Here is a 54,558-nt window from a genome sequence, read left to right on the forward strand (position 1 = left end):
CAATAATAATATAATAAAAAACAATACGAATTTATTGTTAAACGATAAATGATATGCTAAAATCATGTTGTCATTAAATAAGTGAGGTGTTTTAAATGAATGTTAAACGAGGCTCAACCACTTTCTTAAAGGTAATTATTTTTCTGGCTGGAATTGCAGTGCTTGCTTTATGTATATTTTTAGTGCCCCATATGGCGAATTTCGCAGCAAAAATGTATCCGAATATTGCCCCAATGAAATATCTCGTTTTCATCGTGATGTATGGAGCGGCTGTGCCTTTTTACTTTGCTCTCTATCAGGCTTTCAATCTTTTACGGTATATTGACGAGAACACAGCGTTCTCGGAATTATCTGTAAAGGCGTTAAAGAACATAAAGTGTTGTGCAATTACAATCAGTGGTTTGTATGTATTAGGTTTGCCACTCTTTCGTTTTATTGCGAAGAAAGTTGACCCTCCTATTGGATTAATAGGACTCATCATCATTTTTGCTTCGTTGGTTATCGCCGTTTTTGCTGCTATCCTCCAACGGCTTCTACAAGAAGCGATTAACATAAAATCAGAAAATGATTTGACGGTCTGAGGTGGAGGATATGGCAATTATTATTAATATTGATGTGATGTTAGCAAAACGAAAAATGAGCGTAACGGAGCTTTCTGAGAGGGTTGGAATTACTGTGGCGAATATTTCCATTCTGAAAAATGGGAAAGCAAAAGCGGTTCGTTTTTCAACATTAGAAGCGATATGTGAGAATTTGGATTGTCAGCCAGGTGATATTTTGGAGTACAAAAGCGACGAAGACACTCAATAAAAACAGACAACAAATTTTATTTAACGGGAGTCGTTAGAGTAATTAAGGGATAGCCATTAAGCTATCCCTTCTTTGCGTTTATTGATGTTATTTACTCAGAGAATTCCATTGAGAATTGCATGGATATTAGTGACAAAAAATATAATGTGATTTGCAATGTTTGCACCTCAAAAGGGAACCCGTTACTTATTAGGTGGTCTCTTTTTATTTGTTCAAAAAATCAACACTAATCTTGAACAAAGCCTTTAATTTTAGGAGCTAAAGGCGGCATTCATGGAGAAATCTACATTAAATCAAGTAGAAAATACTTCAGTGTTTTTAATGGAGTATCATAGTTCTCTCTACTTAATTTGCACCTTTAAATATTATGGTTAACCGTATTACAAAATGATGGTATAAAAAATAGAAATTTTATCAACTGTGATACATGACTTAAAAAGAGCCATTTTTATGTAGAAACGGTATAATTAATTGGCAGAAGTAGACATTAAAATGGACTGCAACTGAGTTTTATCGTGTGTATTAACTGAATGATGAGAGAACGAACATTATACAAAAAGACAAAAGAAGAAAAGGAGAAGCTATGACTAAGAGTAATGAAACAGGATGGAATTTAGACAATAGTTATGCCCGTCTTCCGGAAAAGTTTTTCACCAGCACGAACCCGACTCCTGTAAGCTCACCGGAGTTGGTCATTCTCAATGAACGGTTGGCAGAATCCCTTGGTTTGGACGTTTCGACGTTGGAAAGCGAGGATGGCGTAGCGGTGTTTGCCGGAAACGAGATTCCCGAAGGTGCTTTGCCACTTGCTCAAGCTTATGCGGGGCATCAATTCGGGCATTTTAACATGTTGGGTGACGGACGGGCAGTGCTGCTTGGCGAGCAAATCTTGCCTGAAGGTGAGAGGGTTGATATTCAGCTGAAGGGTCCAGGAAGAACGCCATACTCCCGCGGTGGTGATGGACGGGCTGCACTTGGACCGATGCTGCGAGAATACATCATCAGCGAAGCGATGCATGGACTAGGCATTCCTACCACCCGAAGTCTGGCAGTGGTGACAACAGGTGAAACGATAATCCGCGAAACCAGGCTGCCCGGGGCCATCATGACCCGTGTGGCTGCCAGTCATCTGCGCGTCGGAACCTTTCAATTCGCTGCAAAATGGGGCACGGTCGAAGAACTCAGGACCCTTGCCGACTATACAATAAAGCGCCATTATCCAGACGTTGAAGCAGATGAAAATCGCTATCTTTCACTATTTCAGGAAGTGATCACTCGTCAGGCCAAGCTTATTGCCCAATGGCAGCTGGTCGGCTTCATTCATGGGGTGATGAACACCGACAACATGACAATTAGTGGGGAAACCATCGATTATGGCCCTTGTGCCTTCATGGATGCCTATGATCTGGAAACGGTATTCAGCTCCATTGATCAACAAGGCCGTTATGCCTATGGCAATCAGCCGCTTATTGGAGGGTGGAATCTTGCGCGATTCGCCGAATCCCTATTGCCACTGCTGCACGATGATCAGGAGCAGGCCGTCAAACTGGCACAGGATAAGATTTCTGAGTTTAATGAGATATACCACTCTAATTGGCTAGCGGGAATGAGAGCGAAATTGGGGCTATTTAACGAAGAAACACAGGATGAAGCCTTAATTAATGGACTTCTCACTATGATGAAGAAGCATGGTGCTGATTATACTAATACTTTCCGAGCTTTAACCTTTGATACGATGGAGGATTCGGTCCTTTTTGGGGCACCGGAATTCGTTCAATGGTATGAGCTCTGGCAGGCGAGACTAGGCAGGGAGCAGGAATCGAAAGCATCCTCGACTCAGTTGATGAAAAACAGCAATCCTGCGGTGATCCCACGGAACCACCGGGTGGAAGAAGCACTCGAGGCAGCCGAGAAAAAAGGGGACTACAGCGTGATGGAAAAGCTTTTGGATGCCCTTTCGAACCCTTATGCACACTCCGAAGAACAAGCTGAGTACTCCACACTTCCCGCGTCAACAAAACCTTACCGGACCTTTTGCGGTACCTGAGTATAGGATTAGAGAAGTCAACTAGTGTGAGGCTGAATTACAAAAGAAGGATTCTAGAACATTCTTCTCATTAAGCGCGAATGAGGATGAAATGGAGTTTGAATTAAAAACCCGCTAGTGTTTGGAGATAATAAAGGAGCTCCCTCGATTGAAGGTGATTTGTTGTCAACTTCGGTCGGGGGAGCCATTTTCGTATTCAGGTCCATCAGTAAAATAGTTTTGTTTGAAGAATATCCATTGCGCGCTCAATATCCGCTAAATCTTCCTTCGAAGCATGCTGCAGTCGGCTTTGGAAACGGGATTCCACGATTGCAAAGGCCTCGTTCATCATCATTTCCCCCTCTTTAGAGAGATGGATGTATTGCTTTCGTCTATCTTCCGAATCACTTACTTTTTCAATTAAATTCTTTTCGCTTAATTTTTTTAGTTCACGGCTCGTGTTAGGCATGGATATATGCTGACAATCACTGATTTCACTTGGTGTGACAGGCTGACTGACTGTAATGTATTCAAGAATGTTATATTGAACTGGCGTAATGGAATCAGATTTCGCGTTTTGTGTTAATTCGTGAGTCACTTGATGAACGGAAGTTGTAAATGCCACCCATTTATCAAAAAGAGCTTTTTTGTCCATAACTTTCACCTCTTACTGAGAAGATATCAAAAATATTATCAAAACACAATTATCATTTGACAACAAAATGCGAAAAGAATATATTATGGTTATCAAATGATAATTAAATAGGGGGAACGTCATGAACATGCTGATCATTTACACATATCCCAATCACAAGAGTTTGAGTTATGCCTTTCTAGAAAAAGTCATCAAAGGAAGTAAAGAGAACCCTAAAATAAAGGGGCTGCAGGTTTTGGATTTATATGATGAGGGCTTTAATCCACTTTTGGTTTTCAATGAGCATAAGCGAAGGCGTGATATGCATCGTGATCCTCATCTTGAAAAATATAGAAATCAAATTACTTGGGCTGACAAGATTGTCTTTGTCTATCCAATCTGGTGGGGGCGGCCTCCCGCAATGCTGATGGGGTACATTGATCAATTATTTGCTTCGAATTTTGCCTACAAGGATAAGTCGGGACTGTTACCGGAAGGTCTTTTAAAAGGAAAGTCGGTCGTATGTGTGTCAACGATGAAGGGACCTGCAAAGTATCCGCTTCTCTGGTTGAATGATGCGCATAAAATATTGATGAAAAGAGCGTTATTCAATTTTGTCGGAATCAAAAAAGTGAAGTTTTTTGAATTCGGTAATATGGAAAGTCCGAAGGGGAAACAAACCCAAAAATTAGAAAAGGTTTATCGGTATTTCAAAAAGGTGGAAAGCTAAGTTTTGGTATATTTGGCTCCGCAGGTCTGGATGGGAGTTTATATGCAAATTAATAGATTAATCTTTATAGATCAAGACAGTTTGTAGGCACGGTTCCATTTAAAACAAAGTTGATTGGAACGGGTGTGCGAAACTCCTGCGGGAATACGCGTCCAAGGGAGACCCCACAGGCGCAAAGAGCGACGAGGGCGGACCGCCCGCGGAAAGCGAGTACCTGGAGCGGAAATCAACGTTCGAAAATATACAAACCCTAAAAACAAACTCTAGGAAAAATCAGTTATATCGATTTCGTCTAAAGTCTTCATTCTTGAGTCCTGATCATTATAGATCAAGACTCTTAACCCTTTAAAGCAAGGCTTACCGCAAAATATACAATTCAAGTACCTCTATTAATCTTTTCAGCGATCACTTCCGAATATCAAAAAATCAAAAAAAATAAAAATATCCATACAATTCCATTAATCTATTGCATAATAAAAATATGATATTTGCTGTCGATATACTTATTAGCAAGAATATGCTTAAAAAAATTGAAAAAGGAAGATGGTTTACCTATGAAGAGGAACGTATTTTTAAAAGTGATTATCATGATGATACTTTCACTATCGATTGGGTTAGGCAGTAAGACGGTTCAAGCTACAAGTAGTCTTAAGTTAAGTGATGGGACATATACAGCAGGGAAGGAGATATCCGCAGGATTAACTAAATTCAGTATCCCTGAAGGTACAGCAAACATTTCCATCAGTCGAGGAGATAACGATATCATTTATGAAACGCTTAGTGATGATGGATACTCGTCTAAACAATTTACGGTAAGTTTAAAAGAGGGAGACCAAATTGATGTCAATCCCTATGATAGTGGGTCTGATATAGAGGTACAGCAGATCTCGAAAATGGATTTGAAAAATATATCCGCTGGTTATTATGAGGTAGGCACGGATATTCCCGCAGGAACATATTCGTTAGCCATTGATCACCCGAAGGACGACTATGATACGGCATATATAACCATGTTGGATAACCAATATAATGAAAAGGATTCCTTCAGCCTATATTATGATGAGCCTATTGAATACACGGTTTCAGAAGGGGATAAAGTGTACATCTCATCGTTAATCGGCACGATGAGTTTTAAAGAAAAAATCCTCGTTCCCAAAAGTATCACGTTAAGTAATTCCAGTTTGTCCTTAATTGTAAACAGAACCACACAGTTAAAGGCTACGATAAACCCTTCTACTGCTGTTAATAAAAGCGTTAGCTGGACAACCAGTCATCCGGAAATTGCGACAGTGGATGGGAAAGGCTATGTAAAAGCACTTAAAGCTGGAAGTACGACCATCACTGCAACAGCAAAAGGTGATGCATCCATAAAAAAAAGCATTCAAGTTACAGTGACGAATATTGTACCAACTAGTTTGAAGTTAAGTAAATCAACATTAAATCTCACTAATAATCAAACTATAAAAGTTACTGCCACGGTAGCTCCCTCAGATGCATCGAATAAAACGATTTTATGGAAAAGCTCAAATGAAAAAGTGGCAAAAGTAGATTCAAAAGGCAACATTAAAGGAATTGCCAACGGATCGGCTACCATTACGGCGACTGCAAAAGATAATACGAAAGTGATGAAAACAGTAGCAGTAAAAGTTTCCGCTAAAACAGTGAAAGTAAATAAAACCAGTTTATCGATTACAGCAGGCAAAACAGGAACATTGAGTGCATCCGTTTCACCTTCTGATAGTACAGATAAGACAGTGAAGTGGAAATCTGCTTCTACAAAAATAGCAACAGTGGATAGCAAAGGGAAAGTAACTGGCAAAGCAAAAGGAACGACCACTGTTACGGCAACCGTTAAAGGTGCAAAGGATGTTAAGGTAAAAGTAACCGTTACAGCTCCAATCATGGCAAAATCAGTTAAGCTGAACAAGACTTCCGCTACTATAAATAAAGGTAAAAGCTTAACTTTATCTGCAACAGTAAGCCCAAGTAATACAACGAATAAAGCAGTGAAGTGGAAATCTTCCAATACGAAAATAGCGAAAGTGGATAGTAAAGGAAAGGTGTCAGCAGTAGGTGTAGGGACGGCCAAGATTACAGCTACGACTATAAATGGTAAATCAAGTACCACCACGATTCATGTACCTTATAGTAAAAGTTTAAGTGCGGGAAAATGGAAGGCAGGCAAAGATTTACCGGCAGGCCGTTATAAAATCACTACGAAATCCGGCAGTGGTAATTTATTCATCAGTATGAATGACTACGATCGGTATGTAAATGAGATTCTATCAAGTGAAGATGATGGTTTTGGTGTGACAGTCGTTACAACGGATATAAAAACGGGGGATAGTATTGAAATTTCTGGACTGGACAGTGTACAGTTTACTAAAGTCTCCAATGTTAAATCGAATACACTGCATGCTGGATACTGGACAGTCGGTAAAGATATAGCGGCCGGAAAATATAGAATTACGACTTCGAGTTCATCCGGGAATTTATTTATATACAGGGGACAACGTTTACTTGTAAATGAAATCCTTTCAAATGAACGTGATGATTATTCAGTAACAAGCGTAACAACCACACTAAAATCAGGAGATCGTATTAATATTTCTGGTTTGAATAAGGTGAATTTTACTAAAAAATAGTTTTACAGGATGAGGTGCTCCCTAATTGGGTGATTCGCCTTTTAAAACAAAAAGTTGCCGACTTGACGTCGGCAACTTTTTTGTTTCGTTATAATCATTCAATAGATTACAAAGGTAAAATCGGGAAAAGGATTTAACTATTACGAATAGCCCATTTGTTCTTGATGAAGGCAATAATAGTACAAATCACGATGATGGTAAGTGAAGTCAATCCACTAAACCATATGCTTTGAAATTCACTTACATAAGGCTGGAGGATGTATGACGCCACAATGGCCAAGACGGCACTTATCGGTATGAAATCAGCGACTTTCCCTTTGCTGAATACTATCACCAGAATGGGAGCCAGTAATGCTGAGTATATATTGCCAGAATAAAATAAAAGCTCTAATAGGTTTGGGGAATAGAAAAGGGTAGCAATGAAAACCAATCCTCCGATACAGATGGAAAGAAGATAGGCCATCCTAATCTTTTGCTGGTCGCTTTTTTGGGTTTGGAAGGGTTCTATAAGATTGGCTACAAGTAAGCTTACTAATGAATGCAGGCAGGCACCGAAAGTTGAGGTGATTGCACTGAAAGCACAGAGTACAAAAAGAATGAAAAAGAATGGTGTCGTTATCTTGTTTGCCAAACCAGCTAAAATCGAGTGTATATCAGTGAAGCCGCCAGTAAAGATAACCATGATGAACAGGGATGAAAAGGAGAGCGGGAATATGAGCCATATAACGCCAGTTAATGAAAAGGTTAAGGGAACCTTTTTCAGTTCTATCATGAATAAACGCTGCCATGATGTCAGGTCAAAGAAAAACTGGCCGAACCCTACAAGAAGCCCTGCAAAAAGAAAACTCCACAGATCATACTTATTGATTACGAGCATATAGGGATGGTATAAACGAATCCCTTCATAAACAGGTTCTATCCCTTCCTTGATGAAAAAGTATAAAGGAATTAAGATAACGGCGGCAAACATGAAGACGACTTGAAAAGCTGCAAGACCATGAATGAGTTTTAACCCGCCGAAGCCAGCATAGAGAACACAAAAACCGAAGAAAAAGAAAAGCCCGACATATAGCGGCGTATCGAAAAGAAACTGACATAGGGTGGATGCGGCCATTCCTTGAATGAATAATATGTGTAAGCTGGTCATGACCAGTATCAACATCAAGATCCAATATCCCAAAGGATGAAGCCTGGTTTTTAAATAGTCCCCCATAGTCAATCCCACGGGAAAATCCTGCCGAACCCTCTTCCCGATGAAACTGAACATGAACAGGGCGATCGCTCCCATTAGCGCATAGCCAATTCCTCCGAAAACTCCATACTTCACCATCGATTCTGGTGAGGATAATATCGTTGTCCCTGTCACCCAACGTGCCAGGAGGGAGATGATCCCTAAGCCCATACCAATTTGAATGGGGCCTTGTACGTATTCTTGAAATGTACGTGGAAGCAATGTCATTTTCCTTTCTCGCGGAACTCCTTGGGTGTGATTCCCTCTATTTTACGGAATAAAGTGCTGAAATAATGCTGACTATTGAAACCCGAATTTTCAGCGACGTCAGAGATGCTCCAACTAGTGTTATTGGTCAAGGCCCTTTTTGCGGCTTTAATTCTATATTGCATTAAATATTCCGAAAAGGAAGTGCCGACCTCTTCATGGAATTTCCTGCTTAAATAAGTTGGGTTCGTATGCACTTCCCGAGCGATGTCCGAAAGGGAGATTTTTTCAGCATAATTTTCGTGAATAAATGAAAGCGAATGATGAATCAAGCTTGAATAATGATGAGAAGACTCCCTTTCATTATACCTAGAAAGCACTTTACGCAAATCACTTTCAATGACAGGCTTCGTTAAATAATCAACGACACCGATCCTTATCGATTGCTGGGCGTAATCGAAGCTTTGATGCGCGGTTACCATAATGATTTCCACATCTTTGTTCAACGCCCTCAGATCTTCACCAAATTCAAGACCGGATCGTCCAGGTAGATTAATATCCAAGAAAGCGAGGTTAATTTTATAGTTTTGGTTGAGTGTAAGAGCCTGAACAGCATCTGCTGCTTTGTGAAACTTCCAAAAAGGGTAGATGGACTGAATCATATATTCCATTTGTTCAAGGACTAATGGTTCGTCATCAACTAATAATACATTCATTCTTGGTTTGCCTCCTCAACTTTCTTATCATAAACCAGTGGCCATGATACCTTAACCATTGTTCCCGATTCATTGGAAGATATATTTAATTGTGCACGGTCACTGAAATACAAATATAAACGTTTTTGGATATTGTCCAGTCCATGGCCGCCTTCGTCTGTAAAGGTAGTGGTATTTCCCATTAACCCATTATCCTTCACTTCCAAATATACCGTCTGCGAATTCTGATGGAAGCGGATATGCAAAAGGGCTTCCCCCACTTTTTTTTCTAACCCGTGCTTAAATGAATTCTCCACTAAAGTCTGGAGAATGAAAGGGGGTACCAGTGCGATTGATAATTGGTCGGGGCACACCATATCAATCTTAAGGCGATCACCAAAGCGAAGACTTTGGATGTCGAGATAATGCTGAGTATACTGAATTTCCTGGGAAAGGGGAATCAATGGTTCAGATGCTTTATACTTGAATTTCAAGAATTGGGAAAATGCCTCCAAGGCACGGATCAATTCTGCCGTCCTGTTGAGGCGGGCCAAGCCTAATATGACGTTTAGTGTATTAAATAAAAAGTGAGGCTGGATTTGCTGGTTCAATTTATTATATTGCGCTTCCTGCAGTGCTTGTTCCAGGCGTATCTCTTTGTTTTTATTTTCAAGAAGATCGATCCTCTTTTCAAAGATGAATAGAAATAAAAGAGCAATAGCTCCCATGATAGGAGCTAAAATGAAGAGCATGATAATTAACGTGAATCCCTCGTAACTAAGCATGGATAACCTCTGATTATTTTGTTTTTATATAACTTGAATTATTCTGTTTATTAGTATCTTACTAAAGACTCCTCGGGAAATCTACAACTTATGAAACAATGTGACAAGCCACTTGATGATTTTGTGCGGATCGTTTCAATTCGGGTACCTGTGTTTTACAGATATCCATCACAAAAGGGCACCGTGTATGAAAGCGACAGCCGTTTGGAGGATCGATAGGTGAGGGGACATCACCCGTCAATAGAATTCGTTCTCTTTCCTGCACGGGATTCGGTACTGGGATAGCAGATAGCAATGCCCGTGTATATGGATGCTGCGGCTGTTCGAAAATGGACTTTTTGTCAGCAATCTCGACTATTTTTCCAAGATACATGACCATTACACGATCGGAAATATGTCTGACCACGCCTAAATCATGTGAAATGAAAAGGAAGGTTAGATCGAATTTTCGCTGTAAAGATTTTAATAAATTCAGCACCTGCGCTTGAATGGAGACATCAAGCGCTGATACGGCTTCATCACATATGATCAATTTTGGATCTACAGCGAGTGCCCGCGCAATACCGATCCGTTGCCTTTGGCCGCCGCTGAACTCATGCGGGTATCTTTCCATGGATTCTGGTCTCAAGCCGACATGGCCCAATAATTCTTCAATCCTGGATTTTCGGTTTTCTTTAGGCACTACATTTTGTATGGCTAAGGCTTCTCCGAGAATTTGTCCTATTGTCTGTCTAGGATTAAGGGAGGCAAATGGGTCCTGGAAAATAACTTGCAAATCCTTCCGTGTCTTTCTCATTTCCTTTTTACCCAAACTAAGTAGATCCTTTTCCTGAAAGTGTATACTCCCACCCGTAGGTTCGTCCAATCGAAGAATGGCACGTCCGGTTGTCGATTTACCACAGCCGGATTCCCCGACTATACTCAAGGTTTCCCCTTGATAAATATGGAAGGTAATGTCGTCAACAGCTTTTACATGATTAATGGTTCTTCCGAAAAACCCACCCTTGATTGGGAAATATTGTTTTAATTGATCTACTTTAAGCAGAACCTTTTTTTCTTCAACTGATACTCCCATCATTAAACCCCTACTTTCTCTTGAACGTCATGATCTTGCTCCCATTGGGGGGTAAACATCCAACAGCTGACCTGGGTACTTGGGCCGGTGGATTGGAGATCCGGCACAGCCTGTTCACAAATTCTCTTCGCATGTGCACAACGGGGTGCAAAGCTGCAGCCTTTGGGCATATTGTACGGGCTCGGAACTGTCCCAGGTATGGTGGTCAGCTCTTCCTGATCCATGTCGAGACGTGGAAGGGAGTTTAATAAACCAATGGTGTAAGGATGTTTAGGATTTGTGAAGATCTCTTTTGCCAGTGTGTATTCAACGATTTTTCCGGCATACATGACCGCTACTCGATCACATGTTTCATATACGACCCCTAAATCATGAGTGATCAAGATGACAGCCGTACCGAAATCCTTTTGCAGCGTTTTTATTAACTCTAAAATTTGGGCTTGAATCGTCACATCTAGCGCAGTTGTAGGTTCATCCGCTATTAATACCTCAGGGTGGCAGGCTAGCGCCATAGCAATCATGACCCTTTGCCTCATCCCGCCGCTTAGCTCATGTGGCTCCTGTTTGGCCCTTTTTTCAGGTGAGGGGATTCCGACAAGCCGAAGCATGTCGACCGCTTTGTTCCAAGCTTCTTTCTTTCCCAGCTTTTGATGGAGCCGGATGGCCTCTGCAATTTGCTCACCCGCTGAATAAACGGGATTCAATGATGTCATGGGCTCCTGAAAAATCATCGAAATCTCATTGCCGCGTATGGACCGCATCTGTTTTTCAGTCTTTGTAAGCAGGTCCTCCCCTTTAAAAAGGATGCTGCCACCTGTGATTTTTCCGGGAGGGGATTGAATTAGCCGTAATAGTGATAGGGACGTTATACTTTTACCACTTCCTGATTCCCCTACAATCCCAAGCGTTTCCCCTTTGTTAAGGGTGAAGCTGATTCCATTAACTGCTTTACTCGTCCCTTCATCCGTAAAAAAGTAAGTCTGCAAATTTTTAACTTCCAGTATTTTTTCATCAAACTGTTTCATCTTAGTACCTCCTTAATTTAAGTCTATCCGCTTGTTAAAGTATCGATAGAGGACATCTACAGCTAAATTCATAAATACAAAGATTACGGATGCAATAAGGACGCCCCCCTGAACCATCGGTAAATCTCTCGTTCTAATGGCATCAACGATTAATCTGCCAAGTCCATTGATGGCAAATACGGACTCTGTTAACACGGTGCCGCCGAGGAGGGCACCGAACTGAAGACCAACGACTGTAATGACAGGGATGAGCGCATTTTTTAGACCGTGCTTATAAATGATGACATGTTCTTTTAATCCCTTGGCTTTTGCTGTTCGAATATAATCCTGGCGAACGACTTCGAGCATGCTTGACCTGGTCATTCTGGCAACAATTGCAGCACCACCCGCCCCTAGGGTTATGGCGGGAAGAATCATGTGTTTAAACGTTCCCCAGCCTGAAACAGGAAACCATTGAAGATTAACGGAAAAAAAGTAGATAAGCATCAGACCTAACCAAAAACTAGGTAATGAGATTCCTAATAACGCAACGATCATGATGGAAATGTCCGATGCTGAGTATTGCTTGGTCGCCGAGATGATTCCGGCCACCATTCCAAGGACGACGGTTATGAAAATACTTGCCAGTGCGAGTTCAAGTGTGATGGGCAAGCGGACCAAAATCTCGTCCAATACAGGGCGGCTGCTGCGAAGAGATTCACCAAAATCCCCTTGTACAGCATGGATCACATAGTCAAAGTACTGATAGAGGATTGGGCGGTCCAAGCCAAGCTGATGCCGAATCATTTCAATCGTTTCTTTAGTCGCCCCTTCACCTGCAAGCAGGGTTGCCGGGTCTCCGGGAACCATCTGCATGATGAGAAAAACGACAAGACTTACTCCAAGTAATACCGGTATGGTTTGCAATATTCTCCGGACAATGAATACAAACATATTCTCTCCTCCTTATTTTTTCATTCTTGGGTCAAGGGCATCTCTAAGTCCATCCCCGAAGACATTGAATCCGAGTACAAGTGTTGAAATGGCGATTCCCGGAAATAAAGCGATGTGGGGGGCGCTGAATAAATAATCCCGTCCGCTGCTTAACATCGCTCCCCATTCTGGAGAAGGAGGCTGGGCTCCGAGCCCCAGGAAAGACAAGCCGGCTGCAGATAGAATGGCAGTAGCCAGGCGCAATGTAGCTTGAACGATGACAGGTGAAAGAATATTAGGAAAAATGTGTTTGGAAATGATCGTGAAGTCAGTTGCTCCTAATGCGCGAATGGCATCGATATATTCAAGCCTCCTGACTGAAAGTGTGGAACCCCGTACAATTCGTGCAAACATAGGAATGGAAAAGACACCAACTGCTACCATTACGTTTATTAAACTTGGCCCTAGAGCACTGATGATGGCAAGGGCAAGCAATATTCCTGGGAAAGCAAGCAGGACATCCACGATCCTCATGATGACGGTATCAATCCATTTTCCATAGTAGCCTGCTATTAATCCTAAGATTATGCCGATGAGCGCCCCGAAGAATACCGAGACAAATCCCACCGTTAATGAAAGACGGGTTCCATATAATAATCTGCTTAATATATCCCGTCCCTTATCATCCGTTCCCATCCAATGGTCGGCTGTGGGAGGCTGGAGTTTATTGACTAAATCAATTTCATAGGGATCCTGTGGTGAAATGAGAGGGGCAAAAATGGCTAGTAAAATATAAAAGAGTACAATGTATCCTCCTATCAATGCCAATTTATTTCGCTTGAACTTTTTATAAAAGGCTGTCCATCGTTGCAGTCTTGAAGATTTTTTTTTGTTTACATTCAAATTGGTATTATTGATAACGACCTCTGGCTTCATGGCACTTCCTCCTTTTCTTTCATTAAATTTATTCAAAAAAAGTATCGAAGTAAATATGATGGCCAAAAGCAGTAAAGATAATAAAAAAATGAGTAAAGATTCTGAAAATATAAACTATTGTTTTTTCTTATAATTTGATTAAGCCCGATGTACTTATCGTTAAATGGTAATTGAAAAACATAGGGAAGTATGAAAGGGAGGAAAAATAATGAGAAAAGGTATGGTTGGATTACTATTTGCATCATTAATAGGTATCTCATCGGTTTTATCTGGATGTACATCAGATCAAACCGGCAGCAAGGAACAAGAGAGGGAAGCGAAAGAAGGGGGGACATTGGTCGTAGCCCGACTGTCTGATGCGACTACGCTGGACCCACACTTCATTACCGACATTCCTTCAGCGAATGTTGTATATGAAAAGGTCTATGAAACATTGGTTGTTCCTGACAAAAACATGAAACCACAACCCCTGCTCGCAAAAGAGTGGAAACAGCTCGATGATGTAACATGGGAGTTTAAACTGCGTGAGGGAGTGAAATTCCATGATGGAGCACCATTCAATGCTGAAGCGGTAAAAACTAATTTTGACAGAATACTAGATCCAAAAACATCTTCGCCACAGGCGGGTAAATTGGAAATGATCAAAGAAATCAAGATAATTGATGATACGACCGTACAATTCAAGCTGAAATATCCTTATGCTCCTCTTTTGTCCATATTAGTAAGTAATGAAGGCAGTATTTTAAGTCCAAAAGCCATTACAGAACATAGTGACAAACTAGGTCAAAACCCTGTGGGAACAGGACCATTTGTTTTTAAATCGTGGAAATCAGGAGACGAGATTGAACTTTCGAAAAATAAGGACTACTGGGGAGATAAACCTAAGATTGATGGGGTAGTATTCAAGGTTGTCCCTGAAGATGCTACGAGAATTGCGATGATTGAAACGGGTGAAGCACATGTGACCGATCAAGTACCAGTGACTGAGATTGATAGAATTGAATCATCAGATACGATGGGGTTATATCGCACAGAGGGACTTGCCGTTGAATACTTAAGCTTTAATGTTAAGAATAAGCCATTCGATGATGTACGTGTCCGTAAAGCGGTAGCGCATGCGATCGAGGTGGACTCCATCATTAAAGGCGTTTATAACGATGTTGGTACGAGAGCGAATTCTACAATGAGCCCGAAGGTTTTTGGCTATGATCCAGATATTAAAGGATACGACTATGATATTAATGAATCAAAAAAGCTATTGAAGGAAGCAGGAATTAAGGATGGCTTGGAAATTACCTTAACGACGAGTGATCGTAAGGAAAGGATAAACATGGCAGAGGTCATACAGTCACAATTAAAAGGAATTGGAATTAAGGTCAAAATCCAAGTTCTTGAGTATGGGGCTTATATTGACGCGACCGCCAAGGGTGAGCACCAGGTTTCAATAGGCGGTTGGGGCAATGCTACGGGGGATGGAGATTATAATCAATACAATCTTTTTGATAGCAAATCCCAAGGTGCTGCCGGGAATAGCTCGTTTTATAGTAATCCTGAAGTAGATAAATTGATTGAAACCGCACGTAAGGAATCAGATGGCGATAAACGTAAGGAACTATATTCGAAAGCACAAGAGATTGAAAGAGAAGAAGTGCCATATGTTCCAATCCGCAACTATGAACACCTGGCTGTTTATGGAGAAACGGTTAAAGGACTTTGGCTGAATCCGGCAAATTATTTAATGCTCGACGACATAACGGTGAAGTAGAGAATTTATCAAAAGAGGGAAGACAGCATAAGGCCGTTATGCTGTCTTCTCGATTAGGAGGGGAAATATGATTGATTTGCTGCTCATTCATGGGACTGTGATTACCATGGATCAAAACAGACGGATACTTTTAGATGGCGCCATCGCCATAAACGACGGAAGAATTTTAGATGTAGATGCAACAGAAAAACTGAAATCGAAGTATGAGGCAAAAAAAGTGATTGATTGCAGTCATCAATGTATATTGCCAGGATTAATAGATGTTCATGGTCATGGTGGACATTCCATGTTTAAAACGATTGCGATGGAGAATATTGATTTTTGGATGCCCATCATGACCAATACGTATAAACATTTTGTCACAGATGACTTTTGGTACTACGAAGGAAAGCTCTCTTCTCTTGAGAGATTAAAGGCGGGTGTGACAACGGGAGTAAGTGTTTTAGGTTCCATGCCGCGATCCGATGATCCAATCTTTGCAATCAATCACGCAAAAGCATACGCCGAAGTGGGTGTTCGGGAGATTGTCTGCACGGGTCCTTGCAATCCCCCATGGCCCCATTCATTCAGCCGATGGGTTGACGGGAAAAGGGTGGTGAAGGAGGTTTCCTATGAAGAAGTATTGAAGGGGGCAGAAGCTGTAATCGAAGCACTGAATCATGCAAATGAAGACCGCACGAGAGCCTTCATTACACCATTTGTCATCGTTACGTCCGTGGATCCTTCCAATCCCACATCTCCTGACAGGCTTTATGGGTTAAGTCATCACGATCTTTATCAAGCGAAAAAAATAAGGGAAATTGCCAGGAAATATGACACAAGGATCCATTCCGACGCTTTTGGCGGGATGATTCATTTAGCGATACAGGATAAGGAAAATGCCCTTTTGGGTCCAGATGTCCATTTACAGCATTGTCGTGGTATTTCCTTCGATGAGGCAAGGATATTAGCGGAAACAGGTACTAATGTCAGTGCATCACCTGGTTTTGGGCAGGTTCATGCCCGAACACCGATAACCGAATTATTGGAAATGGGTGCAACTGTAGCAATCTCGACGGATGGGACTTCCCCTTCTACAAGTTTTGATATGTTTCAGGCAATGAGGAAAACACAGTTCGTTCATCAAGCAGCACTTAGGGACTATTATTATTTACCTCCAGGAAAGCTTTTGGAAATGATTACGATAGATGCTGCGAAATGCATTGGCTGGGATGATGAAATCGGCTCCCTCGAAATCGGGAAGAAAGCGGATGTCATCACGGTCAATTTGCACCAGCCTCATCTGACACCTGAATTCATGCACGTTCATCGGCTTGTATTTCAAGCAGTGGCGAATGATGTAGAGCACGTCATCGTGGACGGGAAATTGATCATGGAAGGTAGGAATGTACGAACGGTTCATGAAAGTACAGTGCTGAACGAAGCCAATGAAGAGGCCTTTTCTACGATAAAGCGGGCAGGGCTCGAAAAGTATATGCAGCCGACGAAATACTTTTGGGGACACGCCAGGGCCTATGTAGATGAAAAAAGATATGACGAAAAAGAACACGCTGTCACAATGTGGAAAGGGGAATGAGATGAAAACCAAGCTTAAAGGTAGATATGTAATTGGGTATGATGGGTGCGATCATGTCATTTTGGAAAATGCAGAGATCGTTTATGAAAAGGACACGATTGTGTATGTCGGAAAGAATTATGCCGAAGAAGTGGACGAGGTGATGGACGCCGGAAATGCTATTATTAGTCCGGGGTTCATTGATTTAAATGCTTTAGGCGACATTGACCATGATATTTTACATTTTGAAGCTGGTACCAACAGACAGAAAAATCTTCTCTGGTCAGAGAATTATATAAAAAGCGGTCATCAGGAATGGATGACAGCGGAAGAAGAATCCTTTAAATCTTTATATGCTTATTCACAGCTCATTCTACATGGCGTAACGACTGCCATGCCCATTACTTCCGTATTTTATAAAAGCTGGGCTGAAACCTATGATGAATTGGCATCTGCGGCAGAACAAGCTGCTGGATTGGGGTTAAGAATTTACCTGGGCCCGAGTTTCCAATCCGGAATGAGGGTTGTCCAGCCTGACGGAAAGATAAAACTGCATTGGGATGAAAAGGCTGGGGAAGCTGGATTACAAAAAGCGGTAGAGTTTGTAGAAAAATTCGATGGAGCCTACGAAGGCATGGTCAGAGGGATGCTTGCGCCAGAGCGTATCGAGTCCCAAACGGCAGATATCTTAAAACAGACAAAATATTACAGTGAAAAATTGGATGTGCCGATAAAGCTTCATGCTGCCCAGGGAAGCTTTGAATTCAACACCATATGGGAATCCTTTGGTGTCACACCCATTAAATATTTGTATGACCTGGATTTTCTTGGCCCAAGGACAGGGATACCTCATGCCCATTTTGTTTCCGGATATAGTGAAGCCAAATATGGACACGGTGATGACTTAGCGCTGCTAAAAGAAACGAATACTACGGTGATTCATTGTCCGCTGATCATCGGTCGGCATGGGTCCGCATTAGAGTCATTTGCTAAATATAAAAGGGCAGGGATCAATATAGCACTTGGAACGGATACATTCCCTCCAGATATGTTCCAGAACATCAGGACAGGCAGCATGCTCTCACGAATCGTGGAAAAGGAAGTGGAAGGCTCTACATTTGCCGATTTCTTTCGGTCAGTCACTCTTGATGCCGCCGCTTTTCTTGGCAGGAACGATCTTGGCCGCATTGCCGCAGGGGCAAAAGCAGATATCATTGTGGTGGACTTGGACAGTTATCATATGGGTGTAACCGATGATCCCATTCGGACCATGTTCGTAAGTGGATCTGGGAGTGACGTTAAATTATCCATCATAAACGGAAAAATAGTCATGAAAGATCAAGTGATCCCCAATCTTGATTTGAATGAGATCAAATATAAAGGACAAAAGTATTTTGATAGGATGAGAAGAGGATATATGGAAAGAGATTATCAAAAGCTTCCTGAGAAAGAATTGTTCCAGTCGTCATTTAGGGTCGTAGAATCGATCAGTCATGCAAAAGCGTAAATATGCATTTCCAAAAACAAGTAAAGAAATTGAAAAAGATAGTAAAGATTTTCAAAATTAATAGTCAGAATATTTCTTATAATTAGATAAATGACAAAAAATGAAATCGGGAGGTCCAAATCCATGGGGTTAAAACAGGGGATAAGAAAGCTTTTTCTAGTCATGTTCATGGTTTTCATAATTACTGGCTGTTCTTCTAACAAGGACGTAAGCACAACAGCAAGTGACCAAAACAAAGCATCTAAGGAAGGGGGGACCTTGGTCATTGCCCGTTTATCAGATGCTGAGAATTTGGATCAGCAGTTCATGTCCACGATTAATGCCGCTAGTGTCACTCATCATAAAATTTATGAGGGTCTTGTACAACGAGATAAGAATAGTGAAATACAGCCTATGCTAGCAGAAAAATGGAAGCAAGTAAATGACACGACCTGGGAATTCAAGCTTCGGGAAGATGTAAAGTTTCATGATGGCACACCATTTAATGCAGATGCGGTCAAAAAAACGTTTGATAGACTTTTAGATCCGAAGGTTGCCTCTCCCCGAGCGGTGGTATTCGAAATGGTAAAAGAAGTGAAACCGATAGATGAATATACCGTGCAATTCATTCTGAAGGAACCTTTTTCTCCACTGCTATCCATCTTGGCGAATCATGAAGGCGGAATCATCAGTCCGAAAACCATTGAAAAGTATGGCAAAAAGATTATCCAAGAACCGAATGGAACCGGACCTTTCGTTTTTGACTCATGGTCCCCGGGCCAAGAAATCACATTGTTAAAAAACAAAAATTATTGGGGAAATGAACCAAAAGTGGATAAGGTCATCTTCAAGGTCGTCCCAGAAGATTCAACGAGGATATCGATGATAGAAACGGGTGAAGCGCAAATCGCGGAACCTCTTCCCATCGCTGTCATGGACCAGGTGGAATCCTCAGCGGCAATGGATGTTTACCGCAGTGAAGGCTATGGTACCGAATATTTAGGGTTCAATGTCAATAATGAACCGTTCAATGATGTACGGGTTCGTAAAGCCATTGCCCATGCCATTGAAATGGATTCGATCATTAAAGGTGTCTTTAATAATGTGGGTGTAAAGGCGAACTCCTTAATGGGCTCTAAAGTATTCGGGTACAACGCTAATCTGAAAGCCTATGATTACAATCTTAAAGAAGCGAAGAAATTGATGGCTGAAGCAGGTTATTCAAAAGGTTTGGACGCGACCATCCTAACGATGGACAGTAAAGAAAGAGTCAACTTGGCAGAAGTCCTTCAATCCCAACTAAAAGGGATCGGAATCAATTTGAAGGTACAGGTCATGGAGTACGGATCGTTCGTGGAACAAGTGAATAAAGGGCAATCGGAAATGTTCATCATCAGCTGGAGAAACGCGACCGGAGATGCTGACTATAATCAATATAATCTTTTCCATACGAATTCACAGGGGGCGGCCGGGAATACATTCTTTTACAGCAATCAAAAGGTTGACGATTTAATAGATGCCGCCAGAAAAGAAAAAGGGGAAGAAAAACGAAAAGAGCTATACGCAGAGGCCCAGGAAATCGAGATGGGTGATACTCCATATATTCCTGTAAGGGTCATTGAAAATGTTGCCGCAGTCGGGAAAGAAGTGAAAGGGTTTTCAATCAGTCCTTCAGGCTATTTAGATATAAATGGAGTAACGATTAAGTGATGATCAGATAAGAAGAAGGGGTTCATCCATTTAGGGTGAACCTTTTTTTGGCACAATAAGTAAAAATAACTTAAAAACGAGTAAAAATTCTGAAATTAATTGTTAACCTTTACAATTATAATGAAATGGAGGCATGTTCAATCTGGAGTGGAAGGGTGAGTTTAATGTCACAATCGTATTGGTTAACGAATGTACGCTTGGAAAATGGATTTACTTATAATGAAAATGAAACGATTACTGGTACTGCAACCGGAAATTACCACGTTAGGATTGAAAACGGAAAAATTTCTTCTATTATATCTGCAAACGAATCTATAACAGATCAAAACCCACAGTATGATGTGCGCGGCCTGCTGATGGTCCCTTCGTTTAAAGAAATGCATATTCATATTGATAAAACGTACTATGGTGGTCCGTGGAAGGCTTGTATGCCTGCAATTAATGGTGTCAAGACCCGGATAGAGGAAGAGCAGACGTTACTTCCTGAATTATTGCCAACTGCCAAAGAAAGAGCAGAAAAAATGCTGGATTTATTATTGGATTACGGATCCACTCATATACGGACCCATTGTAATGTAGATCCAGTTATAGGCTTGAAAAATTTAGAGGCTACTATACAAGCGCTGGAAGGTTATAAAGATAAATTGACATATGAAATCGTTGCATTCCCGCAGCATGGACTATTGCGTTCAAATTCCGTAGGACTAATCAGGGAGGCCATGAAGTATGGGGCGAATCTTGTAGGTGGAGTGGACCCTGCCTCCATTGATGAAAATATAGAGCGATCTCTTGAAACGATCATGGACATTGCCGTAGAATCGAATTCGGATATCGATGTCCATCTACATGATCCAGATCAGCTTGGCCTCTTTACGATGCAGCGTCTTGCATCCATGACGGAAGACGCAGGGTGGCAAGGAAGGGTAACGGTTAGCCACGCCAGCGGTTTGGCCGATCTTTCAGTTCCGGAGGCAACGAGTATAGCTGAAAGGTTTTCGGAATTAGGAATATCCATAACATCCACTGTGCCTATCTTCAGAACGATCCCGATACCCTTGCTCCATGAAAAAGGGGTAAAAGTCGAACTGGGTAATGACAGCATCACTGACCATTGGACACCGTTTGGCATCGGAGATAATCTTGAAAAGGCCGGTCGCCTTGCAGAGAGGTTCCGTATGATTGACGAACGTTCTTTAGCTAAAAGCCTGCAATTCATAACAGGAGGGAAGACCCCATTAAACCAAGAGGGAGTCAAGACATGGCCAAATGTTGGGGATGAGGCGAATATCGTTCTGCTTGAAGCAAGCTGTTCAGCTGAAGCGGTGGCTAGAAGGTCAAAACGTGCCGCGGTCATCTTCAGGGGCAACGTTGTAAGCGGATCTATTTCATCATTTGAGACGACAGGTGTCTAATCTTCTATTAAAGAGAGTGATGTAATGTATAAATCATACTGGCTTACTAACGTTACACTTGATAGTGGATATGTTTTTGAGAATGAGAGAATCGATAGAACGAAGACCGACTTATATAATATGTATATAAATGATGGAGTCATAAAGGAAATTCAATTGGCTAATGTTCCTTTGCAAACTCATCTTCCCGTTCAAGACGCAGGCAAGCTACTGGCACTTCCTGCATTTAAAGAGATGCATAACCATCTTGACAAGACCTATTTAGGAATGCCTTGGAAATCATGCACACCGGTTGCAAATTTAATGGAGCGGTTAAAATTAGAAGCGGCGGAGCTTGCTGAACTTGCACGAACAGGACAGCACCGAGCTGAGCAGATGCTTCAACTCTTGTTAAAAGGCGGGGCAACGCATGTCAGGACGCATGTTAATATTGACCCGTACATTGGTTTGAAGAATTTGGAAGAAATTCAGAAAGCGCTAGATCGCTTCAACGGTAAAATGACACATGAGATCGTGGCGTTCCCGCAGCACGGATTGCTCCGAACGAACTCAACTGCGTTAATGAGACAAGCGATGAGAGAAGGGGCGTCCTTAGTGGGTGGCTTGGATCCGGGTGGAGTGGATAATAATATAGAAGCTTCCCTATATGAAATGGTGAATCTAGCTGTTGAATTTGATGCAGATATTGATATTCATATACACGATCCGGGTCATCTGGGATTTTATACAATCAAGAAACTGGCTTCTTTCATCGATGAAGCAGGGTGGAAAAACAGAGTGGCTGTCAGCCATGCTTTTGCACTTGGTGATGTTTCTATTGAAGAGTCCCATGAACTGGCAAGCCTTTTATCAAATTTAGGGATGGCCATCATGTCTACTGTTCCGATAAACCGAATCATTCCCCCGATTGATTTACTGCATGAAAAGGGTGTACATGTAGCGCTTGGATGTGATGGTTTTTATGACTCCTGGTCTCCATTCGGGACAGGAGATATGCTGGAAAAGGCAGGTCGGTTAGCTGAGAGATACAACTGGAAGGATGAATATGCATTGTCTCAATCTCTCCAATTCATTACGGGCGGGCTTAAGACACTCGACCGTAAAGGTAACCGTTTATGGCCGAATGTCGGAGATGATGCAAGTGTTGTATTAGTGGATGCTTCATGTTCTGCCGAGGCAGTTGCCAGGAGATCTAGGCGTGCAGCGGTGATTGCCAATGGAAATTTGGTTTACGGTGGACTGGCCGGTGAAACTGCTTTGAACTGAGAATTTAATGTCTATTACAAGAAGGGATGAAGGGCATGAATACAATCTATTGGTTAAAGAATGCACGTTTGGAATGTGGTTACCAAAAAGAGAATGAAAGAGTTACAGGCACAATAACTGGGCTATTTCATCTATTAATAGAGAATGGAAGAATCACGAAGATTGTCAAAGATGGGGATCCCATTTCTACCGATGTACCATGGGAAGACGCAAAAGGATTGCTGGTGCTTCCTTCATTCATTGAAAAGCATGTACATCTTGACAAGACCTTGATGGGAGATGTATGGAGAGCGTGCACTCCTTCATCAAGTGTCACTGAACGTTTTGAAAATGAGAAGAAGGTGCTTCCTACTATTGGAAGCAGCACACGTAAACGTGCTGAATCTTTACTGGAAATACTTTTAGCTTCGGGCTCCACTCATGTACGGACTCACGTTGATATCTACCCGGAAGTGAGATTGCAAAACTTAGAACAAGTACAACAGGCGCTTGCTGGTTATTCTAATAGACTAAGTTCAGAGATAGTCGCATTTGCACAGCACGGATTGTTACGGTCTGATTCTACAAAGCTTGTCAGAGAGGCATTGCGAAACGGAGCAGGAATCGTAGGGGCAGTTGATCCAGCCACAATCGATAACGATATTGAAGCATCCCTGGTACAATTGATGGATTTAGCAGTGGAAGCGAATGCCGATGTTGACCTGCATTTACATGACCCTGGCCACCTGGGTACGTTCACGATGAAACGTTTGGCAGCTCTAACTAAGCAAGCAGGCTGGGAAGGTAAGGTAGCTGTAAGCCATGCATTTGGTATCGGAGATGTATCCAAAGAAGAAGCCTATGAGCTGGCTGACATTCTTAGGGATGCAGGGATTTCCATTGTCACCAGCGTCCCGATTAACAGACAAATGCCCCCTGTTGATTTATTACATGAAAGAGGGGTTGAGGTATCTGTAGGTAATGATAATATCTTTGATTTATGGTCACCACTCGGGAATGGTGATATTTTAGAGAGAGCTGGCAGGCTGGCAGAACGTTTCAAATGGGTTGATGAAGTCTCCCTATCCCAAACACTAAGGCATATAACTGGCGGAAAAACCCCATTAGATGAAAATGGTAACCAGGTATGGCCAAAGGTGGGGGATGCTGCAAGCCTAGTGTTAATTGACGCCAGCTGTTCTGCTGAAGCAGTTGCCAGGCGTTCTGGGCGTAAAGCGGTCATTTACAAGGGAAACATCGTTTCCGGTTCACTGAGTAAACAAAAGCAGTCAATTGACTTGTAAGGTTAACCCCAAAAGGATCTCTGGATACTTCCGGATTTCCTTTTTCGTTTTGGTCAATGTAAGGCTTGGAAAGCTGGCTGTTCATCATTTTCCGTTCTCTTGTACTTTTACTAATTTGTGTTATATGCTGGGGAAGTCATTTTTATTTTTTGCTATATTGGTTAAGGATTTCCCTCCCATGTCATTATCGTTATTGCCCTATACACTTTAAAGAGATAAAATGAATTCGATTCAAAAAAGGGCTGGTAACAATCATTCTTTAATTCCTTGCTTCCCATAGATTCCATGCATGATAGCGGTTACTATTAAAATATTGCTAGCATGATGATCAGGGGGAAGCGTCTTATTAACATGGGTATTGTCCTGCGCCTTCGCTTAAGGGGAAGGCGATGGAAGGAATCCTGTATTCACCATAAGCTTGAAAAGCATCATGTTCAAAGGAGATGGAAACTATGAAAAGCTGGGGATCATCTGTGACTCTATTTTCTTCTTTTCAATGGTTGTTTTTTATTTTTGCAAATACGGTAGTAGTGCCGATATCGATTGGAGCAGCATTTGATCTTCCTTCCAATGTCACGGAAATGACCATGAGAAGCTCGCTTATATTCACTGGGATCGCTTGTGTCATCCAAGGTTGGAAAGGGCATAAGTATCCAATTATGGAAGGTCACTCTGGTTTATTGTGGGGAGTGATGTTGAACTTAGGATTATCTGCACCATCGATAGGGCTCGGTTATGCTGAAATAGGAGGGGGGATAGCTACCGGCCTCATTGCAGCAGGTATCGTGACCCTGATTATTTCTGCCTTCAACCTGATTTCTTACGTCCAGAAGATTTTCACCCCGATGGTCATGACCGTTTACTTATTCCTTCTGACGTTTCAGCTCATTTTCGTTTTTTTTAAGGGGATGCTGGGAATTACGGAGAATGGGGAAATTAACATCCCGGTCAGTTTTCTATCATTGGGGATTGTCTTATTAGTAAGTATATTAAAACTAAAAGGCCCAAGGACCATAAGCAATTTCTCCATATTGATCGGGATTATCGTGGGATGGATTTTTTACGCGCTGCTATTTCCGGATGCGGGGGGAGAAATGGGCACTACGGGTGCCGCTTTTTCATTTTTCCCATTAGGTGCTCCAAACTTGGAATTCGGGATAATAGCGATTTCCTTTTTTGCAGGATTACTGAATTTGTGCAATACGTTCGCTTCCATTCAGGCCGCATCGGAATTAATCGGTGATGAAGCTGAACACAAGCAGTATCGAAATTCTTTATTTATGACTGGTGGTTTTACCATTTTCGCTCCGGTACTTGGCCTTGTTCCATACACGCCTTTTACCTCATCCATCGGATTTTTGCAAAGTACGCAAATCTATGAGCGAAGGCCGTTTTTATTGGGAGGCACGCTGTTGACCATAATTGGATTGCTTCCTCCTTTAATCTCTTTCCTTGCTACCATGCCAATAACCGTCGGGAATGCTGTATTGTTTGTTGCTTATCTTCAACTGTTTGGAACGGCTTTCAATAGCGTCAAGGATGAGCATTTTACTTCGGACACGATATTTAGGCTTGCCGTACCCGTATTGATCGGAGTGAGTTTGATGAACATCTTGCCCACCGCATTTGCGGGCGTTCCCATGCTTTTACGGCCCTTTTTAACGAATGGGCTCATTATGGGAGTATTGATATCCATAGTGCTGGAAAAATCGGTAAACTGGAAGCAGTATGAACCGCAACAGAATTAAGGGTATGTTCCATTTACCTGATCGATGTGTGTACATATAATAATCCACCATTGAAATAAGGAAAAAGAAGAAGCTAATGAACTTGTACTATCAATAAGAGTAGAACATGAAAACCGGAAGGATATAACCTTCTGGTTTTTTGTTTTTTCATTTATCTTTTAATTCTATGGAAAATAGGCTTTTGAATCAGTGGCAATCCCCACTAGCCTTACATATTTTGTTGAAGGGAGTGCATGACATGGTGTGGATTCCCGGACTACTTTTCTTCTGTTTCTCTTTTTGCTATTAGGCGTCACATTATTAATGAATATACGGAGGTAATATAAATGAATGAGTTCCAAAATCAACTTCAAATGTTGAATGTAGACAATTTTCAGGTGAGTCAGCCAGTTCCTTGGGAGCAAAACCAGTACAATTTGGATGATTCGTCTCGACAATTCATTGGTGTGGGTGGTGGCTTTGGTTGTTTTGGCTGTTTCTTATGCTTTGGCTGCTTTGGTTGCGGTGGCTGCGGTCGTTGTGGTGGATGCGGACGCTGCGGAGGGTGCGGCGGTCGTTGTGGACGTTGCGGCCATTAAGGATTCAGGTCTTCTAAACAAAAGTCCCTGCATGTGCAGGGACTTTTCTTATTGCAATAGACATAAGAGACAAATTGTCGTACATAGGATAAAAGTGAAGTGATAAAGCAGGACTTAGAACAGCTTCGGGTTAGGAGGAGCAGAATGGGAAATTTGACCCCTTCTATGCGTCTGAAAGTGAAAAGGGACACTTTTTTTCTCCCTGAACCAAACAGAGGTGTGTATTTCCGGAATAACATAAGTTCGTTCCATATGGAGGGCAGCACGATCGTCCAGTGGATTGAAAAGTTATTGCCGATGTTCAACGGGGACCATACGTTAAGTGAATTAACAGATGGATTGCCAGGTCCATATCGGAACCGCGTGATGGAAATTGCCGAAGTTTTGTACAAAAATGGTTTTGTTCGGGATGTAAGTCAGGACAGTCCTCATCAATTGGGGGATCAGGTTCTTGAACACTATGCGTCCCAAATTGAGTTCCTGGACAGTTTCGGCGATTCAGGGGCACACCGTTTTCAAGCTTATCGAAAGGGGAAGGCGTTGGCAATAGGCTCTGGACCGTTGTTCCTTTCATTGGTGTCATCGTTGATGGAATCAGGACTTCCCACATTCCACATCCTAATTACGGACACGGTGCCGACCAATAGACAAAGATTAAAGGAAATTGTTTCTAATGTTCATAAAACGGACGAAGAGGCAGCGGTTGTGGAGGTCATGCTAAAGGGCGATGAAAGGGATTGGGAGGAAATTGTAAGGCCATTTGATTCGATATTATATGTGTCACAGGAGGGAGATATAGAGGAATTAAGAGAACTTCATTCGGTTTGCAGGAAAGGGAAAAAGGTACTGTTCCCTGCATTGATTATCAATCAAGTTGGATTGGCAGGTCCTCTTGTCCATCCGGAATCCAAGGGGTGCTGGGAGTCGGCATGGCATCGTTTACATCAAACTGTGCTGGAAAAAAATCAGGGCCCTTATTCCTCCACGGCAGGAGCTATGTTAGCCAATATAATGGTATTCGAGTGGTTTAAGAAGGCTACAGGTGTTACTACAGCAGAACAAGACAATCAATTCTATCTGTTGAATATGGAAACATTGGAGGGGAGCTGGTACCCGTTCCTTCCTCACCCGAGGGTCACGGGTCAAGGGACTGCTAAATGGATTCATGATGTTGATCAGCGGCTCGAACAAAAATCAGGCAGGGGTGAGCCTGGTAAGGTGTTTTTGCATTTCAGCCGGTTGACATCAAGGCAATCTGGAATCTTTCATACTTGGGAAGAGGGAGATTTAAAACAGCTGCCGTTGGCTCAATGCCGCATTCAGGTTGTTGATCCGTTGTCTAACGGTCCAGCAGAACTTCTGCCTGATATTATCCGTTCGGAACTGACTCATGAGGAAGCAAGGAGGGAGGCCGGTCTTGCAGGGGTCGAAGCGTATGTAACCCGAACACTCAGCCAGCTCATGTCGACTCTTCCTTCGCTTCCCGATGCAGGGGAAATAAAGGAATCGATTGGTGTTGGAGCAGGGGAAACATTTGTTGAATGTGTTTGCCGTGGGTTGCAGGGCATTTTGGATGCAGAGTTTGGAAAACGACAATTCGGTCAAGAGGATCTTGTGTCGGTGCAGTTGGGGACAGTGGAAGATGAACGCTGCCAGTACTATATACAAGCGTTGACCCGGCTGCAAGGTGAACCGATCATCGGGCTGGGTAAGAATGTGTCCGGGTTCCCCGTGGTATGGGTCGGTACAAGTGACGGCTGGTCTGGGGCTGTTGGGTTGAATGTAACCATCGCATTACGGAACGCCTTACAAAAGGCCGTTATGAAAGTCCAAAATCAGACCGTTTGCCTCACAGCTCCAGATTTATTGGTTTCGCCTGAAGTAAAGGTCCTGCAAAACCTTGTGATTCCTTCATGCGAGGTTACAGCGAATTCTGAGATATTGCAGTCCGCCATGCATGTCTTGGAGAAGAACAAGAAGCAAATGTTCGTTTTTGAATTAGAACTGGAACCTTACTTGAAAGAAGAACTGGCAGGGGTATTTGGGGTGTTTTTGCGAGAGGAGGAAACAGGGTGAAAGCTGACGTATTGGTTGTCGGGGAAGGAGTGTTGGCTGACCATGTTTCAGGAGACTTGTCCGGCCAATATCAAGTCAATCGCCAATCCGATTTCGAGGCAGGAATCCCACAAACGACTGCTTTGGTCCTCGTGCTGCAAGATGCTTGGAATCCTGCTGTCCATCAAAAGGCGGAGGAGTTGTTAAGGCCAACAGGCATTCCTTGGCTGCGAGGGTTCGTATCATTTGGAGAAGGAGTGGTCGGTCCGCTGGTACGTGCGGATACTCTGGGGTGCTCGCAGTGTGCAGACCTTAGGCATCTCATGGCAGGACGTGATCGTCAAGAAATGTTGGGAATCCGCAAGCAGCTGGAAGAAAATGGAGGGATTCAGCGTGATGTGGCGGCTTCGCGCACTGGCCTTTTACAGATGGCTCACCTGATTGGGGCAGAGGTAAGGAAGGTGATGAAAGGAGATCGGGCCCGTTCGGAAGGGCGTATATCATTAATCAACCTGAAAACGCTGAATGGTTCGTGGCATTCGTTTTTACCTGATCCATTGTGTCCAGTGTGCAGTCAATTACCGGATGACTCGAAGGAACGCGCAAGGATTTCGTTAAAGCCAAGTCCGAAAATCAGTCCTGAAAGTTATCGAACCCGTTCAATGGAAGATTTAAATAAAGTTCTGGCCCAGGATTATTTGGATCATCGCACGGGATTCTTGAATAATAAAATGATAGACCTTGTACCGCCATTTGCCGATGTAAGTGTTAATTTACCTTTGCTCATAGGAGATGAGGGGACGGCAGGCCGGACTCTTTCATATGCCGCAAGTGAAATGACAGCCATATTGGAGGGCCTGGAAAGATATTGCGGAATGGAGCCCCGTGGGAAACGTACAGTCATGCATGACAGCTACAACAACCTGAAGGATCAAGCACTGAATCCCATCAAAATAGGAGTACACTCGAAGGAACATTATGCACAGCCGAATTTCCCGTTTCGACCGTTTAACCCTGACCGCTCGATAGATTGGGTCTGGGGCCACTCATTTTTGCAAGAGCGTCCGATCCTCGTTCCAGAATTGCTTTCCTATTACAGCTTGGGCTGCGGAGATGGGTTTGTCTATGAAACCTCCAATGGTTGCGCTTTAGGGGGAAGTTTGGAGGAGTCCATTTTCTACGGCATCATGGAAGTGGTGGAACGTGATTCGTTTCTATTGACATGGTACGCGCAGCTGCCCCTCACACGGCTTGACCCAAAATCTGCAAATGATAAAGAGCTGGAGTTGATGATTGACAGGGCAAGGGCTGTGGCGGGATATGATATCCATTTGTTTAATTCCACAATGGAACATGGTATACCGAGTGTTTGGGCATTGGCAAAAAACAGGAAACAAAAAGGGTTGAATATCATATGTGCAGCCGGGGCGCATCTGGACCCGATCCGGGCGGTGAAAAGCGCGGTTTTCGAGTTGGCAGGCATGATGCTGACCCTTGACGATAAATTGGAAGAAAACCAGGAGGAGTTTGTAAAAATGCTGCATGATTCCTCACTGGTAACGAAGATGGATGATCATGGCATGCTATACGGTCTACCGCAATCGGAAGAGCGACTGCAGTTTCTGCTGGATGATGACCGTCCAATGCGAACGTTTGATGAAGAATTCGAGAAAAGGGTGATGCATTCGGACTTGACCGATGATCTGCAAGACATTCTTCAAGAGTTTCGTCGATTGAAACTAGAGGTAATTGTGGTGGACCAAACGACACCGGAAATTGAACGAAATGGATTACATTGCGTGAAAGTGCTGATTCCGGGAATGCTGCCGATGACATTCGGCCATCATCTTACCCGCGTAACAGGGCTTGAGAGGATTCTGAGGGTTCCAATGGAACTCGGATATGCAAAAAAGCCGCTTGAATTCGACCAGCTCAATCCGCATCCGCATCCGTTTCCATAAGCGGTGACTTAGGAGGTAGGAGGATGAGGCTAGAGGCATTTCTGCACAATTTGCATTTTGACATCGAAAAGGCCAGTCCGCAGGATTGGAAAGTGGATTGGGATGATGCACCGCTTACGTATAAGCTTTACCGTGACTTGCCCGCATTTCCATTGTCACTGGAGGTGCCGCTGACGATTGAAGGGGCCAGCATCCCCACAAAACACGACCTCAAAGGAATCGGCCATTTTCTATGGTATGCATATGGCCTTACCCAAATCAGTCAGTCTTTGAGGTCCACCGATCAAGAGGACCTTATGCAATCATTCCGGCGTTTTCCGCCTTCAGGGGGAGGGTTGTATCCCAGTGAATTGTACGTGTATTTGAAGATGGAGGAAGTGCCTGCTGGCGTTTACCATTATGATGCGGCACACCATCAGTTGGTGTTGTTGCGAGAAGGGGATTTTGATTCATATTTAACCATGGCCCTTGGTGATCGCTGTGATGTGTCCGCTTGTTTTGGCATGGTTTTTGTATCGACGATGTTTTGGAAAAACTTCTACAAATATAATAATTTTTCATATCGTCTGCAAGGGCTGGACGCGGGCGTACTCATAGGGCAGTTACTCGAAGGGGCTAAACGGTTTGGAATCGCATCTGAGGTGTACTTCCAATTCCTTGATCGGGCCATCAATCATCTGCTTGGGTTATCGGAAGAGGAAGAGAGCACGTATGCGGTGATTCCCTTATCGGAAGAACTTGCAAATTGGTGTACGGAAGAAAAGATGATAGACGGACCTGTCACTTCGACACAATTGTGCCGGGAATTGACGGATATCCATCCAAAACATTATGTACGGTCGCAGAGGATCAGGGAGTATCCGATGTTAATTAAAATGAATGAAGCTTCCATGATCGAATCCACCCGATCATTTCGGCCGATCCATACTAAGAAAGGGGAGGAGTGCGAAGGACATACGATCGCTCTTCCTATCGTGAAGCGATTGTCCTATGATTTTGCTTCTGTTTGCAAAAAGCGGTTTTCACCTGAAATGGACTTCATTTTAGGAAAGGTAAGTCAAGTAAAACTGGCGGCTCTCCTGCAAGAGGCAACAGCTTCGTTCTCGTATCGAAATGATTTGGATGAAACAAATGAAAACCATGTAGATCGCGTCTCCTTATATGCTTGTTTGTATAATGTGGAAGACATTCAAGATGGTGCCTACCATTATGACAGCACGACACATTCATTACGACTGATACAACCAGGTGATCATCGGCTCCACCTGCAATACGGATTGTCCCTGGATATCATGAATTTTCAGCAAGTACCGATTTGCTTACATGTAGTTGGTGATCAGGATTATTTCAAAACGCAACTTGGATATAGAGGATACCGTATCCAGCAAATGGAGGCCGGGATGCTTGTCCAGCGCTTACTGATAGCGGCGTCAGCTCTTGGAATGAACGGGCATCCCCTGCTCGGGTTTGATGTGAATAGTAGTGATGAACTTTACAAACTGGGAGGTATTCAAGGGAAAACGAGTTTAATCCAAATCCCGATCGGATACTATCGGGATCGCCCTTGGCTGAAGGGGAGTCTGCATGGTTGAAAAAGATGAAACGAAAGCCTCCATTTCATTTAAGAAATGGAGGCTTTCGTTTTTATTTTGTAGTACAGCTTCTATCCTAAGAGTGCAATAATCTCGGCTGAAGATTATACTGGAATAAAAGCTTTTACTACTTTTGGGAATGGATAAGTATATAACGTTAATAATTTAGTACGCTTTTAACTAAACATTTTAAAGGATGTAGCTTATGGAATGGGAAACTGACAGAAAATCCAAGAAGCCTTTATATAAACAAATAGCAGCTTACATCGAGAGTGGCATTGCTGATGGAACATTTTTATTGGATAAGCCGCTACCGTCTGAACGCTTCTTGGCAAGTGAACTGGGAGTTAATAGAAGCACAGTTGTTGCGGCTTATGATGAATTGGAAGCAAATGGGCTAGTTGAACGAAAAAAAGGAAGCGGAACGATGATCAGCAAGGATATTTGGGGAATTACTCGTAAACGTATACCTAGTTGGAATAGATATATCGAAGCGGGTTCTTTTTTGCCCAATATGCCAGTAACCCAAAGAATACGTAAAGAGACGGAAGGGCATAACCTTATTAACTTAGCTAGTGGGGAGCTTTCAGAAGACTTATTTCCAGTCCAATCCTTGCGTGAAATCATTTCTAATAGGTCCTTCATTGGTAGCCTAGGTTATGATCACCCTCAAGGCAATGCGGTTTTAAGGGAAACGATAACCAATCATGTTAAACAGTATAGGAGAATTGACACGCATCCATCTTCTATACTCATTACTTCTGGTGCACAGCAAGCCATACATCTGGTGGTCCAATGCTTGTTAAAGCCAGGAGATGCCGTTGTATTGGAAGATCCATCATATAGTTACAACCTTCCCATCTTTCAATCCGCGCGGCTAAAAATTTTTCCTTTACCAGTTGATAAGGATGGCATCAACCCAGAGGATTTACTGGAACTCCATAAAAAACATCGGATCAGGATGATTTTTTTGAACCCTGTATTTCAAAATCCTACAGGAACTGTCCTTCATATCAACCGTCGTAAAAGGATTCTTGAACTTTCATCCGAATATGGAATACCGGTCATAGAAGACGATCCTTATAGTTTAACTTCCTTTGCTGGGGAAGAAATTTCCACTCTAAAATCGATGGACAACAACGGAAATGTTTTATATATAAGCTCTTTGTCAAAAATTGTTGCATCCGGTTTAAGAATTGGGTGGATTATAGGACCAAAACCAGTTATAGGGAGACTATCTGATGCTAAGCAGCAGGTTGACTTCGGTCACGGCTCATTCACTCAATGGATAGCAAACGATTTTTTGGATTCAGAGTATTTTCCTGCCCATATTGCCTACTTAAGGGGGCAACTGGAAAAAAGAAGGGATGCAATGGTTTCGAGTCTTCAACAATTCCTGCAAAAAAAAGTTGATTATTATTCGCCAAATGGTGGAATTCATTTGTGGTGTAAGCTGAAAGTGCCATTGAACGAAATGAAGTTACTGGAGGAATCTATCAAAAGAGGAGTCATATACGTTCCTGGTTCAACACTAGGTACGAATAAGGAATACGTACGCTTTACTTTTGCAAGGGAAAATGAGGATTCCATTCACGAAGGCATCAAAAGGTTTGCAGAGGCTCTACAAAGTTTATAATCATATGCTTTAATATTCACAAGAGAGAATCATGACAAAGTCATGATTCCAAACTGCAGTGGATGAAAATCAAGTTGAACTGCCCCGTAAATGTTAGACACCAAACTAACATTTACGGGGTGTTTTTTTATGGCTTGTACAATTTAGACGTTGATTTCCACTCCAGGCACTCACTTTCCGCGGGCGGTCCGGGAGCCTCCTCGGCTTACGCCTGCGGGGTCTCCCGTAGAAGCGCTTTCCCGCAGGAGTCTCGCACCTTCCTCTCCAATCAACTATTTATAAACTTTAGATAGGTGCCATACCCGAGGAGTTGAAGGTGTTGTTTTTAGGATCATCATTTGATAAAAGTTACGTTTTCCAAACTCCTTTTGTCCTTTTCGATGAAGTAAGTTAGGTCTGAGTTCTTACTATACGTGGTATCTTAGCCATTTCTTCAGTGGCGCTTTGCACTTTTCTATGTATATTAACGAAAGAATTCAACAAGTGGATGGGGGAAATTTCACTTGATTGGATGGTCCTAAAATTGGTTGTTCTTTTATTATAGAGAAGTAGGCTTATTCTAATATATTTACTCAGTAAAAAACGAAGAGCGATCTACCTGGACAATTTAATATTGACATGCAAATGGGGAACGATTTTTTATGTAGTTACACTACGATGAGAAGCGGAATAATTTGAAATGGTTCAAGGAAATAGATAATACTGGGAGGCGTTGAATCATGACGATAAGTGTAATATTAGTAGTAGCCATTAGTTTAGTTGCTCTGGTTGGTACCCTTTCGTTAACGGGAAAGAGTGATAGTGATTATTCTGCTGCAACGAGAGGGAATTTGTTGAACCTTAGTTATATTTATATTGGTCTTGCCCTAGTATTAACTGTGGGCATCATTTACTTCGTCATAAAATTAGCCTAAGATACCACTTGAATGATTATTATAATATCAAAATGTACAGAACAATAGGCGTAATTGTATAAAGGTCATGTCTTGTTCGAGTGATTTACAATACCATACTCTATTTGTGAAAAATTGTGAATTTATTCACGAATATGGCAAAAATGTGAACGAAAAGAATCTGATAGATACGTGAAAAAAATCACCTTTGTAAGCTGTGTGAACAATCAAATGAGAATTTTGTCATTTAAGGATAAAAAAGTTAAACGAAAAAATATATTGATTGAGTTTGATTATGTTTTGTGCCCTCCTTCAAGTACAACTTTTCACCAAAAATGAAACGTTAATAGAACGGTCACTTCAAAGTAAAACTGACCGCCTCTTTCATTTAATAATTAAATAATAACGTAGCGGAGATGATCAAATATGACATTGCCTGTTTTGATTTTAACAATTATCTTAAGTTTGCTTAAATTATTAGTTACCTGTCTTCCAACCGATGCAGTGAATTGGATGATGAGTAAATTTAAAATACATTCAGAAATTAGTGACGCGAATGCAATCGTAACCTTTGATGGAAAACGTTTGGAAGGTGAAGACAAAATTCAAGTAATTAATTATTTTAACGAAGCAAAGTTTCTGAAAAAAAATCATATATTCCCAGGGAACGAGAAATTGTTTTTACATCCAGAGAACAGTGGGATTCCAATAACAATTGATACTAAAAAAGGAAAAAACGATGTTAGATTATTTGTGTATATTTACAACGACCACGTGGATGTAGTCAAACAGTACAAGAATAAAGTAGTTGCGTATTGTCTTCTTTCCGAGAGCCTCCAAGAAAGTTCCATGCCAGTAATAAGGAATTTAGTTTAAAAGGAACATAAAAAAAGACGTCTCTTAAAGTGAACTGCACCCCAATTGTTAGTAACATCTAACCAATTGGAGATGCAGTTTTTTTATGATGAATAATGAAAATGACTTTCGGTCAGGTTCAGCTAAAAAAACAAACTGATAACTTCCAGCCCTACCATCATATCACCAACAATGGATTTGCCCCATTTTCCGCCAATCTTAAATCTGTAGTTGTACGGGCGCTGTGGGGGAGTCGCTTTTATAAGAATATAAGAAGGGTGAATCCATATTTTGGGTGATTTTACCTGTGTGCAGTTGTAAATAAAATCTCAAAAAATAACCAATGGATTTTGTATAATTCGTGTATTGGTGAGAACATGTACTTTTTTTAACGGATCGGCCAAAAGTCAGTCGTTCTCGGTTAATACCTTTAAAGTCTTTTCTCTAATGCTTATCCTGTTTTTATAATCTTTTGCGACTAACTCTGTATATAGTAAATCAAAAAGTAATAAGAGCGGAAGAAGAGGAGAGATGTTCTGTCCCATATGCATGCTATTTTTGCTCGTGACCAATAGTGATATGTCACCCAGAAGTGAGAGCTCTGAGTTTTTATCGCCTGTAAATACCAAGATGAGCGAGCCTTGTTTCTTAGCGATTTTAACTGCGCGAATTACTTCTTTTGTTGCTCCGGAAATGGAAATGCCGACAACAACGCTATCCTTGTTACATAAAGCCGCATCCATCATGGACTGGTGGGGATCCGTAATAGCTTCGACAGGTAAGCCGATTCTGAAAAATTTGGATTTAAATTCATGGGCGGCTATACCTGAACTCCCTATTCCATAAACATGTATCTTCGATGCCTGTGTAAGGAAGGATACCGCTTTTTGGATATCGTCATATATTGTTATATGAAAGGTATGATCAATGATCCCTAAGTGATCTTGATAAAGTTTAGCGAAATAATCCACCTGCATGATGTTCTTCATATGTATCGGTGTATTTCGGAGATCCACGAACCTCTTTAACTCATGCCTAAATTCATTAAATCCAGAAAAAGCTAATTTTTGGCAAAAACGTGTAATCGTTGCTGGCGAAATATGAAGCTTTTTAGCTATTTGACTAATGGTTAACGAACTAACTTCTTCAGGGCGTTCTAGAATATATTTGGCTAGTTCTTCTTCTGTTTTGGTGAATTTACCCATACTGCACTCAATGCCATATATGAGGTTTTCTGCTAGATATTCCATCTGATCACCCATTTCAAATTTCTTAAAGTATCCCTTCCTTAGTTTAATGTATCCATTAGGGACGTCAATAACCGATTTGTTTAACATGAATGGAAGGGTGCAACAGAAAAAAATTGAAAAAAAGATCTTTTAAACAGCTGCTATGATATTATCCCAATGTAGACAGTGTAAAAAGGATCATGATCAAACATGGATGTTGACTTTTATGGCAGGGGTTTCATTTTGGAAAAAAAAGGGGCTTGTTTTCAATATCAGATGAACTAACGATACAAGGTGTAGCATGAAATTGAGAACGAAAAGCCAAGACTCGTGTTAAGAATAAATTTACCTTTTTATTGCTTCTATATATTAATTTACCTTTATATTGCTCCTATATATTAATAGAAAATGGAGTATAATTAGATTGTTCATTTACCAAAGAATAAGGAAGTAGAGTTTAGATGCTTCACTGATGTTGCTTTGGATAATGTACCCCGGAACTAAAGCCAAATAATTGAAAGTTAAGGTAGTGATGGTATATCATTTCACAGTGATACATTTTGGGAAATAGAATAAGTTGGCCGGGTATGGAATATTTGTTGTCATTACTATATGATATTAGAGGACTTGGGGCGATGAGCATGTCAATATTCGTTCCAAAAATAGAAATACGGTGCCAATCGATCCTAAACGGAAGGTGATATTCTGCAAAAAATGGGATTCACATAAGATGAAGGAATGAGGAAACACCTATTACAGAAATATTAAAACATGGGGGAACTGGGGAAATGATGATAGACGAGAGAACATGCAGAATTGAGAAAGACTTTCTTGGTGAAAAGGAAATTCCATCAGATGTTTATTATGGAATACAAACTTTACGCGCTGTAGAAAACTTTCCGATTACAGGTTACAAAGTCAATGAGGAAATGATTCGTGCATTAGCCATGATAAAAAAAGCGGCCGCTTTAGCAAATATGGACACAAAACGTTTGTATGAAGGAATTGGAAAAGGCATCGTTAAAGCTTCAGATGAAGTGATCGATGGAAAGTGGCATGAATATTTCATCGTTGATCCAATTCAAGGTGGCGCTGGTACTTCGATGAATATGAACATTAATGAAATCGTTGCCAACCGAGCTTTAGAATTAATGGGACACGAAAAAGGTAACTATGCAAAACTTAGTCCAAACAGCCACGTTAACATGTCGCAGTCGACTAATGACGTATTTCCAACCGCTATTCATATATCAACACTTCGACTGCTAGAGCAGTTAATTCAGTCAATGACAAAGATGAGTTCGGTTTTCAAGGCAAAAGCAAAACAATTTGATCATGTTATCAAAATGGGCCGTACGCATCTTCAGGATGCAGTGCCAATTCGTCTCGGCCAAGAATTTGAGGCATATAGTCGCGTGGTAGAGCGAGATATTAAGAGAATAAGTCAATCACGTCAACATTTATATGAAGTGAATATGGGAGCAACAGCGGTTGGAACTGGATTAAATGCAGATCCACGTTACATCGAAAATGTGGTTATTTATTTAGCTGAAATTAGTGAATTGCCACTTGTGGGTGCGGAACATTTAGTGGATGCAACACAAAATACGGATGCTTATACTGAAGTGTCCGCTGCATTGAAAGTATGTATGATGAATATGTCTAAAATTGCTAATGATTTACGTTTGATGGCTTCAGGGCCAAGAGCTGGATTAGCGGAAATCATGCTTCCTGCACGTCAACCAGGATCATCAATCATGCCTGGAAAAGTAAATCCAGTAATGCCGGAATTGATCAATCAAGTTGCTTTCCAAGTAATTGGGAATGATAATACGATTTGCTTAGCGTCAGAAGCAGGTCAATTGGAATTAAACGTTATGGAGCCAGTACTTGTATTCAATTTATTGCAATCAATTAGCATCATGAATAATGCGTTCAATGTCTTTACGGATTATTGTTTAGAAGGTATTGAAGCGAATGAGGAACATTTAAAAAATTATGTCGAACAAAGTGTTGGAGTGATTACAGCAGTCAATCCTCACCTTGGATATGAAGTGGTTTCACGTATTGCGCGTGAAGCGATTTTAAAAGGCAAATCAGTTCGCGAACTTTGCTTACAGTATGATGTGTTAACAGAAGAGGAATTAGATTTAATTCTAAACCCTTACGAGATGACCAAGCCTGGTATAGCGGGTGCTTCTCTTTTCGATCGAGAATAACAAATAAATGAGTAGATAACTTTAACATATATTGAATATTTATCGGAAGAACTATGTCTATTAACATAAGTGTTAAAGGCATAGTTCTTGTTTTTTATTTTTACTTGATTTTTTTAAAGCATAAGCTATTTAGTGAGATCAAAGTGAAATGATAACCTTCGATCAACTGCAAGCATTGTCGCAGAATATGTATAGTAGAGGTGATCCGGTTTTCCGGATCTCTTTTTCTTAAACTTAAGGAGAAGGATGAAAAAATGCTTATCACTGCTCTATTCCTTTTAAGTCTTCTATGGGGGTCAACGTTTTATTTCACAAAATTGCTTCTCCTTGATTTTCTTCCCGTTTCGCTTGTGTTTTATCGATGTTTATTTGGAATGATGGCTTTATTACCTTTTTTTGTTATGGAAAAAATCAAAAAAAAGACTTTCAAAGAGTTCCTACTCTCTTATTAATAACATGAATAAGTGCAGGAATTCCGTGGGTCTTCATGAGCTTAAGCTTAAAAGGTTTCGATACGACTATCGGAGGGGTTCTGAATGCATCAGGTCCAATATTCGGGATTGTTTTGAGTGTGTTAATTTTTAAAGTCCCTGTTACTTGACTTGAATTATGGAGCGTGCTGGTTGGCTTCGGTGGAATTTGCACGACATTGATAGCTGGGATGAATGGAAGTTCTCCATTCCATTTTGGGCCAGCAGGACTGCTTTTAGTGGCAGTTTGTTTCTATTCCATGTCTGCCGTGCTGCGAAGTATTTGAAGCATTGTTCGCTTATCACTCTTTCATTTATGACAATGCTTGTAGGCAGTATTTACTCTGGCATATTCATGATGTTTGCTGAGCCGAAAAGTTTTCAGCATTTCAATGATTTGAAACCATTTTTACTGTTCATTGTTTTGGGTATGGTTAACTTAAATCAGGCGGGGCTCTTTTTGCATTGTTGGTTACTTATTTAATGCCAATTATGACCATTATATTAGGTGTTCTGTTTCTTGAAGAAAAGGTAAACGGCGGTATACTCTTTGGATTGTTGTTTGTGTTTACAAGTGTTTATATGATGAATAAAAAAATGTTTAAAGAAATGGGGAGTGAATAAGCATGAGCGAGTTACACACAATTGTTGCAAATATCATGGCAAATAATTTAAATGTCACTAAATCTGATTCCATTTTAGTATTAACGGATTATAGTACCTCTTTATTAGCAAAGAAATTCAGGAATGCTTTATCAACAAACGGTTGGAGTGCTTCTTTTTATGAAATGGAAGATCGAAAGAAATCAGGCGAAGAGCCACCGAAGGAAGCTTCTGATGAGATGCTGAAACATGATATTGTCTTTTGTTTAACAAAACATTCATTAACACATACAGTAGCACGGAAAAACGCGAACCTTCACGGCATAGGTGTGATTACAATGCCGGGAATTACGGAAGATATGTTTTTACATGGGGCAATAAATGCAGATTATAAACGAGTGGAAAAAGAAACATTAGCAATGACGGAAAGATTATCACAAGCTGAAAAACTAATTATAAAAACCGGAAAAAACCTGTTAGTGATACCGCTGCATGGGAGAAAAGGTGTTCCAAGTACTGGCGTTTTCAAAGAAAAATCTGCTTCGGGTAACTTGCCTTCAGGTGAAGCCTATATCGCCCCTGTAGAAGGCGAAGCAGAAGGACAAATTGAAATTAATGGTTCAATTGCAGGAATTGGGCTTTTGGAAAAGCCGATTGTTTTAACGCTCCAAAAAGGCAGACTTGTCGAAGCAACAGGTGAAGCGGGGAAGAAATTACTCTCACTCCTTGGAAATGGAGATGGAAGATTACTTTGTGAGCTGGGAATCGGGACAAACCATGCCGCAAGAGTAACCGGTAATATTTTGGAAGATGAAAAAGCCTACAATACGATTCATGTTGCTTTCGGTTCAAACCATACCTTTGGAGGCACGATCAAATCAAATGTTCATATTGACTGTGTAACTGTAAAACCGGAAATGGAATGGGTATTTTCTGAAACTTGAATACGACCCAAACACTTCCGGAAGTGTTTGGGATTATCGAAGCTTTGACTCCAGATAAAAAAGACCCAAACTGTTGTCAGTCTGGGTCTTTTCATTCCTATCAATTTTCTATTTTTGGATAGCATCTACGAATCTTTTAGTGATTTGCTGAGGTCTGGTAATGGCACCTCCCACTACTACTGCATGGACATTCATATCCAAAACAGAGCGAGCGATTTCTGGTGTGATGACGTTCCCTTCAGCGATCACTTTCGCTTTTTTCACTGCTTGTACTATCTCTTTGAGCAGAGCATAGTCATCCTGGTATATTTTCTGGCCGATCGTTTCGTTCGTATAGCCGTATAAAGTGGGGGCCACAATATCGAATCCTAAATCGTCAGCGTATACGGCTTCCTCAATGGTAGATACATCCGCCATTAGTAATACATCCGGATATTTTGCTCTTATTTCACAATAGAACTGATGTAACGTTTTACCATCCGGTCTTACCCGGGCTGTAGCATCCGTCGCTATGATTTCCGCTTTAGTTTCCATCAATGCATCTATTTCGGTCATGGTGGGCGTGATATAGACATCGTTTTGTCCATACACCTGTTTAATGATCCCTATGACTGGAAGGTCCACATTTTTCTTGATTTCTATTATGTCAGCTACAGAGTTTGCGCGAATGCACTTTGCACCGCCTTCTTTGGCAGCAATGGCCATGCGACCCATAATAAAAGAGCTGTGCAGCGGCTCATTCTCCAATGCTTGACATGATACAATTAAGCCTTTGTTAATTTTATCAATCACCTGTTGCATGTTTAACACGTCCTTATCGTTATCTATGTTCTCAATGACCCAAGAATTCTTCCACTTCGTTTTTGATGATCGTTACTTGGGGACCGTAAACTATTTGAATGCCATTCCCTTTTTTTACGACGCCTTTTGAACCGGTTTGTTTAATGACGTCCTCTTTTACCAATGATTCATCCTTTACCGTGACACGCAGACGAGTTGCGCAACAATCGACTATATCGATATTTTCCTGTCCGCCTAATCCATTGACGATGGTCTGGGTTCTCTCTGATGCCGTTACTTGTGTAACAGCGGTCTGTTCATCATCTTCGCGTCCGACCACTTTTAAATTCTTCTTCCTGATCAAGAATTTAAAAGTGAAGTAGTATAGGAAAAACCATGGTATGCCGACAAGCAGTACATACACCCAATTGGTTTTACTGATACCCTGGAGTATCCCGAATAAAGTAAAATCAATAAATCCTCCAGAAAAGGTTTGACCGATCGTTATATTGAATATGTCTGCCATCATGAAGGCAAGTCCATCAAATAAGGCATGAAAAACATAAAGGATTGGAGCGACAAATAAGAAACTGAATTCAAGCGGTTCGGTGATGCCTGTTAAGAAAGATGTTAAGGCAGCTGAAAGAAGTAAACCGGCCACGATTTTCTTATTTTTAGGTTTAGCGCAGTGATAAATGGCCAGTGCAGCGCCGGGTAAACCAAACATCATCGTGATGAACCGTCCGGACATGAACCGGGAAACACCCTCATAGTACTTGACGGTAGTTGGATCGGCCAATTGCGCAAAGAAGATATTCTGGGTCCCGCTAACAATCTGCCCTTTAATCTCCATCGTTCCGCCTAAAGCTGTTTGCCAGAAGGGAAGGTAGAAAATGTGGTGCAACCCTAACGGCCCGAGCATCCGTAATATGAATCCGTAAAAGAAAGTCCCAATCGTACCTGTGCTCGTTACCAGCGCACCTAATTGGTTTATGAAAAGTTGGAAGTAAGGCCATACGATAAAAAGCACGGCTCCAACCAAGATGGACGCGAAGGAAACGATGATCGGAATGAACCGGGAACCACCGAAAAATCCTAACACCTGCGGAAGCTGAATTTTATTATATTTATTGTGCAAAAGTGCGGCAACGATACCTACTACGATACCGCCAAACACACCAGTCTCCAGTGTTTGGATCCCGACCGCCATTCCCTGTCCGGCACCTGCCAAATTCTCTTTGGCAAGTTCCCCGTTTATTTGAAGCAGTGCATTTATGGAACTGTTCATGACGAAATAGCCAATCATGGCTGCCAGTGCAGCGGTTCCTTTATCCGAACGTGCCAATCCTACTGCAACACCTACGGCAAAAATAACCGGCAAGTTGCCGAATACAATACTTCCTGCAGAACTCATGATTGTGAAAATGGCCTGCAGCCAAGCAAAGTCTAAAAAAGGATAGGCCTCTACTGTATTTGGATTAGAAAGCGCACCACCAATTCCCAGCAATAAACCGGCCGCTGGTAAAACGGCAATCGGGAGCATAAAAGATTTTCCGAACTGCTGCGCTTTCTCAAAAGCTTTCTTCATAAAAATTCCTCCCTTATTTAACGAGCCTTTGATACTCTCTATTTTTAGTCGATCTATACTAGCTATATTAAATCCCTATGATAGCGTTTTCAATACGAAACAGGATTATATCAATTGTTTTCAATCTTGCGCTTATTTCTCTGAAAAAGTTTTCAAAACAGGAATTCCCTAAAAATCCTTAAAGCTGATAAGTTATTTATTGATTTCTTCAGAGTAAAATTCCTATTGAATAATAGGGGGTGCTGATTTGGATATAAAGTTATATAAGTATAATAAAACCCTCATATACTTATCTTTATAATTCGTGAATTGGTGAGTAAATGTACTTTTTAATAAAAAAAAACATTTTTTTTGTGCGAAATCCGAATATTATCTTGTGCAATTAAGAAAAAGTATATATAATTACCTCAAATGATAGTTTGGCAGGTGATAGTCATCTTACCGATAAACTCTAACGAAACGAAGAAATTGCTTTCTCATATGTATAATGAGGTATCGAAGGAATTGTTCGGCTTTGGTACGACGCTGCTGAAGGTTACCGTTGAACAGAATGTGATTACATTTCAGGCCAAACATCGGCGTGCCCCGCGCTCTGAAGCTTTAGAAGGGGAAGTTCCCAGCCTGAAGCAGGAGGTTGACTTTCATATGTCCCTGCTTTATAAAAAGAAACTGAAACAAAAGCTGGAAACGCAAACGAATTGGGATATCGAAGCCGTCCTGAGGGATTATGACTCAGCGACGCAGCTGGCATTCACCAATATTGTATTGAAGGAAAAAATTATATAATCATATAAATGGATTTCACTTCGGATTTATCTGGAGGGAACGCCACAAGAGAGCCAAATGATAAGTTTTATCTTTGTTTACAAAGAAAAGACAATCTTGGGTAGAATTTAAATTCTATTTAAGATTGTCTTTTTTTTACATTTATATCAGTAAAAAGGAAAGTTTAAACAATATAAAATTGGAGGTTTGGATGATGAAAAAAATATTAATGATGTTATCGCTTTTCACATTAGTTTTAGCTGCATGCTCTTCAAAGGAGGAAGGAAAGGAAAAACCAACAAAATTAGTCGTTTCCACGTGGGGATTTGCCGATGATTTCTTCCGGCCGGAAGTCTACGAACCATTTGAAAAAGAGCATAATGTCGAGATTGTCGTTGATTCAGGAAATAATGCTGATCGTTTGAACAAGGTACGCCAAGCGAATAACAATGTGGATGTTATCTATTTATCCGACTACTATGCACAGCAGGGCATCGATGAAGGGTTATTTGAGAAAGTTGACCATAGTAAAATTCCGAATATTGATAAAATATACGACAAAGCAAAAGCACCAAACGGCGCTGACTTTGGACCAGCTTATACCATTGCACAATTTGGCATTGCCTATAATCCCGATGAAGTGAGTAAACCGATTACCTCTTGGAAAGATCTTTGGAGCAAGGATTTGAAGGGTAAAATCACGATCCCATCCATCACTTCAACAACTGGACCGATGTTTTTGGATGCCGCTTCGAAAGTAAGCGGAAGTGAAGAGTTCAATGAAGATAAAGCATTTGCTCAAATGAAACAGATCATGCCGAATACGGTAAAAGAATATGGACAAACGTCAGAGTTCGTAAACATGTTCTCACAAGGGGAGATTGCAGCAGGCCCGATCATGGAAATGTATTTTGGCGATTTACAGGAAGCAGTTCCTAATGCTAAGTTCATTTCCCCAAAAGAAGGCGGCTACGCAGTCATGAATACGGTGAATATTGTTAAAGCCAGTGATCAAAAAGAATTGGCTGGGGAGTTCATGAATTACATCTTAAGCAAGGAAGTTCAGGAAAAATCAGCGAAAGCGAAAGTGGATTCTCCTGTCAATACGGAAGTCAAGCTCTCAAAAACGGAAGCGAAAGGCTTAACCTATGGAGATGACGTCATTAACAGCCTTCGTGTATTGGACATGAAGTTTGTAAATGAAGAATCTAAACAATGGATCGATCGTTGGAATCGTGAACTTACACACTAAGAAAGTAAAGAGGTGTGATTGATGAAGAAAAAAATGATTCTTGATGTGGATACTGGAATAGATGATGCGATTGGGATCATTCTTGCTGTTAAAAGCCGTCAATTCGACATGTTGGCGATTACAACAGTAAACGGGAATGTATCACTCGATACAGCCACACTGAATACATGCAAAATATTGGATTTGTTGGGTGAACAGGACATTTCCGTCATAAAGGGGGCAGATAGCCCAATAATAAGGAGCCCCTTTTTTGAACACCGGATCCATGGGGAAGACGGGATTGGCGGAGCCTTGAAGGGTGTGCCATCCATAAAGAAGCCGGATGATGGTTTTGCTGCTGATTTCATTATCAATTCCATTTTGAATTTTCCTGATGAAGTAACGCTTGTCATGACGGGACCTCTTACGAATCTGGCACTAGCGGTGAAAAAATGTCCGCAAATCACCAAACTTGTAAAAGAAGTCATTTTTATGGGCGGAGTTATAAAAGGGGTTGGCAATGTCACGCCAACCTCGGAATATAACACATATGTTGATCCTGAAGCAGCCAAAATCGTATTACAGGCTGGGTTCAAATCGATCACGCAAGTGGGTCTTGATGTCACGAGAAAGGTTCTATTGGGAGAAAAGCATATCGAATCGGTTCAAAACGATGTACTTTCTGACTATATAAGAGAAAGTACATCCGATTATCGGAAAAGGTATTTTGAACGTAACGGTATATGGGCTTGTGCCATGCATGATCCATTAGCTGTAGCTATCGCTCTGCAAGAAGATCTTGTCACTAGAGAAGAATATTATGTGGATGTTGAAACAAAAAGTGAGCTTTGTGATGGACAGATGGTTTGTGACTTTCAAAATCGGCTGATGAAGCCAGCAAATGTTCATGTTTGTCTAGACGTCAATGCGGACGCGTTTTTCGACCTGTTTATTCGCATAATCAATTCATAAATAATACGAACAGGGGGTTCCGAGGTGAAAAAACGCTATCTTTACCTGTTGCTGTTGCCAGGGTTACTTTTTTTGACGATTTTCATGATCATTCCCATCCTATTAACGATCGGAACAACATTTTTTACTGAAAACGGATTTTCCATACAAGGATATCTCGATTTTTTCAAGGATCGATACTTTATTGAAATTCTGCTAACGACTCTTAGGGTGAGTCTGTTCACGACAATCATTTGTATTCTATTAGGATTTCCAGCAGCTTATTATATTTCGAAACTGAAACAAAGAAAAAAAGCCATCATGCTTTTACTGACGATCTTCCCGCTATTAACAAGCCCTGTGGTTCGCTCATTCAGCTGGATGGTCATTATCGGTAAAAACGGTGTGGTGAATAAAATGCTTATGGGCATGGGCCTTATTGAACAACCGCTTGATATTCTGTACACGCCAACTGCGATCATCATCGGATTGGTCCATTTATTCTTGCCATTGATCATTGTGACGTTGGTGGGAGTAATGGAAAACATCGAGACCGATTTATTAAAAGCGGCGGAGAGCCTTGGAGCATCAAGATTGGCAGTGTTTTCAAAAGTGATCATTCCGCTTTCGGTTCCAGGTTTGGTCATAGGCAGCATTCTTGTTTTTGTAGGGAGCTTCACGGCTTATACAACGCCAGCTTTACTAGGTGGGAAACAGCGGGTCATTTCGACCTTTCTATATCAAAATGCGATTACATTGAACGAATGGCAAGTGGCATCGATTGTCGCAACCATCATGATTGCGGTAACAGTTCTTATCATATCGATCATGAATGGTTTGGCAAAAAAATTAAATCCAAAGGGGTAGAGGTGTATGCAGGAAAAAAATCGAGGATTGGCCCTGTTTACTCTCCTGGTGTTTCTCTTTTTACTAGGGCCTTTGCTTATCATATCCGTTACGTCATTTGAAGGCGGAAATATTTTGAAGTTCCCGCCAGAAGAGCTTTCTTTAAGATGGTACGAGAATATTTTTAATGTGGAAATGTTTTTGGTCGCTTTTAAAACGTCCATCCTTGTTTCATTGGGAGGCAACCTTTTGGCACTGTTACTGGGAGTGCCGGCTGCCTATGCATTAAGCCGATTTGATTTCAAAGGGAAAAGTGTGATTAATGCATTTTTCGTTTCTCCAATATTAATTCCGGGTATCGTACTAGGTTTTGCGTTTTTACGTTATATTGTGGGGACTTACCAGCTTCCGATTTATGCGGCTCTGTTTGTGGGACATACTGTTATCATGCTTCCGTTCATCATCCGTGTGATTTCTTCAAGCTTAACAAATTTCGACTTTTCCATTGAAGAGGCGGCGGAGAGTCTTGGAGCAAGTAAATTGGGCACATTCTTTACAGTCGTCCTCCCGAATATAAAATCAGGAATTCTAGCGGCAGTCATGATCGCCTTTTTGGAATCCTTCAATAATGTAGACATTTCCGTTTATATGACAGGTCCTGGGGTGAGTACGTTTCCGATACAGATGCTGACGTATGTAGAGAACTACTTCGATCCTACGATTTCAGCCATTTCCGTATTACTCATGTTCATAACGGCATTCTTCATGTTTATAGTCGAACGGCTCATGGGATTGACTTATTTCACAAAACGATAAAGGAGGTAATGATGGATGGCTTTATTCACTTTACAAGATATCTCTGTAGCATATAACAAACAGAATATATTAAAAGATTTCAATCTTGAGATTGAAAAAGGGAAACTGGTATCCCTTCTTGGCCCCAGCGGCTGTGGGAAAACAACGACCCTGCGTTTAATAGCCGGATTTTTACAGGCGAACGAAGGGAAGTTTCTATTCAAGGAAAAGGACTATACGAAAGTGCCCGTTAACAAGCGGAATTTTGGCTTTGTGTTCCAAAACTATGCATTATTCCCGCATTTGTCGATATTCGATAATATTGCATTCGGTCTTCGTCTTAGAAAGAATTCTAAAAGTGAAATTGAAAAAAAGGTAATGAATGTACTTGAAATCGTTAATTTAAAAGGATTTGAAAAGAGATATCCCCAAGAGCTTTCCGGAGGGCAAAAGCAGCGGGTTGCGATTGCCAGGGCGCTGGTGATTGAACCCGATATCTTATTATTTGACGAGCCTTTGAGTAATCTAGATGCGAATTTAAGAGTGAATATGAGAGTCGAAATTCGCCGTATCCAACAAGAACTGGGGATTACAACGGTATATGTTTCCCATGATCAGGAAGAGTGTTTTTCCATATCAGACCAGGTAGCGATCATGAATAAAGGCATCATCGAGCAGCTTAGTGATCCTGCCACCATTTACAAGTATCCTCAAACCAAATTTGTCGCAGACTTCATCGGTTTTAAGAACTTCATTGAATTTGATAAGCGGACGGATCATGAAGACAAAATTGAACTGAACAAATCAGGATACTCTTTTGTGCTGCACAAGGATGCACAGATGACCAATGCGAGTGGAAAAATAGGTGCTATCAGGCCGGACGATCTGCTAATCAGGGAAAAAGAGGACATGGGAGCGGTCCTGGAAAATAGTTTATCTGGCAGGGTTAAGGTAAGTACGTACCTTGGTAGAAGCTATCAATATGTCGTTGAAACCCCAATAGGTGATTTCACTGTGAACAAGGAAATGACGGAATCTTATCGGACGGGTCAGGAAATCATCCTTGAAATTCCGAGAAATCAGATGGTGCTTGTTGACTAGCTTAGGAGGGTAAGTTATGCGAATGGATATGCTAGTAAGAGATATCAATGTTTTTAACAGCTATTTTAAAAGATTTATTAAAGGAAATGCAGCCATCAAGGATGGAAAGTTTTATTATATTGGAGAACGGGAATTAGATGCCTTCGAGCCGGATAGAATCATCGATGGACAAGGTAAGTATATGGTCCCGGGTCTGATCGATATCCATCTGCACATTGAAAGTACGATGGTGACGCCTGCGACGTTTTCCTACGGGTTAATCAAGAATGGCGTGACCACAATCGTGCCGGAACCGCATGAAATGGCTAATGTTTTCGGGATTTCTGGTGTGAAGGAAATGATCAAAGCGAGTAAAGATTGCGTAGCGGATATGTTTTATGCCATCCCGAGTTCCGTTCCTGCGACATCGATGGAAACAACAGGCGGTGCTATAGAAATAGATGATATAGATGAATTGATGCAAACGGAGGACATTAAATGTCTCGGCGAGATCATGAATTACTATGAGGTCATAACCGACCCTGATTGCAAAACAAATAAGATCTTGTCACATATCCGTTCCCGTTATCCAGATCTGATCATAGAGGGGCACGTTCCAAAGCTGCTCGACTTGGACTTGCAGAAGATTGTTTATGCCGGAGTGAATTCAGATCATACACACCAGACCGTGGAAGGGATGGATGCGAGGATCGCTGCCGGAATGTTCATTGAGATTCAAGAAAAATCAATGACTGAAGAAGTGATGAATTACTTGAAGGAAAAGCAGGTGGATGAGCATTTCTGCTTTGTCACCGATGACGTCATGACCGACTCTTTCCAAACAAGAGGACATCTGAATGTCCTTTTGAAGAAAGCGATTCTAATGGGCATGTCCCCGGAAAAAGCCATTTATGCATGCACCTATACACCTGCACAGCGGATGAGGATGTATGACCGTGGCGCCATTGCACCTGGAAAAGCAGCAGATTTCCTGCTTGTATCCAACTTGGAAACATTTGATATTGAACAAGTATACAAAAAAGGTGAGCTCGTTTATGAATCTTCACGTCCATATGTGCAAGAAGTGAAGGAAAGACAATTTCCTGAGCATTTCTATCAAAGTGTGAAGCTTGCGGAACTTACTGAAAACGATTTTAACATCCCAATCTCAAATAATCATGAACACATCAAGTGCCGAATCATCAACGTGCAGAATGGTTCCACTTTCACGACTGAAACCCATGATAGCTTAAATGGGAAGAATGGTGAATTATGCTGGGAGGAAACCCCATACGGTTTAATCGCCACATTCGAACGGTACGGGAAAAACGGTAACAGGGCGCACGGGTTGATCGCCGGGGATGTTTTGAAGCGGGGAGCGGTCGCCACCACGTATTCGCATGATAACCATAATCTTTTGGTGATCGGCCATAATAAGCAGGATATGCTGATCGCCGCTAACGAAGTAATAAGGAAACAAGGCGGAGTCTGTTGCGTTGAAGATGGCGAGGTCCTATCCATGATTCCACTTCCTGTTGGAGGCATTCTTTCCGAAGAGCCGATGGACATCGTTTCGGAACAGGTTCAGCATCTGACAGAAGCACTTAAATCGTTAGGCTACGAACATTATAATGTCATCATGTCATTAAGCACCTTATCGCTTCCTGTCAGCCCGGCTCTGAAAATTACCGACCATGGATTGATCAACGTGAATGAAGGGAAAATAGTCCCTCTCATAATGAATGATGAAGCTTAAACCGCAAAGGGGATTATCCAATGGATAATCCCCTTTGCCAATGCTAATAAAAAAATGAAAAATGATAGCAGGATGAAAAATATATGCCGTTTGAAATAACGCTGAATAAGATTATACTGCCCCTTCTCGTCCTAATCCCCATACAAGGTCTATCACCAGGAAAAAGATGATTGGAATCGATAAATCCACTTTTGAATAAGTTTCCCGACCTTTGATATTGAAAAAAGTAGAGTGATATGTAGGTACTTTTAAAACGTCTATACATTGACCAGTGGATAACCACAAGATGTTCCTTATGACTGAACAAAATCAATAGAAATTTGAGCTAATTAAAACGGTCTCATTAGTCGTTATTGCAGCAAGCCTTTTCGTCATTGCTTATCAAAGGGTTTCCTACTTTGGTGATGTTGTTCAGCTGTTAGCGGCACTTGTAAACAAAGGGAATTAATCTACACCAGAGTAGAAGGGGAAGAATACACGTTTTTTATCAGTATTTTTTTCATAAAATTACCATTAAGGGAAAGATATGATAAAATAGAGGGACAACTGAGGATAGAGTGGTGGTCACAGTTTTGCTTTTCCATCTAATTATAGATGGGGAAGGAGGTGACCGCATGATTCATTTCTTATTGAACTTAATTACAGATATGGGGAAAGAGATATTTGTTGCTGTAGCAACCAGTCTTATCCTGTCTGTGTTCGCCAAGAAACGGAAAAAGAACCACTCATCCTCCCAAGATGGCAATGGTTCTTCTTCTGACGATTAATTAAGTTAGTTGTGACCAACCACTCTTGCTAGTTGTCAGCCTCATGTTAGCGCATGGGGCTGTTTTCAGTTTATGTTAATATAAGGATAACATACCCCAATTTTAAAGTAAATATTCAGACACTGAAAAGGGGTGTGACTGAAGCATTATTGCAATAACGTTTAGTTAGCTCTGGAAATGCTCCGTGGCGGTTTTTGTTCTTGGAAAATATCCATTGCATCTCCTCTTTTTTAAATTCTTAATAAATGATATCCGATTTACATGCTTTTATAAAATACGAAAAAAACATTGACTATTTATTACTTATATGGTATATTAATTCCAATCTAAGAAAAGGTGTGGTGTTTTATGTCGGGAGTAGGTATCAACTAATTTAGTTGAATAAGGTATTTAATCACTGCTTGGTCAGTGCATTAAGTATGCCTTTTTTTTACAGTGCAATTCTGCATTGTGAATACCTACCTTAAGACTGCTTCCTTTTCCATAAATCGTGTAACATGTAGGTGTTACGACGAAAAGCATGGTGGGATTTGTCCTACCATGCTTTTTTGTTGAAAGCAGGTCTATTTAGATCTGCCGAATTTGTTATCGATTTTAGGTCCTTATAAGGCCGTGCCCGCAGGAGCTTTCTACTCAAATGGCTTGTTCATTTGTAAAGGTAGGGGGACTTTTGCGGGCATTTTTTGGATTTAAGGAAAATCGCACACTCAATCAAGGAGGATCATGATATGAATTTGATGACATATGAAAAACTACAATATATACAACTGAAAGAAATGGTGAAAAACCATTGTGTAAGTGGTTTAGGAAAAGCATTATTGGATCAGTTAAAGCCAAGCAGCATTTTGAACGTTGTTAAAAATCGGTTAAACGAGACGACAGAGGCAAGGAATTTGCTGAATGCGGAAAGCCATATTCCCTTAAAGGGCATTTCCCATGTGGGCTACCATATCGACAAACTGGAAAAGGGAATGATTTTGGAGCCCGCTGAGTTGGTGGCGATAGCAGACTTCTTAAGAGGCTGCAGGAATATCAAGAAATTCATGACCGATAAAGAGTTCTTTGCTCCTACCCTGCATTCCTACGCCCGCTCCATGACAGAATTCAGGAGCATCGAGGAAGAGATCCAATTTACCATAAAGGGAAATATCGTCGTTTCCGAAGCCAGCAAGGATCTGAAACGGATTCGGAACCAAATCATCAAGACGGAAAGTAAAATAGAGGAACGGCTGAATAAGTTCTTGAAGAGCGGGGCCAATAAAGAGTTCATTCAGGAGTTTTTCATCAGTAAAAAAGATGATCGCTATACAATCCCGATCAAAGCCTCTTATAAAAATCAAGTGGCCGGAACGATCGTGGAAGTTTCGGCAAAAGGGGCTACCGTGTTCATGGAACCTGCCACGGTGACAAAGTTGAATGTAGAATTGGCTAGTTTAAAAGCGGAAGAATCGATGGAAGAGTATCAACTTTTGGCCACATTATCTGGCACGGTTTTCGAGCAGCTGAAACCGATCAAGATCAATATCGAGCTAATCAGTCAATATGACATGATCTTCGCAAAAGCCAAGTTCAGTAAAAGCATGGATGCCATCGAACCGAAAATCAATGATCATGGTTATATTCAGTTAAAAGGCTGTAAACATCCTCTTTTGCCACAAGACAGTGTACCTTTGGATTTTGAGATCGGTAAGGATTATCGCAGCTTGATCATTACTGGTCCAAATGCCGGAGGTAAAACAGTCGTCCTGAAAACGATCGGCATCCTTACGTTGGCCGTCATGTCAGGGCTTCATGTTGCCGGAAAAGAGGGGACGGAGCTTGCCGTCTTCGATCAGGTATTCGTCGATATCGGTGACAATCAAAGTATTGAAAATGCGCTGAGCACGTTTTCATCGCATATGAAAAACATATCGGAAATCATGGGGGCAATAACCAATAACTCATTGCTGCTGTTCGATGAAATCGGGAGCGGAACGGAACCGAATGAAGGTGCTGCTTTAGCGATTGCCATCCTTGAGGAATTTTATCAGAGGGGCTGCATAACCGTTGCGACGACCCATTATGGTGAAATCAAGCGTTATTCGGAAATACACAGTGATTTCATGAATGCGGCTATGCAGTTCAATAGTGAAACACTTGAGCCAAAGTATAAGCTGTTGATCGGGCAATCCGGGGAAAGTAATGCCCTGTGGATCGCGAAAAAGATGAATGTTCGTGAAAAGGTTTTGCAAAAGGCAAAGCTCTATATCGATAATAAAGACTATGACTTGGGTCTCGTTCAGGAAGGTAAAATCAAAAAAGTGAAAGCGGCAGCCGTTTCAAAAACAGCTTTGTATGAATTTGAAGTAGGTGACAAGGTAAAGGTAAGCGAACTTGATGGATATGCGATCGTTTATAAGAAGAAGGATTCGTTCAATAATGTCGTCGTGCTTTTTGAAGATACTTTCAAGGAGGTTCATGCCAATAGGCTGGAGCTAGAAATAAAAGCCGTCGACTTATATCCGGAAGGCTATGATCTGAATACCTTATTTGTCAGTTATAAAGAAAGGAAATTGGACCGGGACTTAGAGCGGGGATCAAAAAAGGCGTTAAAGAATGTTGCGGCGGATATACGGAAAAAGCTCAGAGAATAGTACAATAATGATATGAAGGGGAGAAACTTGTTCAACCCAAAAAAGTAGACATCATTAGGGTATGGGCCCCTTGCCCATACCCTTTAATTTTCCCTTGATTTCTCGTGTGGATCGTTACCAGTCACGCTTGTAGCGCAGAGAGCACTCCCGAAAAATTGAAAACATCAAAAGAATGTTAAGGGAAAAAATTAAAAGGTTGATTCAATCCTAAGAAAGAGGATAAGACAAACAATGTATAGGGTGAGTTTTAATAGTAATCAAGTTTAATAGCTATTAAATTTAAAAATAATCAAAAAGCGAAGAAACAACAAAATCAATTAGAGTTGAACGATAAAATAAGAAAGGGATACAAACAACATCTCGAAAAAAGGCTGTTACTATCACCTAAATATTAG

At 41.3% G+C, this 54,558-nt stretch carries 43 protein-coding genes and 1 pseudogene; 33 read left to right on the top strand and 11 right to left on the bottom strand.

Features of this window, described 5'->3' with window-relative positions; all coding sequences use genetic code 11:
* Positions 1-95 precede the first annotated feature (95 nt).
* The 3 genes from ACFWE9_RS08275 (at position 96) to ACFWE9_RS08285 (ending at position 2,857) form a co-directional block, all read left to right on the top strand.
* Positions 96-581: a DUF2975 domain-containing protein gene (locus ACFWE9_RS08275; RefSeq protein ID WP_230160781.1), complete on the top strand. Its 486-nt coding sequence runs from the start codon at positions 96-98 to the stop codon at positions 579-581.
* 10 nt (positions 582-591) lie between these two features.
* Entirely contained in the window at positions 592-810 is a 219-nt protein-coding gene (locus tag ACFWE9_RS08280; protein WP_377356395.1) for a helix-turn-helix domain-containing protein, read from the top strand.
* A gap of 583 nt (positions 811-1,393) precedes the next feature.
* Positions 1,394-2,857, top strand: a complete 1,464-nt coding sequence (locus ACFWE9_RS08285; RefSeq protein ID WP_230160778.1) for a protein adenylyltransferase SelO — start codon at positions 1,394-1,396, stop codon at positions 2,855-2,857.
* A gap of 205 nt (positions 2,858-3,062) precedes the next feature.
* Here the strand turns inward: ACFWE9_RS08285 and ACFWE9_RS08290 are convergent, their stop codons facing one another.
* Positions 3,063-3,491, bottom strand: a complete 429-nt coding sequence (locus ACFWE9_RS08290) for a MarR family winged helix-turn-helix transcriptional regulator (protein ID WP_230160775.1) — start codon at positions 3,489-3,491, stop codon at positions 3,063-3,065.
* A gap of 121 nt (positions 3,492-3,612) precedes the next feature.
* Here ACFWE9_RS08290 and ACFWE9_RS08295 point away from each other — a divergent pair, with 121 nt between their 5' ends.
* Both ACFWE9_RS08295 and ACFWE9_RS08300 read left to right on the top strand, forming a co-directional pair.
* On the top strand, positions 3,613-4,200 hold the full coding sequence (locus ACFWE9_RS08295) for an NAD(P)H-dependent oxidoreductase (RefSeq protein ID WP_230160773.1): 588 nt from the start codon (positions 3,613-3,615) through the stop codon (positions 4,198-4,200).
* A 554-nt stretch (positions 4,201-4,754) separates the two neighbouring features.
* Positions 4,755-6,845, top strand: coding sequence for an Ig-like domain-containing protein (locus ACFWE9_RS08300; RefSeq protein WP_377356398.1), 2,091 nt, complete (start codon positions 4,755-4,757; stop codon positions 6,843-6,845).
* A gap of 133 nt (positions 6,846-6,978) precedes the next feature.
* Here the strand turns inward: ACFWE9_RS08300 and ACFWE9_RS08305 are convergent, their stop codons facing one another.
* The 7 genes from ACFWE9_RS08305 to nikC all read right to left on the bottom strand — a co-directional run bounded on the left by ACFWE9_RS08305 (position 6,979) and on the right by nikC (position 13,711).
* Positions 6,979-8,304, bottom strand: coding sequence for a transporter (locus ACFWE9_RS08305; RefSeq protein ID WP_377356400.1), 1,326 nt, complete (start codon positions 8,302-8,304; stop codon positions 6,979-6,981).
* The gene (locus ACFWE9_RS08310) at positions 8,301-8,999 is read right to left on the bottom strand and encodes a response regulator transcription factor (protein WP_377356401.1); all 699 of its coding nucleotides are present in this window, start codon (positions 8,997-8,999) and stop codon (positions 8,301-8,303) included. The genes ACFWE9_RS08305 and ACFWE9_RS08310 overlap by 4 nt, the downstream gene beginning before the upstream one ends.
* Positions 8,996-9,763 carry a sensor histidine kinase gene (locus ACFWE9_RS08315; RefSeq protein WP_377356403.1) on the bottom strand — a complete coding sequence of 256 codons (768 nt, stop codon included), beginning with the start codon at positions 9,761-9,763 and terminating at the stop codon, positions 8,996-8,998. Before ACFWE9_RS08315 ends, ACFWE9_RS08310 begins: the two co-directional genes overlap by 4 nt.
* A gap of 88 nt (positions 9,764-9,851) precedes the next feature.
* Positions 9,852-10,838, bottom strand: coding sequence for an ABC transporter ATP-binding protein (locus tag ACFWE9_RS08320; protein WP_230160762.1), 987 nt, complete (start codon positions 10,836-10,838; stop codon positions 9,852-9,854).
* A 2-nt stretch (positions 10,839-10,840) separates the two neighbouring features.
* Entirely contained in the window at positions 10,841-11,863 is a 1,023-nt protein-coding gene (locus ACFWE9_RS08325) for an ABC transporter ATP-binding protein (RefSeq protein ID WP_230160760.1), read from the bottom strand.
* Between the two features lie 12 nt (positions 11,864-11,875).
* The gene (gene nikB / locus ACFWE9_RS08330; protein WP_230160759.1) at positions 11,876-12,796 is read right to left on the bottom strand and encodes a nickel ABC transporter permease; all 921 of its coding nucleotides are present in this window, start codon (positions 12,794-12,796) and stop codon (positions 11,876-11,878) included.
* Positions 12,797-12,808: 12 nt separating this feature from the next.
* Positions 12,809-13,711: a nickel transporter permease gene (gene nikC, locus ACFWE9_RS08335; RefSeq protein ID WP_377356406.1), complete on the bottom strand. Its 903-nt coding sequence runs from the start codon at positions 13,709-13,711 to the stop codon at positions 12,809-12,811.
* 208 nt (positions 13,712-13,919) lie between these two features.
* On the opposite strand from nikC, the gene ACFWE9_RS08340 reads away from it, so the two are divergent.
* The 15 genes from ACFWE9_RS08340 to ACFWE9_RS08410 all read left to right on the top strand — a co-directional run bounded on the left by ACFWE9_RS08340 (position 13,920) and on the right by ACFWE9_RS08410 (position 35,527).
* Positions 13,920-15,476, top strand: coding sequence for a glutathione ABC transporter substrate-binding protein (locus tag ACFWE9_RS08340; protein ID WP_230160755.1), 1,557 nt, complete (start codon positions 13,920-13,922; stop codon positions 15,474-15,476).
* Between the two features lie 67 nt (positions 15,477-15,543).
* Complete coding sequence (locus ACFWE9_RS08345) at positions 15,544-17,052, top strand: amidohydrolase family protein (RefSeq protein WP_377356408.1); 1,509 nt, start codon at positions 15,544-15,546, stop codon at positions 17,050-17,052.
* A 1-nt stretch (position 17,053) separates the two neighbouring features.
* Positions 17,054-18,538, top strand: a complete 1,485-nt coding sequence (locus ACFWE9_RS08350) for an amidohydrolase family protein (protein ID WP_230160751.1) — start codon at positions 17,054-17,056, stop codon at positions 18,536-18,538.
* A 123-nt stretch (positions 18,539-18,661) separates the two neighbouring features.
* Complete coding sequence (locus tag ACFWE9_RS08355; RefSeq protein WP_230160749.1) at positions 18,662-20,227, top strand: glutathione ABC transporter substrate-binding protein; 1,566 nt, start codon at positions 18,662-18,664, stop codon at positions 20,225-20,227.
* A 164-nt stretch (positions 20,228-20,391) separates the two neighbouring features.
* Positions 20,392-21,639, top strand: a complete 1,248-nt coding sequence (locus ACFWE9_RS08360; RefSeq protein ID WP_230160747.1) for an amidohydrolase family protein — start codon at positions 20,392-20,394, stop codon at positions 21,637-21,639.
* A gap of 24 nt (positions 21,640-21,663) precedes the next feature.
* The gene (locus ACFWE9_RS08365) at positions 21,664-22,905 is read left to right on the top strand and encodes an amidohydrolase (RefSeq protein ID WP_377356410.1); all 1,242 of its coding nucleotides are present in this window, start codon (positions 21,664-21,666) and stop codon (positions 22,903-22,905) included.
* 35 nt (positions 22,906-22,940) lie between these two features.
* Entirely contained in the window at positions 22,941-24,188 is a 1,248-nt protein-coding gene (locus ACFWE9_RS08370; protein ID WP_230160743.1) for an amidohydrolase, read from the top strand.
* A 452-nt stretch (positions 24,189-24,640) separates the two neighbouring features.
* Complete coding sequence (locus ACFWE9_RS08375) at positions 24,641-25,936, top strand: uracil/xanthine transporter (protein WP_377356412.1); 1,296 nt, start codon at positions 24,641-24,643, stop codon at positions 25,934-25,936.
* 326 nt (positions 25,937-26,262) lie between these two features.
* A complete protein-coding gene (locus tag ACFWE9_RS08380; protein ID WP_230160739.1) occupies positions 26,263-26,514 on the top strand; it encodes a heterocycloanthracin/sonorensin family bacteriocin in 252 nt (83 codons plus the stop codon).
* 144 nt (positions 26,515-26,658) lie between these two features.
* Entirely contained in the window at positions 26,659-28,590 is a 1,932-nt protein-coding gene (locus tag ACFWE9_RS08385) for a putative thiazole-containing bacteriocin maturation protein (protein WP_377356414.1), read from the top strand.
* Positions 28,587-30,530: a TOMM precursor leader peptide-binding protein gene (locus ACFWE9_RS08390; protein ID WP_377356416.1), complete on the top strand. Its 1,944-nt coding sequence runs from the start codon at positions 28,587-28,589 to the stop codon at positions 30,528-30,530. Before ACFWE9_RS08385 ends, ACFWE9_RS08390 begins: the two co-directional genes overlap by 4 nt.
* A 23-nt stretch (positions 30,531-30,553) precedes the next feature.
* On the top strand, positions 30,554-32,122 hold the full coding sequence (locus ACFWE9_RS08395; protein WP_377356418.1) for a SagB family peptide dehydrogenase: 1,569 nt from the start codon (positions 30,554-30,556) through the stop codon (positions 32,120-32,122).
* A 205-nt stretch (positions 32,123-32,327) separates the two neighbouring features.
* Positions 32,328-33,758, top strand: a complete 1,431-nt coding sequence (gene pdxR, locus ACFWE9_RS08400) for a MocR-like pyridoxine biosynthesis transcription factor PdxR (RefSeq protein ID WP_377356420.1) — start codon at positions 32,328-32,330, stop codon at positions 33,756-33,758.
* A gap of 719 nt (positions 33,759-34,477) precedes the next feature.
* The gene (locus ACFWE9_RS08405; protein WP_061464872.1) at positions 34,478-34,672 is read left to right on the top strand and encodes a hypothetical protein; all 195 of its coding nucleotides are present in this window, start codon (positions 34,478-34,480) and stop codon (positions 34,670-34,672) included.
* Positions 34,673-35,077: 405 nt separating this feature from the next.
* Positions 35,078-35,527 (top strand): YfmQ family protein, encoded by a 450-nt coding sequence (locus tag ACFWE9_RS08410; protein ID WP_230160730.1) that lies wholly within the window; start codon positions 35,078-35,080, stop codon positions 35,525-35,527.
* A 386-nt stretch (positions 35,528-35,913) separates the two neighbouring features.
* On the opposite strand, the gene ACFWE9_RS08415 is transcribed toward ACFWE9_RS08410, so the two are convergent.
* Positions 35,914-36,756, bottom strand: a complete 843-nt coding sequence (locus tag ACFWE9_RS08415; RefSeq protein WP_230160728.1) for a MurR/RpiR family transcriptional regulator — start codon at positions 36,754-36,756, stop codon at positions 35,914-35,916.
* Between the two features lie 767 nt (positions 36,757-37,523).
* On the opposite strand from ACFWE9_RS08415, the gene aspA reads away from it, so the two are divergent.
* The 4 genes and pseudogenes from aspA (at position 37,524) to ACFWE9_RS08435 (ending at position 40,971) form a co-directional block, all read left to right on the top strand.
* A complete protein-coding gene (gene aspA / locus ACFWE9_RS08420; protein WP_230160726.1) occupies positions 37,524-38,954 on the top strand; it encodes an aspartate ammonia-lyase in 1,431 nt (476 codons plus the stop codon).
* Between the two features lie 254 nt (positions 38,955-39,208).
* On the top strand, positions 39,209-39,406 hold the full coding sequence (locus ACFWE9_RS08425; RefSeq protein ID WP_377356423.1) for an EamA family transporter: 198 nt from the start codon (positions 39,209-39,211) through the stop codon (positions 39,404-39,406).
* A gap of 468 nt (positions 39,407-39,874) precedes the next feature.
* Positions 39,875-40,048, top strand: a pseudogene (locus tag ACFWE9_RS08430) (EamA family transporter); the annotation flags it as partial.
* A gap of 2 nt (positions 40,049-40,050) precedes the next feature.
* A complete protein-coding gene (locus ACFWE9_RS08435) occupies positions 40,051-40,971 on the top strand; it encodes an aminopeptidase (protein WP_230160724.1) in 921 nt (306 codons plus the stop codon).
* Positions 40,972-41,079: 108 nt separating this feature from the next.
* Here the strand turns inward: ACFWE9_RS08435 and ACFWE9_RS08440 are convergent, their stop codons facing one another.
* Together ACFWE9_RS08440 and ACFWE9_RS08445 are read right to left on the bottom strand one after the other, a co-directional pair.
* Entirely contained in the window at positions 41,080-41,772 is a 693-nt protein-coding gene (locus ACFWE9_RS08440; protein ID WP_230160722.1) for an N-acetylmannosamine-6-phosphate 2-epimerase, read from the bottom strand.
* A 31-nt stretch (positions 41,773-41,803) separates the two neighbouring features.
* Positions 41,804-43,339, bottom strand: coding sequence for a maltose/glucose-specific PTS transporter subunit IIC (locus ACFWE9_RS08445; RefSeq protein WP_230160720.1), 1,536 nt, complete (start codon positions 43,337-43,339; stop codon positions 41,804-41,806).
* A 480-nt stretch (positions 43,340-43,819) separates the two neighbouring features.
* Here ACFWE9_RS08445 and ACFWE9_RS08450 point away from each other — a divergent pair, with 480 nt between their 5' ends.
* The 9 genes from ACFWE9_RS08450 (at position 43,820) to ACFWE9_RS08490 (ending at position 54,163) form a co-directional block, all read left to right on the top strand.
* Positions 43,820-44,125, top strand: coding sequence for a DUF2294 domain-containing protein (locus tag ACFWE9_RS08450; RefSeq protein ID WP_081113038.1), 306 nt, complete (start codon positions 43,820-43,822; stop codon positions 44,123-44,125).
* A 193-nt stretch (positions 44,126-44,318) separates the two neighbouring features.
* Positions 44,319-45,356, top strand: coding sequence for an ABC transporter substrate-binding protein (locus tag ACFWE9_RS08455; RefSeq protein ID WP_377356427.1), 1,038 nt, complete (start codon positions 44,319-44,321; stop codon positions 45,354-45,356).
* 21 nt (positions 45,357-45,377) lie between these two features.
* Entirely contained in the window at positions 45,378-46,307 is a 930-nt protein-coding gene (locus ACFWE9_RS08460) for a nucleoside hydrolase (RefSeq protein WP_377356429.1), read from the top strand.
* Between the two features lie 24 nt (positions 46,308-46,331).
* Positions 46,332-47,153: an ABC transporter permease gene (locus ACFWE9_RS08465; protein ID WP_230160714.1), complete on the top strand. Its 822-nt coding sequence runs from the start codon at positions 46,332-46,334 to the stop codon at positions 47,151-47,153.
* 6 nt (positions 47,154-47,159) lie between these two features.
* On the top strand, positions 47,160-47,948 hold the full coding sequence (locus ACFWE9_RS08470) for an ABC transporter permease (RefSeq protein ID WP_230160713.1): 789 nt from the start codon (positions 47,160-47,162) through the stop codon (positions 47,946-47,948).
* Positions 47,949-47,963: 15 nt separating this feature from the next.
* The gene (locus ACFWE9_RS08475) at positions 47,964-49,028 is read left to right on the top strand and encodes an ABC transporter ATP-binding protein (RefSeq protein WP_230160712.1); all 1,065 of its coding nucleotides are present in this window, start codon (positions 47,964-47,966) and stop codon (positions 49,026-49,028) included.
* A 16-nt stretch (positions 49,029-49,044) separates the two neighbouring features.
* Positions 49,045-50,763 carry an adenine deaminase C-terminal domain-containing protein gene (locus ACFWE9_RS08480; RefSeq protein ID WP_230160710.1) on the top strand — a complete coding sequence of 573 codons (1,719 nt, stop codon included), beginning with the start codon at positions 49,045-49,047 and terminating at the stop codon, positions 50,761-50,763.
* 614 nt (positions 50,764-51,377) lie between these two features.
* Positions 51,378-51,530, top strand: a complete 153-nt coding sequence (locus tag ACFWE9_RS08485) for a hypothetical protein (protein WP_155726505.1) — start codon at positions 51,378-51,380, stop codon at positions 51,528-51,530.
* Positions 51,531-52,258: 728 nt separating this feature from the next.
* Positions 52,259-54,163, top strand: a complete 1,905-nt coding sequence (locus ACFWE9_RS08490) for an endonuclease MutS2 (RefSeq protein WP_230160708.1) — start codon at positions 52,259-52,261, stop codon at positions 54,161-54,163.
* Positions 54,164-54,558 lie beyond the last annotated feature (395 nt).

It is taken from the genome of Peribacillus sp. NPDC060253 (assembly GCF_042727425.1).
GTDB lineage: Bacteria > Bacillota > Bacilli > Bacillales > DSM-1321 > Peribacillus.

What these genes read in the sequence shown, in the direction of transcription:
- ACFWE9_RS08275 (WP_230160781.1), top strand. Translation starts at nt 96, where the DNA reads ATGAATGTTAAACGAGGCTCAACCACTTTCTTAAAGGTAATTATTTTT.
- ACFWE9_RS08280 (WP_377356395.1), top strand. Translation starts at nt 592, where the DNA reads ATGGCAATTATTATTAATATTGATGTGATGTTAGCAAAACGAAAAATG.
- ACFWE9_RS08285 (WP_230160778.1), top strand. Translation starts at nt 1,394, where the DNA reads ATGACTAAGAGTAATGAAACAGGATGGAATTTAGACAATAGTTATGCC.
- ACFWE9_RS08290 (WP_230160775.1), bottom strand. Translation starts at nt 3,491, where the DNA reads ATGGACAAAAAAGCTCTTTTTGATAAATGGGTGGCATTTACAACTTCC.
- ACFWE9_RS08295 (WP_230160773.1), top strand. Translation starts at nt 3,613, where the DNA reads ATGAACATGCTGATCATTTACACATATCCCAATCACAAGAGTTTGAGT.
- ACFWE9_RS08300 (WP_377356398.1), top strand. Translation starts at nt 4,755, where the DNA reads ATGAAGAGGAACGTATTTTTAAAAGTGATTATCATGATGATACTTTCA.
- ACFWE9_RS08305 (WP_377356400.1), bottom strand. Translation starts at nt 8,304, where the DNA reads ATGACATTGCTTCCACGTACATTTCAAGAATACGTACAAGGCCCCATT.
- ACFWE9_RS08310 (WP_377356401.1), bottom strand. Translation starts at nt 8,999, where the DNA reads ATGAATGTATTATTAGTTGATGACGAACCATTAGTCCTTGAACAAATG.
- ACFWE9_RS08315 (WP_377356403.1), bottom strand. Translation starts at nt 9,763, where the DNA reads ATGCTTAGTTACGAGGGATTCACGTTAATTATCATGCTCTTCATTTTA.
- ACFWE9_RS08320 (WP_230160762.1), bottom strand. Translation starts at nt 10,838, where the DNA reads ATGGGAGTATCAGTTGAAGAAAAAAAGGTTCTGCTTAAAGTAGATCAA.
- ACFWE9_RS08325 (WP_230160760.1), bottom strand. Translation starts at nt 11,863, where the DNA reads ATGAAACAGTTTGATGAAAAAATACTGGAAGTTAAAAATTTGCAGACT.
- nikB (WP_230160759.1), bottom strand. Translation starts at nt 12,796, where the DNA reads ATGTTTGTATTCATTGTCCGGAGAATATTGCAAACCATACCGGTATTA.
- nikC (WP_377356406.1), bottom strand. Translation starts at nt 13,711, where the DNA reads ATGAAGCCAGAGGTCGTTATCAATAATACCAATTTGAATGTAAACAAA.
- ACFWE9_RS08340 (WP_230160755.1), top strand. Translation starts at nt 13,920, where the DNA reads ATGAGAAAAGGTATGGTTGGATTACTATTTGCATCATTAATAGGTATC.
- ACFWE9_RS08345 (WP_377356408.1), top strand. Translation starts at nt 15,544, where the DNA reads ATGATTGATTTGCTGCTCATTCATGGGACTGTGATTACCATGGATCAA.
- ACFWE9_RS08350 (WP_230160751.1), top strand. Translation starts at nt 17,054, where the DNA reads ATGAAAACCAAGCTTAAAGGTAGATATGTAATTGGGTATGATGGGTGC.
- ACFWE9_RS08355 (WP_230160749.1), top strand. Translation starts at nt 18,662, where the DNA reads ATGGGGTTAAAACAGGGGATAAGAAAGCTTTTTCTAGTCATGTTCATG.
- ACFWE9_RS08360 (WP_230160747.1), top strand. Translation starts at nt 20,392, where the DNA reads ATGTCACAATCGTATTGGTTAACGAATGTACGCTTGGAAAATGGATTT.
- ACFWE9_RS08365 (WP_377356410.1), top strand. Translation starts at nt 21,664, where the DNA reads ATGTATAAATCATACTGGCTTACTAACGTTACACTTGATAGTGGATAT.
- ACFWE9_RS08370 (WP_230160743.1), top strand. Translation starts at nt 22,941, where the DNA reads ATGAATACAATCTATTGGTTAAAGAATGCACGTTTGGAATGTGGTTAC.
- ACFWE9_RS08375 (WP_377356412.1), top strand. Translation starts at nt 24,641, where the DNA reads ATGAAAAGCTGGGGATCATCTGTGACTCTATTTTCTTCTTTTCAATGG.
- ACFWE9_RS08380 (WP_230160739.1), top strand. Translation starts at nt 26,263, where the DNA reads ATGAATGAGTTCCAAAATCAACTTCAAATGTTGAATGTAGACAATTTT.
- ACFWE9_RS08385 (WP_377356414.1), top strand. Translation starts at nt 26,659, where the DNA reads ATGGGAAATTTGACCCCTTCTATGCGTCTGAAAGTGAAAAGGGACACT.
- ACFWE9_RS08395 (WP_377356418.1), top strand. Translation starts at nt 30,554, where the DNA reads ATGAGGCTAGAGGCATTTCTGCACAATTTGCATTTTGACATCGAAAAG.
- pdxR (WP_377356420.1), top strand. Translation starts at nt 32,328, where the DNA reads ATGGAATGGGAAACTGACAGAAAATCCAAGAAGCCTTTATATAAACAA.
- ACFWE9_RS08405 (WP_061464872.1), top strand. Translation starts at nt 34,478, where the DNA reads ATGACGATAAGTGTAATATTAGTAGTAGCCATTAGTTTAGTTGCTCTG.
- ACFWE9_RS08410 (WP_230160730.1), top strand. Translation starts at nt 35,078, where the DNA reads ATGACATTGCCTGTTTTGATTTTAACAATTATCTTAAGTTTGCTTAAA.
- ACFWE9_RS08415 (WP_230160728.1), bottom strand. Translation starts at nt 36,756, where the DNA reads ATGGAATATCTAGCAGAAAACCTCATATATGGCATTGAGTGCAGTATG.
- aspA (WP_230160726.1), top strand. Translation starts at nt 37,524, where the DNA reads ATGATGATAGACGAGAGAACATGCAGAATTGAGAAAGACTTTCTTGGT.
- ACFWE9_RS08425 (WP_377356423.1), top strand. Translation starts at nt 39,209, where the DNA reads ATGCTTATCACTGCTCTATTCCTTTTAAGTCTTCTATGGGGGTCAACG.
- ACFWE9_RS08435 (WP_230160724.1), top strand. Translation starts at nt 40,051, where the DNA reads ATGAGCGAGTTACACACAATTGTTGCAAATATCATGGCAAATAATTTA.
- ACFWE9_RS08440 (WP_230160722.1), bottom strand. Translation starts at nt 41,772, where the DNA reads ATGCAACAGGTGATTGATAAAATTAACAAAGGCTTAATTGTATCATGT.
- ACFWE9_RS08445 (WP_230160720.1), bottom strand. Translation starts at nt 43,339, where the DNA reads ATGAAGAAAGCTTTTGAGAAAGCGCAGCAGTTCGGAAAATCTTTTATG.
- ACFWE9_RS08450 (WP_081113038.1), top strand. Translation starts at nt 43,820, where the DNA reads ATGTATAATGAGGTATCGAAGGAATTGTTCGGCTTTGGTACGACGCTG.
- ACFWE9_RS08455 (WP_377356427.1), top strand. Translation starts at nt 44,319, where the DNA reads ATGAAAAAAATATTAATGATGTTATCGCTTTTCACATTAGTTTTAGCT.
- ACFWE9_RS08460 (WP_377356429.1), top strand. Translation starts at nt 45,378, where the DNA reads ATGAAGAAAAAAATGATTCTTGATGTGGATACTGGAATAGATGATGCG.
- ACFWE9_RS08470 (WP_230160713.1), top strand. Translation starts at nt 47,160, where the DNA reads ATGCAGGAAAAAAATCGAGGATTGGCCCTGTTTACTCTCCTGGTGTTT.
- ACFWE9_RS08475 (WP_230160712.1), top strand. Translation starts at nt 47,964, where the DNA reads ATGGCTTTATTCACTTTACAAGATATCTCTGTAGCATATAACAAACAG.
- ACFWE9_RS08480 (WP_230160710.1), top strand. Translation starts at nt 49,045, where the DNA reads ATGCGAATGGATATGCTAGTAAGAGATATCAATGTTTTTAACAGCTAT.
- ACFWE9_RS08485 (WP_155726505.1), top strand. Translation starts at nt 51,378, where the DNA reads ATGATTCATTTCTTATTGAACTTAATTACAGATATGGGGAAAGAGATA.
- ACFWE9_RS08490 (WP_230160708.1), top strand. Translation starts at nt 52,259, where the DNA reads ATGAATTTGATGACATATGAAAAACTACAATATATACAACTGAAAGAA.